At 72.4% G+C, this 56,290-nt stretch carries 47 protein-coding genes, 1 tRNA gene and 2 pseudogenes (2 of these 50 running past the window's edge); 14 read left to right on the forward strand and 36 right to left on the reverse strand.

Annotated elements, in window-relative coordinates; genetic code table 11:
* Positions 1-543, reverse strand: partial view of an alpha/beta hydrolase gene (locus tag ACZ4SV_RS07355; RefSeq protein WP_468002183.1) — the 5' portion only. 507 nt of this gene lie to the left of the window's left edge; the window shows 543 of its 1,050 coding nt (coding positions 1-543); the start codon lies at positions 541-543; the stop codon falls past the left edge of the window.
* Positions 544-1,017: 474 nt separating this feature from the next.
* Between ACZ4SV_RS07355 and ACZ4SV_RS07360 the strand changes: the two genes are divergently transcribed.
* The 3 genes from ACZ4SV_RS07360 to ACZ4SV_RS07370 are packed head-to-tail and all read left to right on the forward strand — an operon-like array spanning position 1,018 to position 4,323.
* Positions 1,018-2,208, forward strand: a complete 1,191-nt coding sequence (locus ACZ4SV_RS07360) for a DUF4185 domain-containing protein (protein ID WP_468002185.1) — start codon at positions 1,018-1,020, stop codon at positions 2,206-2,208.
* A gap of 52 nt (positions 2,209-2,260) precedes the next feature.
* Positions 2,261-3,301, forward strand: a complete 1,041-nt coding sequence (locus tag ACZ4SV_RS07365) for an LGFP repeat-containing protein (protein WP_468002187.1) — start codon at positions 2,261-2,263, stop codon at positions 3,299-3,301.
* A gap of 32 nt (positions 3,302-3,333) precedes the next feature.
* Entirely contained in the window at positions 3,334-4,323 is a 990-nt protein-coding gene (locus tag ACZ4SV_RS07370; protein WP_468002189.1) for a hypothetical protein, read from the forward strand.
* Between the two features lie 142 nt (positions 4,324-4,465).
* On the opposite strand, the gene ACZ4SV_RS07375 is transcribed toward ACZ4SV_RS07370, so the two are convergent.
* Both ACZ4SV_RS07375 and ACZ4SV_RS07380 read right to left on the reverse strand, forming a co-directional pair.
* Positions 4,466-4,539, reverse strand: a tRNA-Pro gene (locus ACZ4SV_RS07375).
* Positions 4,540-4,585: 46 nt separating this feature from the next.
* Positions 4,586-6,019 carry an MFS transporter gene (locus ACZ4SV_RS07380; protein WP_468002191.1) on the reverse strand — a complete coding sequence of 478 codons (1,434 nt, stop codon included), beginning with the start codon at positions 6,017-6,019 and terminating at the stop codon, positions 4,586-4,588.
* Between the two features lie 204 nt (positions 6,020-6,223).
* Here ACZ4SV_RS07380 and ACZ4SV_RS07385 point away from each other — a divergent pair, with 204 nt between their 5' ends.
* Complete coding sequence (locus ACZ4SV_RS07385; protein ID WP_468002193.1) at positions 6,224-6,802, forward strand: TetR/AcrR family transcriptional regulator; 579 nt, start codon at positions 6,224-6,226, stop codon at positions 6,800-6,802.
* A gap of 54 nt (positions 6,803-6,856) precedes the next feature.
* On the opposite strand, the gene ACZ4SV_RS07390 is transcribed toward ACZ4SV_RS07385, so the two are convergent.
* A complete protein-coding gene (locus ACZ4SV_RS07390) occupies positions 6,857-7,372 on the reverse strand; it encodes a hypothetical protein (RefSeq protein WP_468002195.1) in 516 nt (171 codons plus the stop codon).
* A 130-nt stretch (positions 7,373-7,502) separates the two neighbouring features.
* On the opposite strand from ACZ4SV_RS07390, the gene ACZ4SV_RS07395 reads away from it, so the two are divergent.
* The gene (locus tag ACZ4SV_RS07395) at positions 7,503-7,847 is read left to right on the forward strand and encodes a cupin domain-containing protein (RefSeq protein ID WP_397935391.1); all 345 of its coding nucleotides are present in this window, start codon (positions 7,503-7,505) and stop codon (positions 7,845-7,847) included.
* A gap of 147 nt (positions 7,848-7,994) precedes the next feature.
* Here ACZ4SV_RS07395 and ACZ4SV_RS07400 read toward each other — a convergent pair whose 3' ends face one another.
* A complete protein-coding gene (locus tag ACZ4SV_RS07400; protein ID WP_468002198.1) occupies positions 7,995-9,017 on the reverse strand; it encodes a LacI family DNA-binding transcriptional regulator in 1,023 nt (340 codons plus the stop codon).
* A 136-nt stretch (positions 9,018-9,153) separates the two neighbouring features.
* On the opposite strand from ACZ4SV_RS07400, the gene ACZ4SV_RS07405 reads away from it, so the two are divergent.
* Positions 9,154-10,158, forward strand: a complete 1,005-nt coding sequence (locus ACZ4SV_RS07405; RefSeq protein ID WP_468002200.1) for a Gfo/Idh/MocA family protein — start codon at positions 9,154-9,156, stop codon at positions 10,156-10,158.
* Positions 10,159-10,221: 63 nt separating this feature from the next.
* Here ACZ4SV_RS07405 and ACZ4SV_RS07410 read toward each other — a convergent pair whose 3' ends face one another.
* The 3 genes from ACZ4SV_RS07410 to ACZ4SV_RS07420 form a co-directional block, all read right to left on the reverse strand.
* The gene (locus ACZ4SV_RS07410; protein WP_468002202.1) at positions 10,222-10,419 is read right to left on the reverse strand and encodes a hypothetical protein; all 198 of its coding nucleotides are present in this window, start codon (positions 10,417-10,419) and stop codon (positions 10,222-10,224) included.
* Positions 10,420-10,638: 219 nt separating this feature from the next.
* Complete coding sequence (locus ACZ4SV_RS07415; RefSeq protein ID WP_468002204.1) at positions 10,639-11,541, reverse strand: sugar phosphate isomerase/epimerase family protein; 903 nt, start codon at positions 11,539-11,541, stop codon at positions 10,639-10,641.
* 187 nt (positions 11,542-11,728) lie between these two features.
* Entirely contained in the window at positions 11,729-12,715 is a 987-nt protein-coding gene (locus ACZ4SV_RS07420) for an aldo/keto reductase (protein WP_468002206.1), read from the reverse strand.
* Between the two features lie 127 nt (positions 12,716-12,842).
* Between ACZ4SV_RS07420 and ACZ4SV_RS07425 the strand changes: the two genes are divergently transcribed.
* Positions 12,843-14,210: a cellulase family glycosylhydrolase gene (locus ACZ4SV_RS07425; protein WP_468002208.1), complete on the forward strand. Its 1,368-nt coding sequence runs from the start codon at positions 12,843-12,845 to the stop codon at positions 14,208-14,210.
* A gap of 45 nt (positions 14,211-14,255) precedes the next feature.
* Here the strand turns inward: ACZ4SV_RS07425 and ACZ4SV_RS07430 are convergent, their stop codons facing one another.
* The 4 genes from ACZ4SV_RS07430 to ACZ4SV_RS07445 are packed head-to-tail and all read right to left on the reverse strand — an operon-like array spanning position 14,256 to position 19,717.
* Positions 14,256-16,640 carry a beta-xylosidase/alpha-l-arabinosidase gene (locus tag ACZ4SV_RS07430; RefSeq protein ID WP_468002210.1) on the reverse strand — a complete coding sequence of 795 codons (2,385 nt, stop codon included), beginning with the start codon at positions 16,638-16,640 and terminating at the stop codon, positions 14,256-14,258.
* Positions 16,637-17,455 carry a carbohydrate ABC transporter permease gene (locus ACZ4SV_RS07435; protein WP_468002212.1) on the reverse strand — a complete coding sequence of 273 codons (819 nt, stop codon included), beginning with the start codon at positions 17,453-17,455 and terminating at the stop codon, positions 16,637-16,639. Before ACZ4SV_RS07435 ends, ACZ4SV_RS07430 begins: the two co-directional genes overlap by 4 nt.
* On the reverse strand, positions 17,452-18,408 hold the full coding sequence (locus ACZ4SV_RS07440; protein ID WP_365881590.1) for a carbohydrate ABC transporter permease: 957 nt from the start codon (positions 18,406-18,408) through the stop codon (positions 17,452-17,454). The genes ACZ4SV_RS07435 and ACZ4SV_RS07440 overlap by 4 nt, the downstream gene beginning before the upstream one ends.
* 7 nt (positions 18,409-18,415) lie before the next feature.
* Positions 18,416-19,717, reverse strand: coding sequence for an ABC transporter substrate-binding protein (locus ACZ4SV_RS07445; protein WP_468002214.1), 1,302 nt, complete (start codon positions 19,715-19,717; stop codon positions 18,416-18,418).
* Positions 19,718-19,851: 134 nt separating this feature from the next.
* Between ACZ4SV_RS07445 and ACZ4SV_RS07450 the strand changes: the two genes are divergently transcribed.
* Positions 19,852-20,874: a LacI family DNA-binding transcriptional regulator gene (locus ACZ4SV_RS07450; protein WP_468002216.1), complete on the forward strand. Its 1,023-nt coding sequence runs from the start codon at positions 19,852-19,854 to the stop codon at positions 20,872-20,874.
* A gap of 162 nt (positions 20,875-21,036) precedes the next feature.
* On the opposite strand, the gene ACZ4SV_RS07455 is transcribed toward ACZ4SV_RS07450, so the two are convergent.
* Positions 21,037-21,492, reverse strand: a complete 456-nt coding sequence (locus ACZ4SV_RS07455; RefSeq protein WP_468002218.1) for an ATP-binding protein — start codon at positions 21,490-21,492, stop codon at positions 21,037-21,039.
* 166 nt (positions 21,493-21,658) lie between these two features.
* Positions 21,659-22,744, reverse strand: a complete 1,086-nt coding sequence (locus tag ACZ4SV_RS07460) for an endo-1,4-beta-xylanase (RefSeq protein WP_468002220.1) — start codon at positions 22,742-22,744, stop codon at positions 21,659-21,661.
* Positions 22,745-23,110: 366 nt separating this feature from the next.
* Between ACZ4SV_RS07460 and ACZ4SV_RS07465 the strand changes: the two genes are divergently transcribed.
* Both ACZ4SV_RS07465 and ACZ4SV_RS07470 read left to right on the forward strand, forming a co-directional pair.
* Complete coding sequence (locus tag ACZ4SV_RS07465; protein WP_365881600.1) at positions 23,111-23,806, forward strand: glycoside hydrolase family 11 protein; 696 nt, start codon at positions 23,111-23,113, stop codon at positions 23,804-23,806.
* A gap of 78 nt (positions 23,807-23,884) precedes the next feature.
* Positions 23,885-24,565 (forward strand): annotated as a pseudogene (locus ACZ4SV_RS07470) (polysaccharide deacetylase family protein); the annotation flags it as partial.
* 223 nt (positions 24,566-24,788) lie between these two features.
* On the opposite strand, the gene ACZ4SV_RS07475 reads toward ACZ4SV_RS07470, so the two are convergent.
* The 17 genes and pseudogenes from ACZ4SV_RS07475 to ACZ4SV_RS07555 form a co-directional block, all read right to left on the reverse strand.
* Positions 24,789-25,763 carry an isopenicillin N synthase family dioxygenase gene (locus ACZ4SV_RS07475; RefSeq protein ID WP_468002223.1) on the reverse strand — a complete coding sequence of 325 codons (975 nt, stop codon included), beginning with the start codon at positions 25,761-25,763 and terminating at the stop codon, positions 24,789-24,791.
* A 35-nt stretch (positions 25,764-25,798) separates the two neighbouring features.
* The gene (locus ACZ4SV_RS07480) at positions 25,799-27,040 is read right to left on the reverse strand and encodes a glycosyltransferase family 2 protein (protein ID WP_468002225.1); all 1,242 of its coding nucleotides are present in this window, start codon (positions 27,038-27,040) and stop codon (positions 25,799-25,801) included.
* 59 nt (positions 27,041-27,099) lie between these two features.
* Positions 27,100-28,005 (reverse strand): SDR family oxidoreductase, encoded by a 906-nt coding sequence (locus ACZ4SV_RS07485; RefSeq protein ID WP_468002227.1) that lies wholly within the window; start codon positions 28,003-28,005, stop codon positions 27,100-27,102.
* A complete protein-coding gene (locus ACZ4SV_RS07490) occupies positions 28,002-29,063 on the reverse strand; it encodes an ROK family protein (RefSeq protein WP_468002229.1) in 1,062 nt (353 codons plus the stop codon). The genes ACZ4SV_RS07485 and ACZ4SV_RS07490 overlap by 4 nt, the downstream gene beginning before the upstream one ends.
* Positions 29,060-30,229: a sugar phosphate nucleotidyltransferase gene (locus ACZ4SV_RS07495; protein ID WP_397935415.1), complete on the reverse strand. Its 1,170-nt coding sequence runs from the start codon at positions 30,227-30,229 to the stop codon at positions 29,060-29,062. Before ACZ4SV_RS07495 ends, ACZ4SV_RS07490 begins: the two co-directional genes overlap by 4 nt.
* Positions 30,226-30,678 carry a hypothetical protein gene (locus tag ACZ4SV_RS07500; RefSeq protein ID WP_468002232.1) on the reverse strand — a complete coding sequence of 151 codons (453 nt, stop codon included), beginning with the start codon at positions 30,676-30,678 and terminating at the stop codon, positions 30,226-30,228. Before ACZ4SV_RS07500 ends, ACZ4SV_RS07495 begins: the two co-directional genes overlap by 4 nt.
* Before the next feature lie 18 nt (positions 30,679-30,696).
* Complete coding sequence (locus ACZ4SV_RS07505) at positions 30,697-33,186, reverse strand: NUDIX domain-containing protein (protein ID WP_468002234.1); 2,490 nt, start codon at positions 33,184-33,186, stop codon at positions 30,697-30,699.
* 51 nt (positions 33,187-33,237) lie between these two features.
* The gene (locus ACZ4SV_RS07510) at positions 33,238-33,810 is read right to left on the reverse strand and encodes an MFS transporter (RefSeq protein WP_468002500.1); all 573 of its coding nucleotides are present in this window, start codon (positions 33,808-33,810) and stop codon (positions 33,238-33,240) included.
* Positions 33,808-34,503: pseudogene (locus tag ACZ4SV_RS07515) on the reverse strand (MFS transporter); the annotation flags it as partial. The gene ACZ4SV_RS07510 and the pseudogene ACZ4SV_RS07515, both read right to left, overlap by 3 nt.
* A 55-nt stretch (positions 34,504-34,558) precedes the next feature.
* Entirely contained in the window at positions 34,559-35,698 is a 1,140-nt protein-coding gene (locus ACZ4SV_RS07520; RefSeq protein WP_468002236.1) for an MFS transporter, read from the reverse strand.
* Positions 35,699-35,901: 203 nt separating this feature from the next.
* Positions 35,902-37,185, reverse strand: coding sequence for a glycosyltransferase (locus ACZ4SV_RS07525; protein WP_365876626.1), 1,284 nt, complete (start codon positions 37,183-37,185; stop codon positions 35,902-35,904).
* A gap of 65 nt (positions 37,186-37,250) precedes the next feature.
* Positions 37,251-38,018, reverse strand: a complete 768-nt coding sequence (locus ACZ4SV_RS07530) for an SDR family NAD(P)-dependent oxidoreductase (RefSeq protein WP_468002238.1) — start codon at positions 38,016-38,018, stop codon at positions 37,251-37,253.
* On the reverse strand, positions 38,015-38,815 hold the full coding sequence (locus ACZ4SV_RS07535) for an HAD-IA family hydrolase (RefSeq protein ID WP_468002240.1): 801 nt from the start codon (positions 38,813-38,815) through the stop codon (positions 38,015-38,017). The genes ACZ4SV_RS07530 and ACZ4SV_RS07535 overlap by 4 nt, the downstream gene beginning before the upstream one ends.
* On the reverse strand, positions 38,812-39,741 hold the full coding sequence (locus ACZ4SV_RS07540; RefSeq protein WP_468002242.1) for a VOC family protein: 930 nt from the start codon (positions 39,739-39,741) through the stop codon (positions 38,812-38,814). The genes ACZ4SV_RS07535 and ACZ4SV_RS07540 overlap by 4 nt, the downstream gene beginning before the upstream one ends.
* The gene (locus tag ACZ4SV_RS07545) at positions 39,738-40,484 is read right to left on the reverse strand and encodes a cupin domain-containing protein (protein ID WP_468002244.1); all 747 of its coding nucleotides are present in this window, start codon (positions 40,482-40,484) and stop codon (positions 39,738-39,740) included. Before ACZ4SV_RS07545 ends, ACZ4SV_RS07540 begins: the two co-directional genes overlap by 4 nt.
* Positions 40,474-41,700, reverse strand: coding sequence for a sedoheptulose 7-phosphate cyclase (locus tag ACZ4SV_RS07550; protein WP_397948084.1), 1,227 nt, complete (start codon positions 41,698-41,700; stop codon positions 40,474-40,476). Before ACZ4SV_RS07550 ends, ACZ4SV_RS07545 begins: the two co-directional genes overlap by 11 nt.
* Positions 41,701-41,784: 84 nt before the next feature.
* A complete protein-coding gene (locus ACZ4SV_RS07555; RefSeq protein WP_468002246.1) occupies positions 41,785-43,098 on the reverse strand; it encodes a glycosyltransferase in 1,314 nt (437 codons plus the stop codon).
* Between the two features lie 1,217 nt (positions 43,099-44,315).
* Between ACZ4SV_RS07555 and ACZ4SV_RS07560 the strand changes: the two genes are divergently transcribed.
* On the forward strand, positions 44,316-46,763 hold the full coding sequence (locus ACZ4SV_RS07560; RefSeq protein WP_468002248.1) for an SdrD B-like domain-containing protein: 2,448 nt from the start codon (positions 44,316-44,318) through the stop codon (positions 46,761-46,763).
* 289 nt (positions 46,764-47,052) lie between these two features.
* Positions 47,053-47,748: a hypothetical protein gene (locus ACZ4SV_RS07565; protein WP_468002502.1), complete on the forward strand. Its 696-nt coding sequence runs from the start codon at positions 47,053-47,055 to the stop codon at positions 47,746-47,748.
* Here the strand turns inward: ACZ4SV_RS07565 and ACZ4SV_RS07570 are convergent.
* A complete protein-coding gene (locus tag ACZ4SV_RS07570) occupies positions 47,732-49,099 on the reverse strand; it encodes a right-handed parallel beta-helix repeat-containing protein (protein WP_468002250.1) in 1,368 nt (455 codons plus the stop codon). The genes ACZ4SV_RS07565 and ACZ4SV_RS07570 overlap by 17 nt on opposite strands.
* An 82-nt stretch (positions 49,100-49,181) precedes the next feature.
* On the opposite strand from ACZ4SV_RS07570, the gene ACZ4SV_RS07575 reads away from it, so the two are divergent.
* On the forward strand, positions 49,182-50,333 hold the full coding sequence (locus ACZ4SV_RS07575) for a Dyp-type peroxidase (protein WP_468002252.1): 1,152 nt from the start codon (positions 49,182-49,184) through the stop codon (positions 50,331-50,333).
* Positions 50,334-50,370: 37 nt separating this feature from the next.
* Here the strand turns inward: ACZ4SV_RS07575 and ACZ4SV_RS07580 are convergent, their stop codons facing one another.
* The 3 genes from ACZ4SV_RS07580 to ACZ4SV_RS07590 form a co-directional block, all read right to left on the reverse strand.
* Positions 50,371-50,835 carry a hypothetical protein gene (locus tag ACZ4SV_RS07580; RefSeq protein WP_468002254.1) on the reverse strand — a complete coding sequence of 155 codons (465 nt, stop codon included), beginning with the start codon at positions 50,833-50,835 and terminating at the stop codon, positions 50,371-50,373.
* A 369-nt stretch (positions 50,836-51,204) separates the two neighbouring features.
* On the reverse strand, positions 51,205-52,596 hold the full coding sequence (locus ACZ4SV_RS07585; protein WP_468002256.1) for an APC family permease: 1,392 nt from the start codon (positions 52,594-52,596) through the stop codon (positions 51,205-51,207).
* Positions 52,593-53,471 carry a carbon-nitrogen hydrolase family protein gene (locus ACZ4SV_RS07590; protein WP_468002258.1) on the reverse strand — a complete coding sequence of 293 codons (879 nt, stop codon included), beginning with the start codon at positions 53,469-53,471 and terminating at the stop codon, positions 52,593-52,595. Before ACZ4SV_RS07590 ends, ACZ4SV_RS07585 begins: the two co-directional genes overlap by 4 nt.
* 194 nt (positions 53,472-53,665) lie before the next feature.
* Here ACZ4SV_RS07590 and ACZ4SV_RS07595 point away from each other — a divergent pair, with 194 nt between their 5' ends.
* The gene (locus tag ACZ4SV_RS07595) at positions 53,666-54,562 is read left to right on the forward strand and encodes a LysR family transcriptional regulator (protein ID WP_468002260.1); all 897 of its coding nucleotides are present in this window, start codon (positions 53,666-53,668) and stop codon (positions 54,560-54,562) included.
* A gap of 187 nt (positions 54,563-54,749) precedes the next feature.
* On the opposite strand, the gene ACZ4SV_RS07600 is transcribed toward ACZ4SV_RS07595, so the two are convergent.
* Positions 54,750-56,290, reverse strand: partial view of a serine hydrolase domain-containing protein gene (locus tag ACZ4SV_RS07600; protein WP_468002262.1) — the 3' portion only. It continues 289 nt past the right edge of the window; 1,541 of the gene's 1,830 nt are visible here — the last part of the coding sequence; its start codon lies beyond the right edge, outside the window — the gene reads right to left on this strand; its stop codon occupies positions 54,750-54,752.

Genomic DNA, 56,290 nt, shown 5'->3' on the forward strand with positions numbered 1-56,290 from the left:
GTCGGGGCGGACCTGCGCGTAGTGGAAGGCGCCGAAGCCGCCCATGGACACACCGGCGATGGCCCTGGCCTTCTTGGTGGGAACGGTCCGCAGGTTGGCGTCGATGAACGGGATCACCTGCTTGAGATGGAAGTTCTCCCAGTTCTGGGCGCCGAGTTGCGTCTTCTGGTTGAGCCAGTTGGCGTACCACCCCCGTGCCCCACCGTCCGGAATGACGGTGATCATCGAGTCCGACATCGTCAGCGCCGGGTAGTTCTGCCGGACCGGGTCGTCCGGTGAGCCGTGCAGGAAGTACAGCACGGGGTAGCGCCTGCCCGGATCGTCGTAGTAGCCGCTCGGCAGGATGATCTTGATGTGGTGCTTGCCCGCCACCTCGGGCGTGGTCACGGTGATGGAGAAGTCGGTGGGACCGCCTACGGCCGTGTCGACCTGGGTCAGGCCGAATCCGTTCGCCATCGGGGGTGGTGAGGTGGTGTCGGCGGCCTGTGCCGGACCGGCCGGCATGACCGCCATGGCGACGGCGGTGACGATCCCTGCCGCCATGAGTCGCCACCCGTTCGGTGTCCCTTTCACAGCGTGCCTCCTCGTGAGCGCTCGTGCTGGTGGCGCAAGTTGTATCGGGAAGCGGTGAAGTCCCGATGAAAGCGCAGGCCGGAGGCCGGCACCGACGTGCCGGCGTGCTCGTGTGCGGTCTCAGCTCAGGAAGGGGACGCCCTGCGTGGTCTCCCCACAGTGCTGACCACGCCGTTGACGTCCTCGGCCTGGTCGAGGGGGTCGGCCCGCCTCATGCCGGCGCCCCCGACCAGGGATTTCATCACCTTGTCAACGCCCCTCGCCAGGATGAACCTGCTGCGGCTGCCCGGGCCGTTCCCGGAGCCGTGGCGCAGCGAGCGCCCTGTGCTGCCCCGGCACCGACCGAGGCATGAGGAGACACGCAACGGCCGGCACAACGCTCGTGGACACCTTGCCGACTCGACACCGCGTGCACCGCGGTGAGCCGACCCTGGAGGGCCGACCATGTCCGATCCCGCACACGCCGATCACCTCTCGCTCACCCGCAGGTCGCTGCTCAGGGCCGGAGCGGGCGTCGCCCTGAGCGCCGGTGTCCTGGGCAGCTCGATCGCCGCCGCGCCCCGCGCCGCCGCGGCTCAGCGCGGGACAGCCCTGTGCGAACAGCCCGGCGACTCGGCGCGCTCGCAGGGGCTGGGGTCGGGGGATCTCGCCATCCCCTACTACCGGGAGCACGACAACACCTGGGGCTATGTCTTCGGTGACTCCTTCACCGAACCGGCACTGGGAGGGGAATACCTGGGTTCCCCGGTCATGCTGAACCAGGCCGCGTTCGATGCCTCCGGCGCGACCCCGATCTCCTTTAGCTGGGCGATGCCCACGGGAGGCGCGGCCCGGCAGCTGTTCGACTACCAGCACAACGCCGACAACGGATACGGCTTCGAGGTCAGCCGCATCCCGAACGACTGCATCGAGTTCGGCGGCCGCACGTACATCCAGTACACCTCCGTGGAGGTCTGGCAGCCGCCCGCGGGCTACGACGGCTCCCGGATGTCCGGTGTCGCCTACTCCGACGACCACGGCGTGACCTGGCACGACTACCCCTACCACTGGGCGGGTGACACCCAGGGGGTGAACCAGTCCATGTACGGGATGTGGTCGTTCGCGGGCATCGACCCCGACGGCTGGCTGTACATCTTCTCCAAACGCTGGAACGGCAGCCACCGCAACACCGGTGACGGCGGGGCGATCCAGCTCTTCCGTATCCGACCGGAGGAGTTCCGCGCCGGCAACTTCGGAGCACAGGAGAACTGGGCCTACCTCGACGGCCGCTGGCAGTGGACCCGTGCGGTCCAGCCTTCGGTCATCCTCTCCGGGAACAACATCGGTGAGTTCTCCGTGAAGCGCATCGGCAGCACGTACTGCATGAGCTACTTCGACGTCACCGACTACTCGATCTGCACCCGCACCGCCCCCCGGCCCGACGCCGTGTGGAGCGCACCGAAGCCGCAGATCGTCGGTGACACCGCCTGGCCGCCCAACCACTGGGGCAAGCCCCAACTCCCCTTCCTCTACGGCGGGTACATCCACCCGGGCAGCGCCGCACCCAACTCCCTGACGCTGATCGTGTCGCAGTGGAACGGGCAGCCCCACCAGTCGCCCTACCGGGTGCTGCAGTACGACGGCATCAACCCGTAGGCCGCACCGCGTACTTCCCCTTCGGCACACACCCCCACTACAGGAGGAACATATGAGCGGAGCCCGCTTACGACGCGCGAGACCAGGCAGCATAGCCCTGCTCGCCCTCATCGCCCTGACCGTACTGAGCGGCAGTCCGGCGAACGCCCAGGGCGCGAAGCCCCGGAAGGACATCCCCGGCCCCCTGAACCACGCCGCCCCCGCCACGCTGTACTGCGACGTCCCTCCGGAGCGAGACATCGCGGTCACCCGTAAGGTCTACGAGGTCGGCCAGCGCATGAACGTCTCCCAGAAGGTCATGCTCGCCGGGTTCGAGACGGGCTGGGTCGAGTCCCGGATGAACAACTTGTCGTGCGGGGACCGGGATTCGCTCGGCGTCTTCCAGCAGCGCCCCTCGCAGGGCTGGGGTTCGCCCGAACAGGTCATGGACGTCGACTACGCGGCGGAGAAGTTCTTCGAGGTGGCCCTGCAGATGGACCCCGGCATGGAGGGGAGCACCGCCGGGCAGCTCGCCCAGGCCGTGCAGCGCTCCGCGTACCCTGACCGCTACGACCAGGCGGAGGGCATCGCCCGGGGGCTGGAGGACGAGGCGTTCCGGCCCTACGGCACCATCGGGGCGAAATACGACAGCATGGGCGGCCCGGGAAGCGTCCTCGGCGGTCCGGTCCGGGCCGAGGAGGCAGCCTCGCTGGGCGGGCGCTTCCAGCTGTTCGAGAACGGGATCATCCTGTGGCATCCGGATGTGGCGTACGCGGTGCACGGCGACATCCTGACCACCTTCTGGGCCACGGACGCGGAACGGCGCTGGGGCTTTCCCACCATGGACGAGGCGGACGCCTCCCGGGCACCGGACGGAACGCGCGGCCGCTACCAGTTCTTCGACCGGGGCCTGTTCCTGTGGTCGCCGTCCACCGGCACGCACGTCGTCCATGACGCGATCTACGACGCCTTCCACGCGGCGGGCCACGAAAGCGTGCTGGGCTATCCCACCACGGACGAGGTGGACGAAACCGGCGGCGGCAGAGCGCAGCACTTCCAGAAGGCCACCATCCACTGGCACCCCGCCAAGGGCACCTGGATCACCGACAACTGAAACGGGGGGCTTCCTTGAGGACCTTTCACCGCATGGTGCGTCGTCTGGCGGCTCTGACGCTGGCGACTCTCGCGGTCACCTTCTGCGCCATACCGGCCGCGCACGCGTCGGCTCCCGACGAGCCGATCGGGCGGGGTGAGGTGATGGACCGCGCATGGTCGTGGATCGAGGAGCAGGTGCCGTACAGCCAGACCGGTTGCCACAACAACCGGTTCGGCTGCTATCGCCCGGACTGCTCGGGTTATGTGTCCATGGCCTGGCATCTGAGCAGTTCCCTCACCACCTGGAGCCTGTGGAACGTCACGTTCGACATCCCGGCCGACGACTTGCAGCCCGGTGACGCCCTGCTGCGGGACTCCGGCGGCGTCGACCACGTGGCACTGTTCGTCCGCTGGGCGGACGCGGCCCACACCCGACCGGTGGTCCGTGAGGAGTACGACTTCGGGCACGTGGCCGAGGAATCGGTGTGGACCGACGGGCTCCGCGGGTTCGCACCCCGCCGCTACAACCAACTGGACGACCTCGTGCCGTACGGCAGCATCGCGGTCAAGTACGACAGCATGGGCGGACCTGGCGGCGTACTGGGACGGCCCGTCCGTGGTGAACGCGATGCCTCGCTGGGCGGGCGCTTCCAGGAGTTCGAGAACGGGATCATCCTGTGGCATCCGGATGTGGCGTACGCGGTGCACGGCGACATCCTGACCACCTTCTGGGCCACGGACGCGGAACGGCGCTGGGGCTTTCCCACCATGGACGAGGCGGACGCCTCCCGGGCACCGGACGGAACGCGCGGCCGCTACCAGTTCTTCGACCGGGGCCTGTTCCTGTGGTCGCCGTCCACCGGCACGCACGTCGTCCATGACGCGATCTACGACGCCTTCCACGCGGCGGGCCACGAAAGCGTGCTGGGCTACCCCACCACGGACGAGGTGGACGAGGCCGGCGGCGGCCGAGCGCAGCGCTTCCAGAAGGCCACCATCCACTGGCACCCCGACAAGGGCACCTGGATCACCGACAACTGAGGTGACCCATCAGCGCACTCCTTCCCGATCCGCAGGCCACGGCGAGGAGGAAGGGAGCCTGGTTACCGACTGGTCCCCAGAAACGGCCGAGGGCCGGTTTCGGATTGCTCCGAAACCGGCCCTGACCTGCGACTCTCACGAGTCGGGACGACAGGATTTGAACCTGCGACCCCTTGACCCCCAGTCAAGTGCGCTACCAAGCTGCGCCACGTCCCGTTGCGGTCATCACGCGGGGCGGCCCGCGTGATCACGCAGGTCAACCCTACCGCACCCGCGCGGGTGCCCGTGTCACCCCCGGTGTGGTGTGCGGTCCGGCCGGGCGGCGGCCGGAGCGGTGGGCCGGGACCAGGAGGGCGGCGCCGGCCGCGGCCAGGCAGAGCAGGGCGAGCAGGGTCCAGCCGTGGGTGTAGCCGGAGGCGTACGGCAGGCCCGAGGGCTGGAGCCGGCCGGTGACCAGGACACTGGTCAGGGCCGCGCCGATGGAGCCGCCGATGGTGCGGATGTTGGCGTTCATACCGGTGGCGGCGCCGGTCTGCTCCACCGGCACGCTGCCCACGATGAGGTTGGCCATCGAGGCGAAGGCCAGTCCGATGCCGAGGCCGAAGAGACCCGCGACGACGGCTATCTGCCACTGCGCGTCATGCCACAGGGTGAGGAAGCCGCAGGCCAGCGCGCCGAGCGCGGCACCCGTGGTGAGCAGCGCCTTGGCGCCGACGCGGGGTTCCAGGCGGCCGGACAGGATGCCGGAGAGGAACATGGCGAGCAGCATCGGCAGCATGAGCAGGCCGGACGCGGTCACGCCGGCGCCGAAGCCGTAGCCGGCCGTGGCGGGTGTCTGGACGAAGCCCGGCAGGAAGGACCAGATGGAGTACATGCCGGCGCCGAACAGCAGGGCGGCGGTGTTGGTGGTCCACACCGCGGGCAGCCGCAGCACCCGAAGGTCGATGAGCGGGTTGCGCGAGCGGGCCTCGGTCGTCAGCCACACCGCGAACAGGACGACGGCGGCGGCGAACAGGCCGAGCACCCGCGCCGAGCCCCAGCCCCACCGCCCGGCCTGGCTCAGCGGCAGCAGCAGGGCCACGAGCCAGCCCGACAGCAGCACGGCGCCGGCCCAACCGACCTGCCCCTCGGCCCGCTTGGGCGACTCGGGGATGCAGCGCAGGGCGAGCAGGGCCGTCGCGGCGACGATCGCCACCGGGATCCAGAACAGCCAGCGGTAGTCGAGCGCGGACACGATGGGTCCGGCGGCCACCATGCCGACCCCGCCGCCGGCCGCGATCACGGCGGAGATGTTGCTGATGCTGCCGCTGACCCGGGCCGGGGCGAACTCGTCCCGGATGATGCCGAAGGAGAGCGGGAACAGGGCGCCGCCGACGCCCTGGACGATCCGGGCGACGATCAGCACGCCGATGCTGGGGGCCAGCGCGGCGAGGAGGCAGCCGGCGAGGACGGTGAGCAGGACGGCGACGAGGGTCCGCTTCTTCCCGGCGATGTCGCCGACCCGGCCGAGGATCGGGGTGAAGACCGAGGCGGACAGCAGATAGGCGGTCATCACCCAGGTCACGGTGGACTGGGAGGTGTGCAGGGCGTGCTGGACGGTCGGCAGGGCCGGCGCGATCAGCGACTGGAGCATGGAGAAGACGCCGGCACCGGTCGCGAGGACGGCGAAGGTCAGACGGGTGGACGCGCGGGGCATGAGGAAGCCTCTCCGGAATCGGGGTTCGGAGGGTCGGGAGGGAGGGAGCACGGTCGTACGGTCCGTGCGCCGGGTGCGGTGGCGGCGGCCCGGGCCGCGTCCGGCCAGGGCGGAGCCACCCCGCACTGGTAAAGTGGAGGTACCCCTCCACTGTAGCGGAGGATCACCTCCGGTTTCAATCGATTCCCCCTCCGGGAGGCAGCAGTGACGGCCACGCCGTTCCCCGTCGGCGAGATCGTGGCGGCCCGCCGGCCGCTGCGCAAGGACGCCGCCCGCAACTACGACGCCCTGCTCGACGCCGCCCGCGCGGCGTTCGCCGAGCACGGGGCGGCCGCCTCCCTGGAGGACATCGCCCGTCGCGCGGGCGTCGGCATCGGCACGCTGTACCGCAACTTCCCGACCCGCCGCGATCTGTTCGAGACCGTCTACGCCGACGATGTGCACGCGCTGTGCCGGGCGGCCGTGGAACTCGCCGAACGGGAGCCATGGGAGGCGCTGACCGCATGGCTGCACCGGTTCGCCGGCTACATGGTCACCAAGCGCGCCGTACGCGAGGCCCTCGACGGCACGTCGGACATCTTCCAGTCCTGCCGTGACTCCATGTACGCGGCCGGCAGCCCGCTGCTGGAGCGCGCGCAGCGGGCGGGTGTCGCCCGGACGGACATGGACTTCGACGATCTGGTGCGGATGGCCGCCGGGATCACGGCGACGGCCTTCGCGGACGACGCCCAGCGCGACCGGGTGCTCGCCATCGCCCTGGACGGGGTCCGCGCCACCCGCTGACACCGCCCGCCCCGGCGCCCGTGCCAGCAACGGCTCGCGGTACGGTCCCGTCACCTACTTGATCACCGCGTTCGCCCCCACCACGACCAGCCCGAGCAGCGCGTCCCCCGCCCCCATGAGCACGGCGACCGGCCAGCGCCGCGCCGACCAGCGGGCGGTGAGGACGCCGAGCACGAACAGGATCGCGATGTTGAGGGCGAACGCCGCGTACTCGACGCCCTTCGCGGGCCACCAGCCCCAGCGCGCGCCCGCGAGCAGCAGGACCGTGGGCAGTACGGCCGCGACGAGCGGCCACTCGTCGCGCAGGGCGAGCAGGACGTCCCACCGGCGGTGCGGGGCGCGCTCGGCGATGTAGTGGGCGTAGCCGTGCGCGAGCGCGGAGGCGCCCGCCGTCACCAGCACCCACGCGGCGTCGTAGCCGCGGACGTCGGCGGAGGTGTGCCCGTACTGGGTGAGCGCGGCGACCATCGAGCTGGCGAGGACGGCGCCGTAGACGCCGCCGAACAGGACCATCTCGCGCATGCTGTGCCGCCGGGGCGGTGCCGGGCCGGCCGCGGTGGAGTCGGCCATGTCCCCACGATCACCCGGGCCCGGCGCCCGCGCCAGTCGGCGTGGCCCGACGAAGTGTCCGGTGACCAGGCCCGATGCCCCACACACTGTCCACGGCGGCCGGACCCGCGCGCCGCCTAGGGTCGGCCGCATGACGCACAGCTTCGCGCTCCACATCGCCGACGCCGTTCTCGAACCCGAGCCCCTGGACCCGGCGCGGATCGTCTCCGGGACACCGGAGGTCACCGGGAAGGTGGTGGAGCGGTCGGCGGACGGGCGCCAGCTCCGCGGGATCTGGCAGATCACGCCGGGCGTGGTCACGGACACGGAGGCGGACGAGCTGTTCGTGGTGATCAGCGGGTCCGCGACGATCGAGGTCGCGGACGGGCCGACGCTGCGGGTGGGACCCGGCGACCTGGCGGTGCTGCGCGCGGGCGACCGTACGACGTGGACGGTGCACGAGACGCTGCGCAAGGCGTACGTGATCCGTCTGTGAGGAGGGGCCGGGTGCGCACCCGGGCGTACGCGCGGCACCGGCACCACTGTCCGCACCTCCCGCCGCGGCCCCGGCTGGTCGCGGACGCCGTGCGCAGCGCGGCCGTGCCGGACGCGATGGCGCGCTCGGCGGACACGGGGAACCGGGTTACTCGGGCGGCAGGTTGTACGGGGTGACCACCTGGATCGCCGACGGCTGCGGCGGGCCCGCGGGCGGCAGCGCGCCGTGCCGGCGCATCACCGCGTGACAGGCCTCGCGCAGGTCGTGCCGCAGGTCGTGGTGGAGCACCGCGGACAGGCGGTGCTCGCGCAGCAGCCGGCTGTTGTCCTGGTCCAGGTCGTGCGCGACGAACACCGCGCACTCCCGGCCGAGGTCGGCGAAGGCCCGCAGGGTGGCCTGGTTGCCGCCGCCGATGGAGTACACGGCGCGGATCTCCGGGTCCCGTTCCAGGGCGGCGCGGACCAGGTCGTACTGGGTGGCGTCAAGGCCCTGTCCCCCGGCTGTCTCCACCAGCGCCCGCCGTGGCTGCCGGGCCCGCATGACGCAGCGGAACCCCGTCAGCCGCTCCTCCTCGTTGCGGAACGATCCGCTGCTGAGGCTGGTGAGGACGTTGCCGGGCCGGTCACCGAGCCACTGGCCCGTGAGATAGGCGGCGGTCGCGCCGGCCGCGCGGTTGTCGATGCCGGCGTAGGCGATCCGCCGGCTCGCGGGCAGGTCGGTGACGAGGGTGACGACGGGAACGCCGGCGTCCGTGAGCCGGGCGACGGCCGCGGTGACCTCGGGCACGTCGGGCGCCTTGAGGATCACGCCCTGTGAGCCGCGCCGGGCGATCCGGTCCAGGACGCGGACCAGGTCCCGGACGGGGCCGGTCTCCCGGAAGTGGAAGCGGGAGCGGACGACGGCCGGGTGCAGCGCGGGCAGTTCGGCCTCCAGGGCGGCGCGTACGGCGGCGGTGAACCGTCCGGGCGCGTGCGCCACGATGTCGACCATGAAGGTGCGGCCGACCAGCCGGACCTGGGTGCGCTGCCGGTCGAGGTCGGCGATGGCCCGGCGCACCTCGCGCGCGGTGCTCTCGCGCACCCCTCCCCTGCCGTTCAGCACCCGGTCCACGGTGGCCTCGCTGAGGCCCGCCTGCCGGGCGATCTCCCGGATCGGGAACGGGTGGCCCATGGCCCGGCTCCTTGAGGGGTTTTTGACGGCTCGCCGCTGATGGTGCGCGGGGTTTGTACGGACAAGAATGGCAGGGCCGGACCGGCCTCGCGGCTCCGCCCCAGAACTCGGCACCCCACCCTAGGAGCGCACCCTCATGCGTATCGGAATCCTCGGTCTCGGCCGTATCGGCGCCTTCCACGCCGAGACCCTCGCCGGGCTCGCCGTCGTCGAGTCGCTCGTCGTGGCCGATCCGGTCGCGGACGCGGCCAAGGCCGCGGCGGAGCGGTTCGGCGCCGAGGTCGCGGACTCGCCCGCGGCCCTGCTGGCGGCCGGTGTGGACGGGCTCGTCGTGGCCGCCGCCACCGACGCCCATCCGGCCCTGATCCGGGCCGGCGTGGAGGCCGGCGTCCCGGTCTTCTGCGAGAAGCCCGTCGCCCGGACGATGAGCGAGGGCGCCGGGGTCCGCGCGGTGGTGCGGGACGGCGGTGTGCCGGTCCAGATCGGCTACCACCGGCGCTTCGACGCGGGCTTCGCCGCCGCGCGGGCCGCCGTGCGCTCCGGGGAGCTGGGCCCGCTGCACACGGTGCGGTCCACCACCCTGGACCCGGCGCCGCCGCCGGCCGCGTACATCGCCGCGTCCGGCGGCATCTTCCGCGACTGTGCCGTGCACGACTTCGACGCCATCCGCTGGGTGACGGGCCGTGAGGTCGCCGAGGTGTACGCGGTGGGCGGCACCCGGGGCGCCGGTCCCCTCGGGGCGGCGGGGGACGCCGACACCACCGGGGCGGTGCTGACCCTGGACGACGGCACGATCGCGGTGGTGTCCAACTCCCGCCACAACGCGCGGGGTTACGACGTGCGCATGGAGCTGCACGGCTTCGCCGACTCGATCGCCGTCGGTCTGGACGACAGGCTGCCGCTGCGCTCGGTCGAGCCCGGCGCCGGTTTCCCGGCCGGCCCTCCGCACGGCTTCTTCATGGACCGGTTCGCCGACGCCTACCGCGCCGAACTCGCCGCGTTCACCGAGGTGGTGGCCGGCACCCGGCCGTCCCCGTGCACCGTCGAGGACGCCCTGGAGGCCGGCTGGACCGCCGAGGCGTGCGCCCTGTCCCTGCGCGAGCACCGGCCGGTGACGCTCGCGGAGGTACGGACCGGCTGAGCGGACAGGGAAGCGGGGCCGGGCGTGCCCGCCCCCGCTTCCCGCTCCCCGTTCCGCTTCGGGTCAGCCGCAGTACCGGATCAGCCACTCGTCCGCGTGGTAGGTGTCCCGCGCCGGATCGGGCAGGGTGGCCGGCTTCGTCTCCACCGTGTCCTGGGGGCGTATCCGCTCGGGCAGCCTGCCGTAGCGCCGCTGACGCCCGGCGCCGGCCTCGTCGCCGGTCTCCCGGGACGTCTCGTCGGATTGCGTGCGGTGTGCCATGTCGTCCTCCCGTCCGCGCGGACGTTCCCCGCTGCCGGGGCTGTCCGGGTTCTCTGGTCGGACGCCCGCGTGCCCCGGTTGGTTCCCGGCCCCGCCCCGGCCGAATCCGTCGGGAAAGCGCAGGATCCGGCGCGCGCCCCGTCAGGCACCGCAGGACCGCAGGATCCGGCGCGCGCCCTGCCAGGCGCCGCAGGACCGCAGGAACCGCCGGGTGCCCCGTCAGGCACCGCAGGACCGCAGGAACCGCCGGGTGCGGACCGCGATCGGCAGCGGCGCGTCCGGCTCGCACGGATACATGTCCTGCTCCACGATGGCGAACAGGTCCACGCCCAGGCGCTGTGCCGCCTCCAGCACCGGGCCGAGCGCCGGGACCCCGGACGGCGGTTCGCACATCACCCCGCGCGCCACGGCGGGCCCGAACGGCAGCTCCTGCGCGACGACCTCGGCGAGGACGTCCGGGTCGACCTGCTTGAGGTGCAGGTAGCCGATGCGTTCGCCGTAGGTCTCGATCAGCTTGACGCTGTCGCCGCCGCAGTAAGCGTAGTGCCCGGTGTCCAGGCAGAGGCCGACCAGTCCGCCGTCGGTCGCGTCGAGGAAGCGGGCGACGTGGGCCTCGGTGTCCAGATGGGTGTCGGCGTGCGGGTGGACGACGATGTCCAGGCCGTAGGTCTCCCGGACCTGGCGCCCGAGCCGCTCCATGCCCCGCGCCAGGTGCGTCCACTGCTCGGCGGTCAGCTCCGGCGGCTCCAGGATCTCGGCGGTCTTGTCGTCCCGCCAGAAGGAGGGGATCACGACCAGGTGCCGGGCGCCCATCGCCTGGGTGAGCGCGGCGACCCGGCTGACCTGGGCCCAGGTCTCCTCCCAGACGGCCGGGCCGCGGTGCAGGCCGGTGAAGACCGTGCCCGCCGAGACCTTCAGGTTCCGCCGGGCCACCTCCTCGGTGAGCCGGGCCGGATCGGTGGGGAGGTAGCCGTAGGGGCCGAGTTCGATCCACGCGTAGCCCGCCTCGGCCACCTCGTCCAGGAAGCGCTGCCAGGGGACTTGCCGCGGGTCGTCGGGGAACCAGACGCCCCAGGAGTCGGGGGCGGAGCCGACCCGGATGCGGTCGAGGGCCTGGGGCATGGTCGGGGTTCCCTTCGGCAGTGGTGGCCTCGGGCGCGGGTGGGGCCGCCCTCCTCGGACGGTTCCCCGGTGCCGGCGCCGCGTACCCGGTTCAGTTGGCGCCCGCCACCCCTGCTTTGTCAAGACATCCTCTCACGGCCGGTCGGGCCGCAGGTGTCGGACGCGGACGGAGCAGGGGCGGCGCGGGTCAGTGCGCCGCGTCCAGCCGGGCCCGCTGTTCGTCGGTGAGTTCCAGCTCCACGGCGGCGAGGTTCTCGTCGAGCTGGGCCACCGAGGAGGCGCCGGCGAGCGGTATCACGGGCAGGTCGCCGCCTAGTTGCCAGGCCAGCACCACCTGGTTGACGCTCGCCCCGGTCTCCCGGGCCACCTCGCGCAGCACCGCGAGCCGGGCCGGGGTGCCGGGGTGGTCGTAGTCCGCCGGCAGCGGCTTGTCGGCGCGGGTGTAGGCGCCGGCGAGGAGCGGCGAGTAGGCGACCAGGGTCAGTTCCGGCTCGGCGTGCAGGTAGTCGCGGAGCTGGGCGTCGGCGCCGCCGAGGCTGCCGTGCGGGAACAGCTCGCTCGGCACGTCCGTCCGGGGCCGCAGGTGGCTGTGCTGGTACTGGAGCACCTCGTAGCCCGGCAGTCCGGCGGCCGCCGCGAGGGCGCGGGCCCGTTCCACCCGCCACACGGCGTGGTTGCTGACGCCGAGCAGGCCCACGGTGCCCTCGGCGACCAGTGCGGCGAAGCCCTCGACGGTCTCCTGGAGCGGGACCGCGCGGTCCTCGATGTGCGCGTAGAGCAGGTCGATCCGGTCCACGCCGAGCCGGTCCCGGCTGCGCTCGGCCGACTCGCGGATCACCTTCGCGGACAGGCCCTCGGGGTTGTCGGTGAAGGAGGTGCCGGGGGCGAGGGGCCGGGCGCCGACCTTGGTGGCGATGACGATCTCGTCGCCGACGCCCCGGCTGCGCCGCCACCGGCCGAGCAGTTCCTCGCTCTGGCCGCCCTGGCTCCCGTCCTCCCAGAAGGCGTAGTTGTCGGAGGTGTCGATGAAGGTCCCGCCGGCCTCCGCGTAGCGGTCGAGGACGGCGAAGGAGGTCTTCTCGTCGGTGCGCGACCCGAACAGCATCGCGCCGAGCGCGAGGACGCTCACCTTCCGCCGGGTGGCCGGTTCCGTTCCGATGATGCGGTATTTCATGCTGGTCCTTCCCGAGCACGGCTGGTAGCACGGGAGTGTTCCGCTTCAAGTGCACGCGAAGTCAAGGAAGTCCGGCAGGAACGAGTCCAGGAAGCCCGATCCGGTCCCACCGTCCCGGAGGTGTCCCGTGCTGCGCGCACTGCTCACGGCGGGCGCGGTCGTCGCCGCGCTGCTCGCCCCCGCCACCGCCCGCGCCGAGGAGGCCGGGCCGGGCATCCCGCCGCTCACCGACCGGCACGGACGGGTGCTCACACTGCGCGGCTGGAACATCGAGGACAAGGCGCACCGGGGTGAGCAGGCGCTGTCCGCGATCACCGAGCGCCATCTGCGCGACCTGCGGGCCCACGGCTTCGGCTTCGCCCGGCTGCTGGTCTTCTGGGACGACCTGGAGCCGAGTCCGGGGCGGTACAGCCGGGGGTATCTGCGCCGGATCGGGCGCGTCCTGGACTGGGCGGAGCGCTATGACGTGAAGGTCGTCATCGACGCCCACCAGGACGTCTTCGGGCCGGCTTTCGGCCATCGCGGGATACCCCGGTGGGCGACCAGGACCGACGGGCTGCCGTTCACCGCGCACCCGGACGACTGGTTCGCCGAGTACTTCGAACCCGCCGTGCAGCGCGCCTTCACCCATCTCTACGCGGACCCGGACCTGCGCCGCGCCCAGGCGCGGATGTGGCACATCCTGGCCGCCCGCTTCGCCGCCCACCCGGCCGTGCTCGGCTACGACCTGCTCAACGAGCCGATGGGCGAGCAACGGCCCGGCGAGGACCTGGCGACGGCCGCGCGCCGGATCGAACGCGACCAGCTCACGCCGATGTACGACCGGCTGGCCGGCGCCGTCCGGGCGGCCGACCCGGACGCCTGGCTGTTCGTGGAGCCGACCCCGGTCGTCGGCGAGGGCGTGCCGACCGGCCTCGGCCGCGTCCACGATCCCCGGGTCGTGTACGCGCCGCACTTCTACGACACCGCCATGGAGGCGGGCGCCGACTACGACCCCGGGGCCGGCTGGATCGCGGCGTACGAGCGGGCCGTCACCGTCTATCCACGGCGGTACCGGGTGCCGGTGGTGGTCGGCGAGTGGGGCCCGCCGGACAGCTCGCTGCCGCACATGAACCTCTTCTACCGGGACGCGCTGGCCTCCCTGGGCCGCTACGCGTCCGGCTGGGCGGGCTACGTGTGGTGCTACGGCGGCGGGTACTGCGCGGTGGACGGCGCGGGCGCCTTCCGCCCCCACAAGGAGCTGACCGCCGAGCCGTACGCCGAGGCCGTGGCGGGCACGGTCCGGTCGGCCGGGTACGACTCCGGGGCGGGCGTGTACCGGCTGACGTACCGTGCCGCGTCGCACGGCTCCCGGGTGACCGGGCTGTCCCTGCCGCCGGGCCGCTGGCGGATCACGGCGGACGGCGCGGCGCGCGTGGTGGGCCGTACGCCCGGCCGGGCCCGGGTCCTGGCGGCTCCGGGCGCGTGGGTGACGGTCACCGTGACGCGCGGCTGAGACGGCCCGTCCCCCGCGTGGAGGGACGGGCCGCGTCGGCGCGGGTCAGACGGCGGGGCCGGCCGGCTCCTGTACGAGGTCCGCGTGGAACCGGCGGGTGTGGTCCACGTGGCGTTCGGGGCCGGTCAGGGTCACCGTCGCGGTCAGGCGGACGTCGGTGCTGGACGCCGCCAGTCGCAGGTGCAGCTCGCCCGGTTCGACCACCCGGCGCCCGTCGCGCCCGGTGAAGGAGGCCAGGTCGGCCGGGACGGTGACCCGCAGCCGGCGGGCCTCCCCCGCGGCGAGCGGCACCCGGGCGTAGCCGATGAGCCGCTGCACCGGCTGGACGACGGAGGCGACCGGGTCGTGCAGGTAGAGCTGCACCACTTCGGTGCCGGCCCGCTCCCCGGTGTTGCGCACGGTGAGGGAGAGGGAGAAGGCGCCGCCGGTGTCCGTCTCCGGCCGGTCCACCGTCAGGTCGTCCCAGTCGAAGGACGTGTAGGACAGGCCGTGGCCGAACGGGAAGGCCGCCGTGGGGTCGATGCTGGACACGTCGCTGGCCTGGGCGAGCCGCGCCCCGAGGTAGGTGGCGGGCTGGCCGCCGGTGTCCCGGGGCACGCTGACGGGCAGCCGGCCGGAGGGGTTGGTGCGGCCGCTGAGCACGCCGGCGATGGCGGTGGTGCCCTCCACTCCGGGGAAGAAGGACTGCACGAGCGCGGCGGCCTCGTCCGCGGCCCGGCCTAGGGCGTAGGGCCGGCCGGACAGCAGGACCGCCACCACGGGCGTACCGGTGTCCAGCAGCGCGTCGAGCAGTTGCTGCTGGGCGCCGGGCAGGGCCAGGGACTCGGCGTCGCAGCCCTCGCCGCTGGTGCCCCGGCCGAACAGTCCCGCGCGGTCGCCGAGGGCCACGACGACGACGTCGGCCCGGCGCGCGGTGCCGACGGCCTCGGCGATGCCGAACACGTCCCCGTCGTCGATGCCGGTGCCCTGGACGACGGTCAGCTCGGCGTCGGGGAACTCCCGTCCGAGGGCGTCCTCGAGGGTCGGCAGGTGGATGCCGGGCGGGGTCTGCGGGTGGTGCACGCCGACGTGCTGGGGGAAGGAGTAGCAGCCCAGTACGGCGGTGGGCGCGGTCGCGTTGGGGCCGACCAGGGCGATGCGGCGGGGCCTGCCGAGCGGCAGGGTGCCGTCGTTGCGCAGCAGGACGACCGCTTCCTCGGCGACGGTCCGGGCCAGTTCCCGGTTGCCGGCGCTGTCCAGGTCGACGGTGCCGCGCAGCGCGTCCGGGTCGTCCAGGTCCGCTCCGCGCAGGGCGGCCGGCACCGGGTCCCAGCCGGCGTCGAGCAGGCCGAGCCGGGCCTTCTGGGTGAGCACGCGGTGCAGGGCGCGGTCGATCAGCGCCTCCGGTACCCGGCCCGCGGCGACGGCCCCGGTCAGCGGTGCGCCGAAGGTCTTGACGGTGGGCAGTTCCACGTCGACGCCCGCGCGCAGGGCCGTGGCCGCGGCCTGTGCCCAGTCGCCGGCGACGGCGTGCAGGGTCTTGAGGAAGGCGATGCCGAAGTAGTCGGCGACGACCGTGCCGTCGAACCCCCAGGTGTCCCGCAGCAGTCCGGTGAGCAGGTCCTCGTCGGCCGCCGAGGGCATCCCGTCGGTGTCGGTGTAGGCGTGCATGACGGAGTCGGCGCCGCCCTCGCGCACGGCCATCTCGAACGGCGGCAGCAGGACGTCCGCCCGTTCGCGCGGGCCCATGGCGACGGGCGCGAGGTTGCGGCCGGCGCGGGAGGCGGAGTAGCCGGCGAAGTGCTTCAGGGTGGCGACGACACCGGCGGACCGCAGTCCCTGGACGTAGGCGGTGCCGATGCTGCCGACGAGGTACGGGTCCTCGCCGATGGTCTCCTCCACGCGGCCCCAGCGGGCGTCGCGCACCACGTCCAGGACGGGCGCGAGGCCCTGGTGGACGCCGACGGACCGCATGTCGCGGCCGATGGCTGCGGCCATCCGGCGGATCAGGTCCGGGTCGAAGGTGGCGCCCCAGGACAGCGGGACGGGGTAGGCGGTGGCGCCCCAGGTGGCGAAGCCGGCCAGGCACTCCTCGTGCGCCAGCGCGGGGATGCCGAAGCGGTTGGCGGCGGTGATCCGGGTCTGGGTGCGCAGCAGGGAGAGCGCGCCGAGCGCGGGATCGACGGGCGCCGTGCCGAACGGGCGGGTCAGCTGGCCCAGACCGGCCGGCAGCAGGGCGTCGAGGTCGACGGCCTCCTCCATGTCGTGCTGGTGCGGGGCTACTTCGCCGCCCTCGTCGGACGCGCCGACCCACACGCCGTACAACTGGGCGGTCTTCTCCTCCAGGGTCATCGCGTCGATCAGCGCGCGGACACGGGTGCCGATGTCCTGGGCCGGGTCGTTCCAGAGGGGGATCTCGGGGGTGGTCTCTACGGCCACGTTGGCGGTCACTTTCCTCCCATGCCCATCAGACCCTGGACCAGGGACCGTCGGGCGAACAGGTAGACGAGCAGGACGGGCACCATGGACAGCGTGACGGCTCCCAGCAGGCCGGGGATGTCGACGCCGTGTTCGGTCTGGAAGTTGTACAGACCGAGGGTGACCACCTTGGTCGAGTCGGACTGAGTCAGGACGAGCGGGAACAGGAAGCCGTTCCACGCCTGGAGCGCGGAGAACACCACGATCGTGGACAGGCCGCCGCGCGAGAGCGGCACGACGAGCTGGAAGAACATCCGCCGCGGGCTGGCGCCGTCCATGGTCATCGCCTCGAACAGCTCCGGGGAGATGTCCCGCATGGCGCCGCTGAGGATGAGTGCCGACATCGGCAGGCAGAACGCGGCGGTGGGCAGGATGACCCCGAGCAGGTTGTCGTACAGCCCCGCCTCGCTGATCAGGTAGAACATCGGCACGATGACGGCCTGGGCGGGGATGGCGAGGCCCAGCAGGAACAGCCGGAAGACCTGCGAGGTGACACGGCTGCGGTTGCGGACGATCGCGTAGGCCAGCGGCGGTACGAGCAGCAGCACCACCCCGACCACGCAGACGGTCACGATGATGGTGTTGAGGAAGTACTCGCCGAAGCCCGAGTCGAACGCCCCGGTGTAGTTGTCGAGGGTGAAGTCGGCGGGGAAGGAGACCGGGCCGTTCTTCGCGTAGTCCTGCCGGGTGCGCAGGGTGGCGGCGAGCAGCACGTACAGCGGCAGGCCCACGAGGACCAGCCAGACGATCGAGCCGGTGCCGGCGAGGTAGTTGGGGCGGCGCCTCATGACACGCCCTCCATGTCGCTGCGCATCTTGTCGTAGCCGGAGACGCGGACCACGACCAGCGAGACGATGGTGGCGGCGACGACCAGGCACAGGGCGATGGCCGAACCCGCTCCGAAGTCGAAGCCCTTGAACGCCTTCTGGTACATGTAGTAAGCGCTGATCGTGGTGTCGGTGCCCGGTCCGCCCTGGGTGAGGATGAGCACGGTCTCGAAGGTGGTGAGCCCGCCGGCGATCATCAGGATCATCGAGGTGACGACCGAGTTGCGCAGCTGCGGCAGCGTGATGTGGAAGAACTGGCGGAAGCGGCCCGCGCCGTCGATCTCGGCCGCCTGGTACAGCACCGGCGGGATGGCCCGGGCGGCGCCCTGGTAGATGAGCGTGTGGAACGGCGTGAACTGCCAGGTGCTGACGAAGGCCAGCACCCCGATGGCCGAGGCCTGCTCACCGAACAGGTTGCCGTCGCCGAACAGCCAGGTCATCCGCGCGGGGATGCCGAAGTTCGGGTCGAGCAGCGCCCGCCAGAGCACCGACACGGCGGTGGAGGACAGCAGCAGCGGGACGAAGTAGATCGCCGAGAGGACGGCGCGGTTGCGCTGGTGTCCGGCGGCCCAGACGCCGAGCAGGATGCTGAGCGGGGTCTGCAGGGCCACGCCCAGGGCGGTGAGCAGCAGGGTGAGCCAGATGCTCTTGATCATCACGGGGTCGTCGAGGATGCGGTGCCAGTTGTCCATCCCGACGAACTGCGGTGATCCCAGGCCGTTCCAGCTCATGAAGGACAGCACCGCGACCATGATCAGCGGTGCGATGGCGAAGAGGGCGAAGAACACGGTGGCGGGCAGCGCCCAGAGGAATCCGGGGCGCGTGCCGTGGGCGGTGTACGAGTCCTCCGGCCGCCGCCGGGCCTTCTTGGTGGCCGCGGCGGCGGGCGGGGCGCTCGTGAGCTGTGTGGTCATGAGCGGTTCATTCGGTCGGGAGGGCCTGCATGGCCTTGATGAAGCCGTCCTCGTCGAACTGTCCGTTGAGGAACTGCTGGACGGCCTGGTGGATGGGCGTCATGGCCGACGGCGGGTAGGCCTGGTCCCAGGAGAGCTGGAACGACTTGGCCTTGGCCACGAGGCCGTACTGGAAGCGGGAGTACGCGGGGTTGGCCGACTTCTCCAGGAACTGCGGGGTGTTGGTGGTGGTGGGCAGGTTGCCGATGGACAGCTGCGCCTCGACGAACTGGTCGGAGTACATGAGCTTCAGGAACTGGGCGACCGCTTCGGGATGCTTGGTCTTCTTCAGCACCGAGTAGAAGTTGTTGGTGTTGCCGACGACGTTCGTCGGGGCGCCCTTGCCGCCGGGGACGGTCGGGAACGTGCTGTAGCCGAGGCCCTTGGCGGCGAAGTCCTTGGCGTCCTCCTGCTGCTGCGAGTAGTACCAGGAGCCCATCAGCTCGAAGCCGGCCTTGCCCTGGGCGACCAGCGCGGGCGAGGCGCCGTTGGTGTACTTCACCGAGTCGTAGTTCTTGCCGAACGCGCCGGCGTCGACCAGTTGCTTGATCATGCCGAGCGCCTTCTTGCTGTCCGGGCTCGCCCAGGCGTCCTTGTCGCCGCCGAGGGCCTTCTGGAACAGCTCCGGGCCGGCCACGCGGTCGTAGAGGTATTCGAACCACATCAGCGTCGGCCACTGGTCGCCGCCGCCGAGGGCGATCGGCGTGACGCCCGCGGACTTGAGCTTCCTGACGGCGTCCAGCAGCTCGTCCCAGGTCTGCGGCTGCTTCACGCCCGCCTTGGCGAGGACGGTCTTGTTGCTGAACAGCAGCACCGGCTGGGTGCCGCGCATCGGGACGCCGTACGGCTTGCCGTCGATGACGGCGCTGTTGTAGACGCTGGGCAGGAACTTGTCGTCGAGGTTCGGGTCCTTCTTGACGAAGTCGTCCAGCGGCAGCAGCAGACCGGCCTTGACGAACGGCTGGATGCTGCCGCCGCCCCAGTTGAAGAAGACGTCCGGCGCCTGCGGTGTATTGATGATCGTCTGGAGCTTCTGCTGGTAGTCGGCGCCGGGGATGGTGTCGAGGACGGCCTTGACGTCCGAGGTCTTGTTGAAGGTGTCGACGATCTGCCGCTCCACCTTGTTCCCGGCGTCCCCGTAGACGAGCACATGGATCTTGCCGTCGTCGCCGGAACCGCCGCTTCCGTTCCCGCACGCGGCGAGCGTCGCCGCGAGGGCGAGCGTCGCGCCGCAGGCGACCACTCTGGGCATCCGTGTACGCATGGTCATCCGCCTTCCGAAAGTTTCGGTATAAGAGCCGAAAGTCCTGCGGCTGGACAGTAGGAGGCGCGGGGAGAAATGGTCAACGGTCGTGCAGTTACGCAGCCAAACCGTTACCCGGCGTCGTGGCCTATGCTGCGTCCATGCGCGAAGAAGCCCAGGTCGGTCGTAGAGTCACCTTGGCAGCCGTGGCCAGAGAGGCCGGCGTCTCGCTTCCGACAGTTTCGAAGGTTCTCAACGGTCGTTCGGATGTCTCCCCCGCGACCCGAGCCAAGGTCGAGCGTCTGCTGGAGGTGCACGGCTACCGCCGGCGGACCGTGGGACCGCCGCAGGCCCCGCTCATCGAGATCGTCTTCCACGAGCTGGAGAGCGTCTGGGCGATGGAGCTGATCCGCGGGGTGGAGAACGTCGCCAAGCAGAACGACGCGACCGTGGCGCTCACCGAGAGCGGGACCCGGCAGGCTCCCGGACCGGAGTGGATCGGGGGCGTGCTGCGCCGCCGGCCGCTCGGCGTGCTGCTGGTCTTCTCGACGGTACCGGAGGACGTGAAACGCCAACTGCGGTCCCGGGCCATCCCGTTCGCCATCGTGGACCCGGCGGGCGACCCCGATCCCGACGTCCCCTCCGTCGGTTCGGCCAACTGGGCCGGCGGGGTGGCCGCCACCCGCCACCTCACCGACCAGGGGCACTCACGGGTCGCCATCATCACCGGCCCCGAGGACCTGATGTGCTCGCTGGCCCGGCTGGACGGCTACCGCTCGGCGATGGCGATGGCCGGGCACGAACCGGACCCGCGACTGGTGCGGTTCGGCGACTTCCACGTCCAGGGCGGCTTCGAACACGCCATGGACCTGCTGCGCCGGCCGGACCGTCCGACGGCCATCTTCGCCGGCAGCGATCTGCAGGCGCTGGGCGTCCTGGAGGCGGCCCGGGTGCTGGGCCTGAGCGTGCCCGGCCAGCTTTCGGTGGTGGGCTACGACGACGTGCCCCCGGCCCGCTGGTCGAGCCCGCCGCTGACGACGGTGCAGCAGCCGCTCCAGCGCATGGCCGAAGAGGCGGCCCGGATGCTGCTGCGCCCGGCCGACCCCAGGAAGGCGGCGCTGCGCATCGAACTGGCCACGCATCTGGTGGTACGTCAGAGCACCGCGCCCCCGGCGGCGGACTGAACGCCGCTCGGCGCCAGGGATGCCCGCGGGGCCCGGGCGCGGGCGGGGCCGTGCGCCGGGTCAGACGTTCGCGCGGGCGGGGCCGTACGCCGGGTCAGACGTTCGCGCGGGCGGGGCCGTACGCCGGGTCAGGCGTTCGCGCGGGCGGGGCCGTACGCCGGGTCAGGCGTTCGCGCCGGCCGGTGGCCGGAAACAGGCGAGGACGGTCTTGCCGTGCGGGCAGTGCCGGGCCTCCCAGCTATCGGCCAGGGCGTCCATCAGCAGCATGCCGCGCCCGCCGGGCTGGAGGACGCCGGGGTTGCGGGGTTCGGGCAGCACCGGGGAGGTGTCGTGCACCGCGATGTGCAGGCAGTCGGTGTCCCAGGACATCACCAGTTGCGCGTTGCTGTGCGCGTGCACGTGCGCGTTGGTGACCAGTTCGGAGACGACGAGCAGCACGTCGTCCGCCGTGTCCGGGGCGGAGCTGGTCCAGCCCAGCTCGTCCAGGTGGGCCCGCGCCCAGTCCCGTGCCGTCTTGACCTGACTGTCGAGCGGCAGCGAGCGTGCCCAGCCCACCGCGCGAAGCGAACGTCCGTCCACGATCTTCCCTGTCTGTCCGACTTGGCCGTCTCCGTCCATGCGGCTACCCGCGGGACGGCGCGGTAGGCCGCGGCAGGGCCGCCGGAACCGGGCGCGCCCGCCACCGGCGGGACACACCGGGGCGGGCGGACACCGTGCGGGCACGGCTCACTGGGACGGGCGCGGGCCCGGCGGACGGGCGGGTTCGGGGCGCGGACGGCCCGCGTTACCCGGCGGACGCGGGCCGGGCCCGGCCCGTCAGCTCCGCTTGCAGGGCCCGGTAGGCCGGCTTGGGGCGGTAGTCCTCGTCGTACAGGTTGGCCGCGCCCTCGCCGGGGAAGGTGCCGGGAACCCAGGAGTACTTGTCGGTGAAGCCCCAGACGGTGAACGAGACGCAGTGCCGGGTGCGCAGGCAGGCGTCGAGGAGCAGGCGGTAGCCCTCGGCCTGGGTGGCCAGTTTCTCCGCGTCGGCCGGCATCTGCATGCGGACGTCCGCCTCCGTCACGGCCGTGGCCAGGCCCAGCCGGTCGAAGCGGGCGAAGTTGGCCGCCATGCCGGTGGGCAGGCCGTACTGGATGCCGAGGTGCCCCTGGAAGCCGACGCCGTCGATGGGCACGCCCTCGGCACGCAGCCGGCGCACCAGATCGTAGACGGCGTCGCTCTTCGGTCCGGTCCACTCGGTGTTGTAGTCGTTGTAGAAGAGCAGGGCGTGCGGGTCGGCCTCGTGGGCCCAGCGGAAGGCGTCGGCGATGTAGCCGGGGCCCAGCTCGCGCAGCCAGATGCTGTCGCGCAGGGTGCCGTCGTCGTTGAACGCCTCGTTGACCACGTCCCACTGCCAGACACGGCCCTTGAAGTGCCGGACGGTGTCGGTGATGTGCCGGTGCAGGACGGCGCGGAGCCGGTCGGGGGTGAGGTTCCCGGAGGTGAGCCAGGACGGGAGCTGGTTGTGCCAGACCAGGACGTGACCGCGCACCCGCTGTCCGTGGTGGTGGGCGAAGTCCACCAGGCGGTCGGCGGCGGCGTAGTCGTACTCCCCCTGGCGGGGCTCGGTCACCTCCCACTTCATCACGTTCTCCGGGGTGACGGTGGAGAACTGCGCGCCGGTGAGCCGGCGGTAGTCGGCGTCGTCGGCGAGCGCGGACGTGTCGACGGCGGTGCCGATCCGGAGCCGGTCGTCGGCGGCGAGCTGCCGCAGCGGGCGGTCCGGTGCCCCGGGGCTGCTTGACGCGCCCGCGGGGCCGGCGGTGGCGAGCGGCAGGACGGCGAGGCAACAGGCGGTGGCGACGGCCGCGGCGAGGCGGGGCAGGGACACGAGGGCTCCCGATATCGAAACATTCGGACAGTCGAACGAGCGTTGCGTCACGCTAGACAGCCACCCGGGGCCCGTCAACCACGGAGGAGATCAAGGAGTCCCGCAACCCTGCTGGAACTTCGAAATTTTCGACCCTACTGCGGGTCGATGCCGTCGAAGTTTCGAGGAAGTTTCGGAAACAGACGGATTGACCGCCGTTTCGGCCCCGCCGCATACTCTCCAGCAATCGAGCCCTCCCCCGGCGAGGGACGGCCCCGTCGAGCCGTATGGCGCGAGCATGACAAAGCGAACGGTGTTCGCCGTCATGCCCCGCGCCGCCGTCCCGCACCGGGCCTTCCGCCCACCCGCTTTCACCCTGGAGGAAGCATGGACATGGACCGCGCCCTTTCCCGCCCGATCAGCCGCAGGGGCTTCCTCGGCCGCGCCGGCGCCCTCGCGGCGGCCGGCACCGCGTCCGGGCTGCTGCTGCCGGGCCCCGCCCACGCCGCCACGACCATCACCACCAACCAGACCGGCACCAACAACGGCTTCTACTACTCCTTCTGGACCGACGGCGGCGGCTCGGTCTCGATGACCCTGAACTCCGGCGGCAACTACAGCACGTCGTGGACGAACTGCGGCAACTTCGTCGCCGGCAAGGGCTGGAGCAACGGCGCGCGCCGGACCGTGCAGTACTCGGGCAGCTTCGGCCCGTCCGGCAACGCCTACCTGGCCCTGTACGGCTGGACCTCGAACCCGCTGGTCGAGTACTACATCGTCGACAACTGGGGCACCTACCGGCCCACCGGCACGTACAAGGGCACCGTCACCAGCGACGGCGGCACCTACGACATCTACCAGACGACGCGGTACAACGCGCCGTCCGTGGAAGGCACCAGGACCTTCAACCAGTACTGGAGCGTCCGGCAGTCCAAGCGGACCGGCGGCGCCATCACCACCGGCAACCACTTCGACGCCTGGGCCCGCGTCGGCATGCCCCTCGGCAGCTTCAACTACTACATGATCCTCGCCACCGAGGGCTACCAGAGCAGCGGCTACTCCAACATCACGGTGAGCGGCTGACCCGGCTCCGTCCCCGGCCCGTCCGTCCCTCCCCCCTCCCCCCACCGCGGTCACGCCCGCTCCGAGAGGATCCCCCGCATGCGCGCCGCATCCCGTTCCCTGTTCACCGCCCTGGCCGTCGCGGCCACGGCCGTGGCCGGCACCGTCACCTCCGCCGTCCACGCCACCCCGGCGCGGGCCGCCGCCTGTTCCGGGTACGTCGGGCTCACCTTCGACGACGGCCCGTCCAACGACCACACCCCGGCCCTGCTCAACGCCCTGCGGCAGAGCGGCCTGCGGGCCACCGTGTTCAACGAGGGCCAGTTCGCCGCCGCCTACCCGGCCCAGGTCCGGGCCGAGGCCAACGCCGGTATGTGGATCGGCAACCACAGCTACACCCACCCGCACCTGACCCAGCTCGGCCAGGCGCAGACCGACTCCGAGATCTCCCGCACCCAGCAGGCGATCGCGGCGGCCGGCGGCGGCACCCCGCAGTTGTTCCGGCCGCCGTACGGGGAGACCAACGCCACCGTCCAGGCGGTGGAGGCCAAGTACGGGCTGCGGCAGATCATCTGGGACGTCGACTCCCAGGACTGGAACGGCGCGAGCACCGACGCGATCGTGCAGGCCGTGTCCCGGCTGTCCAACGGCCAGATCATCCTGATGCACGAGTGGCCGGCCAACACCCTGGCCGCCATCCCGCGCATCGCGCAGACCCTGTCGGCCAAGGGTCTGTGCGCCGGGCGGATCTCGCCGCAGACCGGCCGCGCCGTGGCGCCCTGACGCGGTCGCCCACCGAGGCGGCCACCGGGCCCGGAGAGGGGCGGTGACACGAGTCGGCCACACGGGCCGGGGGCGGTGCCGGAGAACTCCGGCACCGCCCCCGGGCCATGGATTCACCAGCCGGTACGACAACGGCAGGACCCGCCGTCGGCCGACACGGCGGGCCTCCCGTCGCTCAGTACGGCAGGCCCCCGTCGGCCGGTACGGCAGGCTCCCGGCGTCAGCCGGGGATGCTCACCGTCGCGCCGACCTTCTGCAGGATCGATTCGCCGGCGATGACGGGCGTGAAGCCCGCGCCGCCGCCCGCCGGTGCGGGCAGCGGGACGATCTCGGCGTCGGGATCGGTCTCGAAGAAGTAGACCAGCGACACGAGTTCCTCGTCCGGGGCGATGTCGCTGGGGGCGAGGACGCGGTGGCGCAGGGCCTGCCAGCGGCCGTCGGTCCACAGGGACATCAGGTCGCCGAGGTTGACGACCAGGGTGCCCGGCACGAACGGCGGCTCGAACCAGCCGTCCTCCTCGTTCCACACCTCCAGGCCGCCGACGCCCGGCTGCCGGTCGAGCAGGGACAGCGTGCCGAAGTCGGTGTGCGGTCCGACGCGCATCTGGCCCGGCTGCACCTCGCCGAGGGTGGTCAGGGAGGGGTACCAGTTGACGTTCTGCGTCCAGGTGGCCCGCGCGCACCGCGAGGTGAAGAAGTCCGCGGGCAGGTCGAGGACGCCGGCCAGCACCTCCATCACCTCGTGGGCGACCCGGGTCATGTGCCCGGTGTACTCCAGCACCGTCTCGCGCAGCGCGGGCTGTTCGTCCGGCCACTTGTTCTCGGGGTAGTACAGCGTGTCGAACGCCGCGTCGCCGGTGCGGTGGCTCGGGCCGACGTGGAACGCCTCGTGCAGGTCGGAGGTGTCGGGCTTGCCGTCGAGGGCACCGACCTGGAGGGCGCCCAGTCCCCGCCACCCGTTGTCGTAGGGACGGCTGACCCGGTACCGCTCCTTGCTCTCGCGCGGCAGGCCGAAGAAGTCGCGTCCCTCGGTGCGCATCCGGTCGGTCAGTTCCTCCGGTACCCCGTGCCCGCTCAGCAGGAACAGGCCGGTCTGCCGCAGGACCGCGTCCAGGCGCGCGGCGATGCCGGCGCGGTGCTCGGGGCCGGCGCCCTCCCACTCGGTCAGGTCCAGTACGGGGATGTCGTGCGCCACGGCGGGCCGCCTTTCGTCAGGGTGGAAATCGGTCGTCACTTCGTCACCGCGTTCGTCCCGTCGTCGGCGCGCTGCGTCGCGAACCGCTCGATGTCGCCCAGGCGTTGCCCGGGGCCCCAGGTCAGGGCGGGGATGTGCGCGTTGATCAGTTCCCCGTCCTCGCGCAGCACGGCGGAGGAGGGGTGGTACATGTGCAGCAGCGGATCGCGGTACTGGTCGAAGGCGGAGTGCGTGTCCATGCGGTAGGCGAAGTCGTTGTCCTCGCCGCCCCAGCCCTCGAAGCGCTCGTCCATGCCGCCGATCCGGTGGAAGGCGCTGGTGCGGACCCACACGCAGCAGCCGGGCGGCCGGCGGAGCACGAAGGCCCGCAGGTGGTCGCTGTCCACCTGCGCGGCGCCGCGCCACAGGCGTTCCTCGATCGCCCAGGAGGTGGCGGACTCGTCCAGGCACCACATGTCGCGGTAGCTGAGGTGCCCCATGGTGCCGCGCTCCCGGAACCGGGCGGTGTTGCGGGCGATGAAGTCGCGGTCGACCAGCACGTCCGCGTCCAGGATGCACACGGCCTCCGGCCGGCCGGGCGCGTTGACCACGCCGACGTTCACCGCCCAGGACTTGTTGAAGAGGCCGTCCTTGCGGGCGAAGAGGTAGTGGTCGGCGTACGGCGTGATGGCGTCCCGCCAGCGGGGCGTGTCGTCGCTCTCCACGACCACGACCCGGTACGACGAGGCCGGCACCGACTGGTCGCGCAGCGCGAGCAGGCAGGCCAGCAGGTTGCGCAGCCGGCGTCCGGGGCCGCGGTCGCGGAACGGCACGATGACGACCGTCTCGGCGTCCCCGCCGGAGGCGGCGGGCGCGCTCGGGGCGGCTTGGCGGCCCAGGGCGTGCAGCCGCTCGGGGGTGACGTCGTCGCCCTCGTGGGGGCGGTAGCGGGCTCCCAGGTGGTAGCCGAGGCGGGAGTTGGACTCCGCCTGCCAGGCCTGGGCGAACAGCTTGTCGAGCGCGGGGGCGGCGCGGTCGTCCGCCGGCGCGGTCAGCCGCCGGTGCAGGGCCGCGTGGGTGGCGGGGTCGGCCGGTCTGTCACGCAGCGCGCGGGCCGCCTCGAGCAGTGCGGGGTCGGGGACCTGGGCGACGGCTTCGGTCACCGCCTGGCGGTAGGGCAGTCCGCGTTCCCAGTAGAAGATGCTGGCCTCGCGTGCCTGCGGGTCGGCGTCGACCGCGAGGGTGGTGACGACGGCGTCGGCCAGGGTGTCCGGGTCGTGGGGCATCAGGGCGGCCACGGGAGTCCTTCCTGTGCGGCACAGAGCGGGGGTCGGTGGGGCGGTTGCCGGGGCGGGGGTCAGTGGACGGCGGCTTCCGCGCGGCCGAGCAGGAGCCGGGTGCCGTCGTGCACTCCGCGCACCCGGACGCCGGCGGTGGCCGGGTGGACGGTGAGCAGGGTGCTCGCCAGGCAGGTGTTCTCCGGGCGGGAGGCGTACCGGCCGAGGGCGCGCGGCTGTCCCGTCACCCGGTCCTCGGGCAGGCCGAGTTCGCGCGCGACGAGCCGGGCCCAGTCGGCGCGGGAGATCCGCTCGGGTCCGCCGAGGTGCAGCAGTGCGGGGGCCGGTGCCGACAGCACGGCGGCGGTGACCGCCGCGACGTCCTCGACGAGGACCGGGGTGGTCCACTGATCGGTGGGGGCCGTGATCTGCTCTCCCGCGCGCAGCCGGTGCACGCAGGACGAGAAGTAGTTGAGCCACTTCGGGGCCGTGGCGGGCTCCCAGCCGTAGATCAGGCTGACCCGCAGCACCGTCGCCGCGTCCTGTTCGGCGAGGATCCGTTCGGCGGCCAGCTTGGCCCGGCCGTAGGCGTTGGCGGGGCGGGTCGGCGTGGTCTCGTCGGGGGCCTGGACGGTGCCGTCGAAGACGTTGTCGGTGGAGATCAGCACGATCCGTCTGCCGTCGGCGGCCTCGGCCACGACGCGTGCCGCGCCGGCGTGGCCGCGCAGGGTCTCCTCGGGGTGTTCCTCGCACCAGGTGACGTCGGACGGCCCGTGGACGAGGACGATCCGCTCGGCGTCCGTGGTGTCGAGGGCGTGCCGGACCGCCGCCGGGTCGGTGACGTCGAGGGCCGTCCACGGCGCCTCCCGACCGGTCTCCGCGGGCGGGGGTGTCCGCGAGGCCACCACGGCCTTCTCACCGGAGTCCAGCAGATGCGCGGCGACGGCCCGCCCGACGAATCCGCTGCCTATCACCAAGGTGCTCATACGCTCTCCTCCAGGACGGGGACGGGGTGCGGGAACCGGTCGAGCATGCGGCCCATGCCGATCAGGCAGTGGTTGTCGTCGGCGGCGCCGAGCGCGAGCATGGCGCGCGTCTCGTCGTCGTCGAGGCCGAAGCAGCCGTGCCGGACCAGTTCGTCGCCCAGCAGGGACACGAACCGGTCCCCGACGGCGACGGCGAAGCCGCCGATGAACAGGTAGCGGCGGACGCCGATGGCCGTGAACAGGCAGTCGACGGCCGAGGCGAGCGGGCGCAGCGAGCCGCGCAGGGTCTCGGTCGCGAAGGGGTCGCCGGCCCGGACGGCCCCGGCCAGCGCCTCGTTGGTGATGCCCTCCGGGCGGTCTCCGGCGGGAGCGGCGAGCGCGGAGCGGGCGAAGGCCCGCGGGTCGGCGGCGGCGGCCCGGCGGGCCGCCAGCAGGATGCCGCGGCCGGAGGCGACGGCGCCGAGGTGGCCCCGGCCGCCGCAGTCGCAGGGCGGCGCGTCCTCGCTCAGGTCGATCCGCCAGTGGCCGAGTTCGCCGCCGTGCCCCTGGTCGTCGACGAGGACCTCGCCGTGCCGGAAGACCTTGCTGCCGATGCCGGAGCTGATGGTGATGAGGCAGAACGGCTCCGGTTCCCGCTCGGCATAGCGCCAGGCCGCGGCGGTGATGTCGTTGGCGACCAGCACCGGCAGGCCGAGCCGCGCCGAGAGCAGGTCGCCGACGTGCACGGGGTCGGCCCGCCCGCCCCACAGGGTGGGGGCCGCGCGGACGACGCCGTCCTTGGCCAGCGGACCGGCGAAGGACAGTCCCACCGCGCTCGCGCCGTGGCCGGCGGGTGAGCGCAGGTACTCCTCCAGTTCGCGGGCGAGCTGGCGGAGCACCCGGTCCTGGAGGGTGCGGGCGGATCCCGGGCCGTGGCGGCCGATGCCGTCGGTGGCGACCCGGCGCACCGCCTCCACGCCGCCGTGCGCCGCGATCCGGCCGATGCGCAGGGTGGTGCCGCCCAGGTCGGCCACCACGGGCCGGCCCGGTCCCGGCGCGGTGGTCCCGGTGGCGGTCATGACGCCGTCCCGGCGGTCGAGGGCTCCCGGTCGCAGGGCTGTACGGTGCCGTCCTCCAGCGCGATGACCGACTCCAGCCGGGCCCCGTCGGGTATCCGGACGCCCGGCAGCAGCACGGAGTCCCGTACGGTCGCGCCGGTGCCGACGTGTACGCCGGGGTAGACCACGCAGTGGTCGAGGAGGCCGCGGTTGACGAGGTCGTCGCGGACGATGCTGGACCGGACGCCGTCGCCGTCGTCGAGGTACCGGGGCGGCAGGTCGGGGCGGATGGTGAGCGGCAGGTCCGCCAGCGGCATGGTGGGCGGCCGGCGCACCAGTCCCAGGTGGGACCGGTGGTAGCGGTCGACGGTGCCGATGTCCTCCCAATGGCCCTCGACGGCGTAGCCGCGGACGCGCTCGCCGCCGGCCAGCATGGCCGGGATGACGTCCCGGCTGATGTCGTGCTGCCAGTCGGTGCCCTGGAGCCGGTCGAGGTAGCGGCGCAGCACCGCGGCGTCGAAGACGCAGAACGCGGCGAACACCAGGTCGCTGGTCGGCTCCGGGGGTTTCTCGACGAACCGGGTCAGGTTCCCCGAGGCGTCGAACTCGACCATGCCGAAGAGGTGGACGTAGCGCCGTTCGACGCGCTGGTACGACACGGTGAGCGCGGCTTGGGAGGCGCGGTGGCGGCGGATCATGTCGCCGTAGTCGAAGTGGTAGACGTGGTCGGCGTGCAGCACCAGGATCTCGGACGGGTCGCCCGCGAAGACGTGTTCGGCCTTGCTGATCAGGGCGTCGGCCGTGCCCCGTTCACGGGGGCCGGTGCGCTCGGGCACGGTGTCGGGCAGCGCGCCGGGCGAGCGGCGGTAGGCCTGGTCGTAGGGTCCGAAGTGCACGCGGAAGGCGGGGTCGCGGTTCCAGACGGTGTGCAGGTCGTCCATGAGCCGGCGCTGTTCGTACTGGGAGAGCAGCAGCACGTCGCGGAAGCCGGAGCGGCGGGCGTTGGCGAGGCTGAAGTCGATCAGCCGGGCGGTGCCGCCGAACGGCACCAGTGGTTTCAGCCGGCCGCGCCCCAGGGGGCCCATGCGCCGGCCCTCCCCGCCGGCCAGCAGGACGGCGCGTACTCCCTCCGTCCCGCCCGGGGCGGGCGGCGGCGTCGCGGTCGTCGGTTCGGGCCGTGCGTTCATGGCGTGGGGGCCTTCCTGTCGCGGGACGCTGGGGTGGGTGCCGTGCTCGCGCCGTCCGGGTGGCCGGGGTCCGGGGTGGTGGTGTGCCGGTCCAGGCAGCGCCACCAGCTCAGCGCCACGCTGTCCGGGTCGAGGCAGGCCGGGGTCCGCATCGTGGTCTGCGCGTGCCGGAACGCGGCGATGGTGGCGTCGATGTCGTCGGACTCCACCGTGAACAGGGCGAGGTGGCTGCCGGGCCCGGCCTGCGGACCCAGGGGAAGCGCACCACCGGCGTCGCCCGCCTCGCCCGCCTCGCCCGCCTCGCCCGGGAGCAGTTGGAGCCGCCGGGCGGAGGTGAAGCCCGGGACCCGGAGCACCTCGTCGAGATGGAAGTCGTCATACCAGCGGTGGTACTCGGCCTCCGCGCCGGGTCTCGGCCGGGTGTGCACCACCAATACGTGGGTTCCCATGTGTGCCCTTTCCGCGTGTCAGCTCCGGTCGTCGGCGGCCGGCGCGTCCGGCCGGCTGTTCTCCAGGTGCCGTCTGAACAGGGCGAGGGCCGCCAGGGTCGAGGCGTCCTTGACCCGGCCCTCGGCGACCATCCGCCACACCTCGTCCTCGGGGAACCAGCGGCTGACCAGGCCGGCCTCCTCGGGTTCGAGGCGGGGCTCGCCCTGGGTGAGGTCCGTGGCGAGGACCACGTGGAAGCCCTGGTCGCTGTAGCCGTAGGCGGCGTACAGATGCCCGATCGGGGTCATCGTGGCGGCGGTCAGCCCGGTCTCCTCGGCCAGTTCGCCCCGGGCCAGTTCCAGGGGGTCGGCGTCCGGCCGGTCCTCCCAGGAGCCCTGCGGGAACTCCCAGTAGCGTCCCTCGACGGGGTAGCGGTACTGCTCGACCAGGTGGAACCCGCCGTCGGCGTAGGGGACGACGACCGCGAAGTCGGGCTTGTGCACCACGCCGTACAGGCCCGGGGTGCCGTCGGCCCTGACGGTGGTGTCCTCCCGCACGCTCATCCAGCGGTTCTCGTAGACCACCGTGGAGCCGGTGGCCGTCAGCTCCGGCTCGTCCCGCACCTCCAGCGCGCTCCACGCCGACCTGCCGTCACGGCCGGTGACGAGCAGCGCCAGCACCGGGCCGGCGGCGGGGACCTCACCGGTGAACACGTCTCCGGGCGGCTGCGCGGCGAGCGGGACCACGGCGGGGTCCGGGGCGGCCGGCACGACCTCGACCCGGCCGAGGCCGGTGCCCCGCCACCGCACCCGCACGGTGTCCCCGCTGCGGTGGGCGCGGCCCTGTCCGGCCGGCAGCGGCGCGTGGCCCGCGCCGGCGAGGACCGAGCGGACCACGGGGGTGGCGTCCGCCGGCCGGCGCCCCTCGGCGCAGGCGGCGAACACGGCGAGGAACCGGTCGGCGGCGGCCTTCCAGGTGAAACTGCGGCCCGTGGCAACGGCGTTGGCGCGCAGGGCCGCGATCCGGCCCGGGTCCTCGTGCCACAGGGTGAGCATGCGCAGCACGCCGTCGTGCACCGCCTGTGTCAGCGCTTCGTCGTCCACCCGGAAGGAGCGGGGCAGCGCCAGCCCGGTGGCGCCGGGCGCGTCCAGGTCCTCGGTGTGCCCGAAGTGGCGCATCCCCTGCTGGGCGGTGGCGACGGGCACGCAGCCCGCGGCCATGGCCTCGCCCATCGCCATCAGGAACGTGTCCATCTCGAACTTGGACGGGAAGACGCAGAAGTCGCTGGAGGCCGCCCAGTCCATCAGTTCCGGCGTGCCCATCGGGCCCGTCCGCACGCGCACCAGGCCGGGGTGGTCGCGTTCCAGCGCGGTCAGGTCCTCGTCGTGCGGGGGCCGCGGGGACAGGCAGTGCAGCAGCACGTTGGCCCGGTGGCCCTCGTCCAGCAGGCGCCGCACTCCCCGGAACAGTTCCTTCTGGCCCTTGTGCTGCACCGAGTAGCGGGCGTTGTGATAGAGGGTGGGCAGCGCGGGGTCCAGGCCCAGGGCGTCCAGGGTCCGCTTGCGGCGCTCCTCGGACCGCGGCACGTCGAGCCACTCGTCGCCGATGGCACAGCCGCCGACGGTCATCAGATCGGTGCGCGCCCGGAGTTCCCGGCGTACGGCCAGCCGCTGGAACAGCTGCTCGAAGGGGGTGCCGGCCTGGGTGAGCGCGTGCGCAAGCTGGCCGTCGGACAGGAAGTCCAGCGCGGCGACCGAGCGGGACACCAGGCCCAGCACGGGCAGATAGTCGTGGCCCGGGCGCTCCGGGGAGTCCGCGTAGAGCAGGGTGCGCGGGAGGTAGGCGCGCATCGCCCGCTCCAGGTGGCCGTCGAGCGGCGGGTCCGCCAGCCCGTCGGCCACCGAGGCGTCGGCCCTCTCGTGGCGCAGGACGGCGCGCACCTCGGGGCCGTACACCTTGGTGTTGACGGCGAGGTTGGTCTGCACGGTGGAGACCACGTGGAAGCCGTGGCCGGCGAGCAGCGCGGGCAGCAGGTAGTGGTGGACGGGTTCGTGCAGGTGCACGACCGCGCCCGCCGGGACGCGCTGCCGGACGTACCGGGCGGCGGCGACCTGGAAGACGAGGGTCTTCAGGGCGGTGAGGTCGTGGCCCCTGAGCCCGGCGGGCGGGTAGAAGGAGTCCGGGTGGGTGTCCAGCACGCCGCCGCTGAGCAGCACGATGTCGATGCCGTCGACGGTCATCCGGTGCGCGCGCACGGACACCGGCAGCCGTACCGTGTCGGGGTGGTCCGGCCATTCGGCCGGGTCCAGCCGCACCGGGATCTCGTCGTCCGTCCGCCAGTCCAGGTCGACGACCTCGTACCGTTCGCGCAGCAGGGGCAGCAGGCCGTGGGCGGGGGTGACCGCGCCGACCCGGTGTCCCTGGTCCCGGAACTGCCGGGCCAGGTTCCACAGGTAGACGGAGGTGCCCGCCTTGACCAGGTGGTCGTCGAAGCCGCTGAACTCGAAGTGACACTCGATGATGTGCACCGGACCCTCTGTTCGTTCGGGGATACGGGAAGTCGGTTTCGGAGGGAGGGGTCAGCCGCGTCCGGAGCCGGGCACCAGCCCGGTGTCCTGCGCGCGGCCGGGGGTCTCGGGGGTGCGGCCGGCCGGGCGCAGGGCGGACGCGCCGAGCGCCACGAGGAAGACCAGGAGGGCCGGCAGGCCGAGGGCGAGGGGCAGTCCGACGAAGGTGCTGACGCTGCCGATGACGATGGGGCCGATGAGGAAACCGACGTAGCCGAGGCTGACCACCAGGGACAGCGCGGCGCCCGCGCGGGCCGGGTCGCGCTGTCCGGCCGCGGAGTAGACCTGCGGGGCGATGCAGGACATGCCCGCACCCAGGCAGGCGAATCCGGCGACTCCCGCCCAGGGCCGGTCCACGAGCAGGGCGGCCGTCATGCCGGCCGAGGCGAGCACCCCGCAGGCCCGTACGAGCGCCACCGGGCCGAAGCGCGCGGTGAGCCGGTCGCCGAGCAGCCGTCCGGCGGTCATCGCGATCGAGAACGCGGCGAACGCCGACGCGGCGAAGCCGGGTGAGCTGCCGAGGTCCTCGTGCAGGTAGACGGCGCTCCAGTCGGCGGCCGTGCCCTCCCCCACCAGGGCGCACATCGCCAGGCTGCCGAGGAACCACAGTTGCGGCGAGCGCATGACGCTGCGGCCCTCGGGCCGGGCGGGGCCGGCCTCGGCCGGGGTGGCGCCGGTGCCGGCCGGCAGGGCCCACAGGGCCGCCCAGAGCGCCATGAGGACGACGCAGCCGCCCACCGAGAGGAAGGTCACCCGGGGGCTCAGCTCCTGCCGGGCGAACAGTCCGCCGGCCGCCGAGCCCAGGAAGCCGCCGATGCTGTAGACCGCGTGGAAGGAGGACATGATCGGCCGGCCCCAGGCCCGCTGGACCTCGATGGCGTTGGCGTTCATCGCGATGTTCAGCGTGCCGTGCACCAGTCCGAACAGGAACAGGGCCAGCATCAGCGCGGCGAGGTTCGGCATGTAGGCGGGCGGGATGAGGAGGAGTCCCTCCAGCAGTGCCATCGGCACCATGACGCGGGTGCTGCCGTACCGGTCGGCGAGCCGGCCGAGCACCATCATGCCGGCGATCGCCCCGAGGGCGAAGGAGAGCAGAGCCAGGCTCAGCAGGCCGTCGCCCAGGCCGAGATGGCTCTTCACGCTGGGGATCCGACTGGTCCAGGCGCCCAGGGCGGCGCCGAACAGCAGGAAGAGGAGGGAGGTGGCGGTGCGTCCGCGCCGGAGCGCGGTGCGGTCGGTGGTGATGTCCATGCGGGCTGTCTCTCCGGATCGATGCCCTCGGCGGGGTGACCGCGGGCGGCGGCTGGGGTCCTGTCGCGTGCGCGCTGGGCCGTCAGGCGGCGGGGGCCGCCTCGGCGGGTGTGGCGGACGGGCGCAGCACGGAGGCCATGAAGACGAGTGACAGGGTCAGCACGGCCACCAGCGCGAAGGACACCGGCAGCGAGGTGGCGTCGGAGACGAAGCCCATGACGGCCGGCGCCAGCAGGTTGGAGGTGTAGGTGAGGGTGGCGACGCCGGCGATGGTACGGCTGGTGTCCGCGGAGGCCGCTCCCGCCGCCGCGAAGGACAGCGGCAGGACGACCGCCACGCCGATGCCCACCAGGGCGAAGCCGCAGATGGCGGGTGCCGGGGTCCGGGCGAGGACGACGAGGAGCAGGCCGGCGCTGGCGACGGCCCCGCTGAGCCGTACCGCGTTCACCACGCCGATCCGCCGGACCAGGCGGTCGCCGAGCAGCCTGCTGGCGGCCAGGGCGCAGGCGAAGCCCGTGTAGCTGCCGGCGGCGACGCCGTCGGAGGCGTGGGCGACGGAACTCAGGTACAGCGCGCTCCAGTTGCCGCTGGCGCCTTCGGCGAAGACGGCGCAGAAGCCGACCGCGCCGATGGCCAGGGCCGACCGCGGGGGCAGCGCGAAGCGCGGCGGCTCCTCCTGGCCCGGCCGCGGCCGGATGTCGGGCACCCCCTGGATGGCGTACAGCCCGACGGAGGCGAGGACGACGGTCGCGGCGGCGAAGTGGATCCGGGCGTCCACGCCCGCCGCCGCGGCGAGCGACCCGGCGCCCGAGGCCACCAGTCCGCCGACGCCCCACATGCCGTGCATGCTCGCCATCACCGAGTGGCCCACCTCCTGTTCGAGTTCGACCCCGGCGGCGTTCATGACGACGTCCGCCATGCCGGACGCCGCCCCGAACACCAGCAGCCCGGTGAACAGCAGCGCCAGGTCGGGGGCGAGCGCGGGCAGCAGCAGCGCGACGCACCAGGCGGTGAGCAGCGTGCGCAGTGCCGCCCGCCCGCCGAACCGGTGGACCAGCCTGCTGGACAGAGGCATGGCGACCAGGGAGCCGAGGGCCGGGGCCAGCAGGGCGATGCCGAGCGAGCCGTCACTGATGTGCAGGTGGGAGACGATCCAGGGGATGCGGGTGGCGAAGCTGCCGGCGACGGCGCCATGCACGGCGAAGACGGTCGCGGTGCGCACGCGCGCTTTGCGTGCCCCGGGGCGTGGCCCTGCGGGCCGGTCGGTCGACGCTTTCATGGCGGGTTCTCCTCGGGGTGCGATGACGACAAGGCACGTGCGGCGGTCCGGCGCGGGCGGACGGGCGCCCATTTTTCAGGCAGGCTTCCTGAAAATAAAGGGCCGATGGTCGTTTTCCGGCCGCCCGTCACCGGCCGCCGCGGGCCTCACATGTGCTCGGGAGCGGGGGCGCGCACCTCGCCGCCGAGCCGCTTGGCCTCGGCCAGCACGTGGTCGCCCCAGCGGCTCCACAGCCCGCCCGCGAGCCGGGAGGTGATCACCACGAGGTCGAATTGCCGGTCCGCCCAGGGGGTGCGCATCCCGCACAGCTGCACGGACTCCACGACCGTGGCGGGGGCGCCGGCCACGGCCTGCCGCAGGGCTTCGGCGTCGAAGTCGCACAGGGTGAACCGCGCGTTCGCGTGCGCCCACTCCGCCGGGAGCTGCGCACCGCAGCCGAACACCGCGACCCGGAGCGGATCGCCGTCGCGCCCGGTCAGGTCCCGGGTGCTCTCGGCCAGTTCGCCGGCCGCGTCCCGTCCCTCGGCCGCCGCGGTCCAGGCCAGCAGGTCCTCCCACTCGACCTCCAGCGGGTCGACGAGGCCGCCGGCGGAGACCGCCCGGGCGGACGCCGCCCAGTACAGCTCGGTCTGCACCCCGGGGTGCTTGTCGAGGAACCGCTGGCAGTTGCGCAGGATGCTGACGGTGGCCGCGTCGTACGCCCGTTCGTGCGGCAGCTCGATCCCCCACGCCGCACGGGAGACCACCATGGCGTTGCCGTTGCGGTGCAGCCGGTACCCCAGCTCGATGTCCTCGACGCCCCAGCCCGTGAAGTCCTCGTCGAAGCCGCCGACCGCCCAGAACTCGTCGGCGGGCACCGAGAAGTTGAGCGTCCACAGGAACACCCAGGGCATCGCCATGCGGCCCGGGTCGAAGCCGAAGCGCTCGTAGTCGGGCAGCCGCATGTCCTGGAAGGACGGCACGTCGATCAGCCGCCGCACCACCTCCTCGGGCGGCAGGGTGTCGACGATGCCGTCCATCTCCCGGCACGGGTTCGCCGGGTTGTAGCCGTAGGAGTAGCCGAGCACCGCCTGCCGGCGGCCGGCCGCGTGGACGTCCAGGTGGGCGCGCACCCAGTCCGGGCCCACGATCATGCCGGTGTCGAGGAACGCCAGCACCGGGGCGGTCGCCAGCCTGGCCCCGCCGTTGCGGGCGGCCGCCACCCGGAAGCCCAGGTCCTCCTGGAAGTGGTAGCGCACCCGGAGCCGGTCCGCGTAGGAGCGGACCAGTGCGGCGGTGCCGTCCGAGGAGCCGTCGTCGGCGACGACCACCTCGAAGTCGGAGGCCGGGAGGTCCTGCCGCACCAGGGACGCCAGGGTCCGGTCCAGCAGACCTTCGCGGTTGTACGTGGGGATGACCACGGACAGCCGGGGAACGGTCTCTTCCTGCATGACGATGTCTGCCCTTCTCTTGGCTGAAACCCGCCCCGGGAACGGGGGCGGCACGGCGGGGTCCGTCATCGGGCGGCCCGGACCAGGGTCGCCCCGCCGTCGACGTTGATGGCCTGCCCGGTCACGTGCCGGGCGTCGGGCGAGCAGAGGAACGCCACCGCGGCGGCGATGTCCGCGGCCGTCTGCTCCCGGCTGGTGTACGGCGGTGCCTCGTGCAGGACGACCCGGTCGGCCACCACGCGCTCGAACTCCGCCCGGTCCACCGCCGCCCACTGCCGGCTCCAGACGAACCCGGGCCGGACCAGGTTGACCCGGACGGCGCGCGGTCCGAGGAGGACGGCCAGGGAGGAACTCCAGTGCTCCAGGGCGGCCTTGGCGGCGCCGTAGGCGGGTGAGACCGCCCAGGGCATCGCCGCGGCGATGGAGCTGACGTTGCACACCGCCGCGCCCGGGACCAGCCGGCCGGCCAGGGCCCGCGTCAGCCGGTAGGCGGCCGAGACGTTGAGGTCGATGATGTCGTCCCAGACCTCTGGCGGCGGCCAGGCCACGTCGGTCACCGGTGCGACGGGCGGCCGCTGTTCGCCGCCGAGCACGTTCACCAGCACCGACAGCTCGGCGGGCAGGTCCGCGACGAGTTCGGCCAGCCCGGCGGGGTCCCGCAGGTCGCACCGGCGGAAGTCGGCGCCCGCGGGCAGCGGTGTGGCGGGTTCGGCGACATCGACGGCGACGAGCCGGTCGACGACGCCCCGGGCGAGCAGTTCCCCGGCCACGGCGCGGCCGATGCCGCCGGATGCCGCGGTCACCAGGCCGACGGTGGGCGAATCTCCGCTCATGACGCCTCCTTGGAAGGTGTTCCCGGGTCGTGCGCGGGGCCGGCCGGGGCAGCCGGGCCGGTGTGTGAGGGGCCGGTGCGGACCGTCCGCGCCGGCCGTGGGGCGCCGCCCAGCAGGACGACGCGTCCCGCCTCGGCGCGGGGAGCGAGGTCGCCCACCGTGCCGACGATCCGGTCCAGCGGCTCTTCGGGTCCGAGGGCGGTGCCGCTCACTCCGACGACGCGCATGCCGGCGGCGCGCGCGGCGAGGACGCCGGGGCGCGCGTCCTCCACGACGACGCAGTCCGCGGGCGGGACGCCGAGCGCGGCGGACGCGGCCAGATAACCGTCCGGCGCGGGTTTGCCGCGCTCGACGTCGTCGGCGGTGATCAGGACGTCCGGCACCGGCAGTCCGGTGCCGCGCAGCCGGGACACGGCCAGGGCCCTGCTCCCGGAGGTCACCACCGCCCAGGGGGCACCGGACAGGGCGGCGAGCACGGTGTCCGCGCCGGCGCAGCGCGCCAGGCCGTCGACGTCCGCGGCCTGCCCGGCCTCCAGCCGGGCCGCCTCCGCCTCCGCGTCCAGATCCGGGGCGAACGCGGCGATCACCTCGACGGAGCGCCGGCCGTGGCAGGCGGCGAGCACGCCGGCCGGGTCCAGGCCCCGGCCGCGGGCCCATTCGGTCCAGGACCGCTCCACCACGGCTTCCGACCGCACCAGGACGCCGTCCAGGTCGAACAGCACGGCGCGGCAGGTCAGTTCTCCCGCGTCCGGCAAGGCGCGCGGCCCTGTGCCGACCCGGGGCGGTGCGCCGGTCACGGTGCGACCGTCCAGGTGTCGCACGGCCCGAAGCGGCGGTGCGGTGTCTCCTCCTCGTACGGCAGTCTCCCGGGGAGGCTGATCAGTTCGAGCTGCATGCCCCAGGGGCTGAGGAAGTAGAGCCAGCGGTCTCCCGCGATGGGCCCGCTGTCCACGGTCCGGGGTCCGTCGCCGAGGATCCGCACGCCGGGCTGGCGGCGCAGGTACGCGGTCGCCGCGTCGATGTCGCGTACGTAGAAGGCGAGATGGTGGCCTCCGACGTCGCTGTTCTTCGGCGGGACCGGGTTCTGGTCCGGTGCCGTGTACTGGAACAGTTCGAGGTTGGTGACCGGTCCGAGGCGGAGCATGGCGATGTCCGCGGTGGCGCGCGGATGCACGCCGAGCGCCTCGCGCATCCAGTCGTCGTCGGCGCGGATGGTGCCCTCGCGGTAGAGCAGGTCGGCGCCGAGGACGTCGACGAAGAAGCGCACGGCCTCGTCGAGGTCGGGCACGGTGTAGGCGATGTGGTCGACGTTGGTCGCGGTGGGGATGCCCCGGGCCGGCGCCGGGAGCGACGGCGCCCGGTGCGGCAGGCGCCGCGCCGTAGCGTCCGGTACGCAGGTCACCACGACGACCTCCGTGGCGGAACCGGCCACCAGGCGCCCGGACGCGCCGGCCGGGACGAGGACGGCGTGGCCGTCCCGGACCGGGCGGCTCTGGCCGTCGCCGTCGGTGTGGAAGGCGGCGTCGCCCCGCACCACGTACCAGAGGCTCTCGGTACCGGCCTCCGGGTCGGCGTGCAGCACGGAGTCCTTCTCCAGGGTCATGTGGTCGATGGACTCGCACTCGCTGAAGAGCATGCCGCGGCGCGCGAGACAGCGCCAGCGCCGGCTGCGGCCGTCGCCGTCCACCAGGGTCGAGGCGGCGCCGCTGTCCGTGACGATCACCGGCCCGCGCCCTTCCCGAGCGGCGAGGGGACGACGAAACTGGCGCACACCGCCCGGAACGTCGTGGCGGCCGCGGTGAGCCGGAGGTCCTCGCCGCCGGACGTGGTCACGGACATGCCCTCCCGTACGGTGACGTCACCGGACCCGCTGGACGCCGTCGCGGTGCCCGACAGCACGAACACCGTGTGCTCGGCGTCCTGTCCGGGCAGGCGCTCCACCGCGCCGGGGGCCAGTTCGAGCAGCCGGATGCGGTGCAGCGGGCCCTGGAGGGTGGGCCGGGGATCGACGTCCCGCAGCTCTTCGAGGTCGACGACCACCGCTTCGCCGGCGTGCGGATCCGTCATGGGAGCGTCCTTCCAGGGCGTGTGGGTGAGGGCCATCGTGCGGGGGGCGGGAACTTCGAGCGTCAGCCAGCTCAGCGGCTCGGCACCGGTGTTGCGCAGGCCGTGCGTCGCGCCGAGACCGGTCAGGATCACCTCGCCGGCCCGCACCGGGTGCGGCTCGCCGTTGAGCAGTGCCTCACCCCGGCCGGTGAGCAGGACGTAGGCCTCCTCGGTGCGGCTGTGCAGATGCTCGCCGCTGAGTCCGCCGGGCGGGACGCAGGCCCACTCGACCGCCTCGTAGGGGCCGCGCAGCCCCCGCCCCGTCGCGAGCGAGCGCCACTGGGTCACTCCGGCCGCGCCGTGCACGCCGTGGACGTGCGACGGGGAGCCGAGGTCGGAGATCTGGAGGTCAGGCCGCATCGAGGCCCCCGGCGGCCAGCGTGGCGAGGGCCCGCTCGATCTCGGCCACCGTCACGTCGTTGACGAACCGGGCGGAGCCGATGCCCACCGGGAGCGGCAGCCGCTGCAGCCCGTCCCGGTGCCGGACGGTGTCCTCCAGCGCCTCGGCGAGGCTGTCCACCTCGCACACCGGGTGGTGCTGCGGGAGGCGCAGCCGTCGCATGACACCGCCGACGCGCCGCTGGTCGCCCTCGGTCACCATGCCGCGGTGCCGGGCGATGGCGGTGGTGAGGGCCATGTCGACGGCGACGGCCTCGCCGTGCAGCAGCTCCGGCAGCGCTCTCATCTCGATGGTGGGGCTGAAGGTGTGCCCGTAGTCGACGAGGCGCTGCAGCTCGCTCTCCCAGAGGTTGGGCTGCAGTTCCTCGAGCATGCCGTGGATGGCCCGCTCCAGCACCTCCTGCACCACGTCGCCCTCGGCGCCCTGCGCCTGCATCCGGCTGGACACCAGTGCGGCGCCGTGCCGTTCCAGCAGGGAGAACAGGCGCATGTCCTTGACCAGAGCGATCTTGAGTATCTCGGCCAGGCCGTTGCTGATGTGCCGTTCGTCGAGCGTGGCCAGGAAGGTCTTGTCGAGCAGGGCCAGCGCGGGGGCGAAGTAGGTGCCGAGCCGGTTCTTGTAACTGCCGAAGTTGACACCGGTCTTGACTCCGACGCCGGCGTCCACGATGCCGATCAGCGTCGTGGGGACGCGGACGTACGGCGTGCTGCGCCGGTACATGCTCGCGGCGAAGCCCACGATGTCGAGCAGGACGCCCCCGCCGATGGCGATGATCGGGTCGTGCCGCCGGGAGATCCCGAACTCGTCGAGGGCCCGGACCACATGGGCGACGCTGTCCATCGTCTTGGTGCGTTCCTCGGCGGGCAGGACGCAGAAGGACGGCTCCAGGCCGTGCGCGTCCAGATAGGCGCGCAGCCGGTCCCCGTAGAAGCGCTCCACGTGGTCGTCGAGGACGATGAACCGGCGGTTGCCGGTGCGTTCGGTGACGCCGGCCAGGGCCAGGTCGGGGTGGGCGGGGTCGAGGAGTCCGTCGACCATGCGCACTTCGTAGCGGACCGGCTTCGTGGCCTGGACCAGCCATTCGGTCCGGTTGCCGTCATTGCGGATCAGAGCGGAGACCACGGTGTCTTCGGTGTCCGACCGGGTGTGGGCGGTTGACTGCACAAGGCTTTCCATGTCGTCGCTTCCTCATCGGTTACGGATGGAAAGGAAATGGTGCACGTGATACGGGTCCGGCCTCCGCAGGTTTTTCCGCACCGCTCACGAATGCGTGGCGGCCGGGGTTTCCTGTAAGAGACCGGTATAGAGCGAGCAGTAGTCCATGAATTCCCGGTAGATAAGGAATTCCTTCGTGCAGCGGCGGTGGGCGGCGGTTCCGTACCGCTCCCGGAGATCGCTTTCCGCCAGCAGACGGAGCAGCGCGCGACCGAATGCGGGAAGGTCATGGGGATCTCGCACCAGGGTGCCTTCGTATCCGTCGCGGATCTGGTCGGTGATTCCCCCGACCGCGCTGGCGACGATGGCTTTCCCCTTCCACATCGCCTCGGTGACGGTCAGCCCGAACCCCTCCCGCAGGCTTTTCTGTACGACGACGTCGGCGCGCCGTTGCAGCGCGTTGACGGAGTCGGCGTTGGCGTCGGCGTCCAGCAGCGAGAGGCTGACCAGGTGCACGCGCGACCGGACCGGCCCGTCCAGCGCTTCCCAGGCGCCGCGCAGCTCGTGCAGGATCCGCGCGCCCTCGGGGTCGTCGGGGATGTCGTCCGGGTCCGGTCCGGCGAGCACCAGGTGCACGTCGTCCCGGACCGGCGCGACGTGCTCGGCGAAGCCGCGCAGCACCCCGGCCATGTCCTTGAGCGGGTCCCAGCGGGACACCTGGAGGACCAGGGGGGCGTCCTCGGGGAGGGGCCGGTCCTGCACGATGCGGGCGGTGCGTGCGGCCGCGGGCCGGCCGGGCCCGGCCTGGAGGCCGATCGCGCGCAGCCGGTCGTGCACCGCCGCCTGCGTCATCGGGCGGTTCTTGCGGGCGGCGGGGTCGATCGACGGCCGCAGCACGACGACCTTCCCCTGCTGTCGCAGCAGGCCGGGCGGGGCGTACCGCTCGGCCGAGAAGACGCACCGGGCCGGCGCCCGCAGATACGGCTCCAGGAAGGTCCAGGTGTCGCGGACCACCGCGGAGTGCGCGCCGGTGCCGATGTGGCAGCGCCAGGCGACGTCCAGGCCGGCGGCGACGAGGTGCGGGGCCAGGCCCAGGGTCTGCGGGTCGTGCAGGACGCAGAGGTCGCCGGGCGCCACCCGCTCCAGCACCTCGCGCGCCTGGCGGGAGGTGGTGGTCTCGTAGGTCTCGCGCTCGGCGGCGCCGAGCGGGCCCACCGGATCCGGGCTGCCGTGCAGACGGTGGTGGAGCCGTTTGGTCACCGCGAAGAATTCGGCGTCACCGGTGAGCACCAGCCAGCGGGCCCGCAGTCCGGATTCGTTGTGCAGGCCTATGGCCTTCTCCAGTAAATCAGCGACACCACCACCGCGGGCGGTGCTGTTGAGATGCCAGACGGTGCGCTGCGCCAAGGCCTGCGCCACCCGTGCGGGCAGGGAAACTCCACGGGGCGCGCCGCTGACGGAGCCGGGTGACACCTCACTGACCAACGACCCCACGTCCGCCACCTTCCTCGTATTCCGACAACGCGCGACGGATGGCTATGACAAATCTTGTCTGCTACGACCATGCAGTTCTTTAAGGGTCCGATCCATGAAGATCCTAGAGAGCGCTCACTTGATCGGTCAAGCAATTAATACCAGCCAGCGAGGCAACCGACCCACTCTTTTGGATCAAGCTGCCACCTGCGGTGTTCAGGATGTGGACAGGTTCTTCGGGACACGTAGCAAAGGAATCAGCCAACGTGGACAGGCCATCATGATCAACTTTTCATTCCGGAAATGTGTTGTTCTCCCGTGGAACGCGTTATTAACCTTCCGTGCACCGGAACCGGGGCCCGTCACGACATTTCGGCCCCGGTTCCCAAGAAAAAGTCAAGTTCAGGTTTCGGATTACCCTGAACCGGCTCTCGCCCGCCCCATGCCGGGTCAAAGCCGCCGGCGGGGCCCGCGTCCGGACCGCCTCCCGGGGGCCGTGCCCGACCCGCGCGGCGCCCGACCCGCGCGGGCGGGACCCGCGCGGTGCGCGGCCCGTGGGGTCTGCCGCATCGTCACCGTCATCCGTGACCGCGATCCGCGCGCCGCGCGCGTACCCCGCGGGACCGCGTCCGGCCGTTACCCCGCTGTCGCCACGTCTTTCCGGCCGCGTTTTCCGGCCGCCTTTTTCCCGGGCGCTTGCGCAATCCGACGGATACGCCGGTTTCGCTGGTGACGGCGAGACACCGATGGTTAGACTGTCGCGCGCTGCTCGCGATGGCGGTCGGCGAGGTGGGTGGGCGGGTGGGGGTACCGTGATCGAGCTGCGGAAACACACGATCCCGGGTGGTCCTGCCCGAGAGCCGGAACGGGTGTTCGCTTTTTCCGGCCCGCGATGCTTACGGCACACCCGCATCCTCCTCGAAAGATCCTCATAAAGCGGCCCATGCACCAGCGATGGGCCCTTTTTCTTTGCCCCGGCGCCCGCGTCCGGGGCCGCGAAGTGGGCGTGCGGCGAGAAGCGGGGGCTTCGTTGTCAAGACAAGAGAAGTGCGGAGTGTGATGCCATGAACCGAGTCCGCGGAGACTCGCGCCGGTCGGCCCGGCGGCTTGCGGAGCCGCTGGCCCGCACCGGGTTATCCGTCCTCTTACTGGCAGGCGGCGCCATGGGAGCGACGGCGGGACCGGCCGCCGCCGCGGCCGCCGACGGCACGCTGACGGTCGAGGTCCTGCGCGACTTCTTCGGCACCGGCGTGATCAACACGACGATGGACGTGCCGCAGCAGGGCATCAAGGTGGAGGTCTCCGACCCCGCCGGGCACGAGGTCACCGGCGTCACGGATGCCACCGGAAAGGTCGTGGTGCCGGGGTCGGCCGCGCTGAGCGGCGGCCACTACCGCGTCGACGTCAGCGTCCCGGCACCGTACAGCCGCTATCTGCGGGCGGCACCCGCGTCGACGGCGGAGAACCACTTCGACAGCTTCACGTCGTTCGTGGACGTGTCGGACGGACAGAACGCCTCGGTGGTGACCGGGGTGTGGGACCCGGCCGACTACGCGCTGCCGGACTCCCGGTATTTCGTACCGGTCCAGAACGGCGCCAACTCGACCGACAACCGGGCCCTGGTGGCCTTCGGCACGGACACCCGGGGCACCTGTCCCACCGATGTGGCGTGCCCGGCCACGCTGGCCACCCAGGACCAGGTGGGCACGACGTTCGGGCTGGCGTACGACACGTACCGGACCCGGCTGTTCCAGAGCGCGTTCGCCCGCCGGTACGCCCCGTACGGACCGAAGGGCGGCGGCGCCATCTACACGGTGCCGCTCGGCGGTTCGGGTGCGCCGGAGCTGTTCGCGCAGGTGCCGGACGCCACGGTGACGGCGCACGACACCGCCAACCTGATCAAGGACGCCGGGTTCACCGACGCACCGGGCAAGGAGAGCATCGGCGGCCTGGCCCTGTCGGAGGACGGCTCCACGCTGTACGCGGTGAACCTGCTGACCCGCAGCCTGGTGACCTTCGACGCGACCGGGGCCACCGCCTCGCGGCCCAAGTCGACGGTGCGGATCCCGGACCCGGGGTGCGCGAGCCCCGGTGACTGGCGGCCGTTCGGTCTCCAGGTCCACGACAACACGCTGTACGTCGCGGGCGTGTGCAGCGCGGAGAGCACGCAGCAGCGCGCGGACCTGAAGGCCGTCGTCGCCACCTACGACGGCAAGCGGTTCACCACGGTGCTGAGCCACGCGCTCACGGACGTGCGCGGCAGCGTCTTCGGTGCCGGCGACAAGGCCACCCACTGGAACCCGTGGAACACCGGCCTGGACACGTGGGACGACCGGAAGGCGGGCAGCGTCTACATCGACCCGCAGCCGGAGCTGGCCTCCCTCGCCTTCGGCCGCGACGGCTCGATGATCCTGGGCTTCCGCGACCGCTTCATGGACGCGCTCAGCTGGGGCGGGCTGGACCCCCGCCCGGGCAACGACACGGCGGAGAACGGCATGTCCGGCGGTGACATCACCATGGTCTGCGCCACCGCCACCGGCGCATACCAGTGGGAAGGCACCGGGAGCTGCCCCAACCACGCCACTCCCGCCAACAACGGCGGCCAGCCGGCCGACGTCGTCGAGTACTTCCCAGGCGACTTCTACGCCAACGCACACCAGGAGACCTCGCTGGGATCCGTGGCCTACATCCCGCAGCAGCAGTGGGTCGTCAGCACGGAGTTCGACCCGGTCGTCAACGTCGCGACCTCGGGCACCGGTTACCACCACATCACGACCGGCATGGGCCCGGGCAACAACCCGACGGGCAACGGGTTCCAGTTCGTCAGCCGGGAACAAGGCGGCTTCGGCAAGGCCGGCGGGCTCGGTGACATCGCCTACGCGGCGGCCAACGCGCCGATCCAGATCGGCAACGTCGTCTGGTTCGACGGCGACCACAACGGCATCCAGGACCCGGGGCACGTGCTGCTGCCGGACGCGACCGTCAACCTGCTGGACGCGGACGGCAAGCAGGTCGCCACGACCAAGACCGATGCCGCCGGCGAGTACTACTTCGGTGGTGTCGGCGCCGCGTACGAGCTGACGCCGGGCGCGAAGTACACGGTGCAGTTCGACGTGTGCACCGCGGACACCAGCCAGGTGCCCGGACAACCCCCGGCGAGCGAGCTGCGGTTCACGCTCCCGCGGGCCGGCGCCAGCCGTGCGCACGACTCCAATGTGACTCCGCCGACCACCGGACGGCTGTGCAACGGCTTCGCGCCGGTCACCGCCCCCGACAAGCCGGGCGGCGTCGACCACACGATCGACGCCGGGGTGTACATCCCGGAGGCGACCCCGACCCCGACCCCCACCCCGACTCCTACCGCCACCCCCACCCCGACCCCGACCCCGACTTCCACCCCGAGCGGGCCGCCGGCCTCCACGCCGCCGTCCTCCGCGCCGCAGTCCCCCGTGCCGCCCGCCAACCCGGGTCCCGGCGACGGGGGTTCGGGATCGATGGCGGACACCGGCATGTCCGGGCTGCCGAAGCTGATCGGCCTCGTCGGTCTGCTGACGGGCGCGGGTCTGGTCATCGCGTTCGCGACCCGGAAGCGTCGTACCCGGACGAACTGAACGGAGCACACCACGGTGACCGTCCCCACCGCGTCCGCATGACGCGGTGGGGACGGTCACGCCGAGGCCGGCCCGCCGGGGCCGGCCTTGACGTCGTCCGTCACCGAACTGCCCGGCCGCCGCGACCACGCGCGGCCGGGCAGTGTGACCGAGAGGGTGAAGAAGAAGAGTGCCAGCGTCGAACCGCGTGCGCAGCGGGAGAATCCGGCCGGCTCCACCGGGCCGTGCGGCCGGCCGGCGCCGATGGCCGCGGCCCCGCTGGGCGGCGGCCGTCCTCGGCACCGTGGCCGTGGCGGTGGCCGCGGTGGCCGCGGTCCTCCTGGCCGACGGCGGCTCCGAGTCCGGCGGTCCGCGCGCGCTGACCTCGGACGAGGCGAACCGGCTGGCGATCACACGGTTCCGCAACTACGAGGCGCGGGGCCGCGCGATGACGATCACCGTGCCGGGCGCGGCCGGCGGGCTGGTCGTCACCGGGTCCGTCGACTACCGGGGCAAGATCGGTTACGGCGTGGTGCACGGCAGCGGCCGCGACACCTCCGGCGACGGACTGATCGAGTGGACGGCCACCTCGGTGTTCGTCCACCCGATGGCGGACGCCCCGGCGCACGCGCCCGCGTCGCCGCCCCGCTCGGGCTGGTACGGCCGTCCGCTGCGGTCGTCCGGCAGCGCGCTGGACAGTTCGCTGGCCATCGCGCTCAAGCTGGGCAGCGACCGGCCGGACAACGCCGAGCTGCTGCCGCAGAACGGCGCCTCCTGGTGGGGCCGGGACCGGGTGGACGGGCGCCGGGTGGACGTCATGACCGGGCCGTCCTCCCGCGACCGCTCCGGTACGGCGGACACCGTGCGCTACTGGCTCGGCCCGGACGGCACCATGTACCGGGTCCGCGTCAGCGTGCGGTCCGAGGCGCAGCCGGTGGTCATCGCGTTCGACACCCAGAGGTACGTACCGGTGCGGCCGGTGCCGGGACTCACCCCGACCCGGTAGCCGCCGGGCCGGACGTCCGCACCCGCGCGCCCGCGGCGAGCAGGGACGGCGACGGCAGCGGGACGTCCGCCGTGTCGGGCAGCGCCGGGACGGCCGGGACCGCGGTGGCGCCCGTGGTCGCGGCGTGCGGGAACTGCGGTTGCGGCGCGGGCACCGCGACCTCGGTGAACGGGATGCCACCGGGTGCCGCGGGTGTCCCCCACCGGCCGGCCGGCGAGGGCGTCCCGGCCGGGACCGGGCAGGACGCGGCTGTCGTGAGCCGGGCGGGCACCGTGGCGCGCAGGGCGTTGCCGCGCAGGCAGTTGCCCCGGCCCCGCGTGGCGGTGGGGAACGTCCAGCTCACGTCGACGCCGTTGCCGGTGAACGTGTTGTCCACGATCTGGTTGCCGACCGGAGGTATGTCGGCGGTCGCCGTGATCACCAGCCCGGCGCCCGCGTTGCCGGCGACGCGGTTGCGCAGGAACCGGTTGTCGCTGCCGCCGTCGACGCCGATGCCGGTGCCCCACCCGCCGTCGGCCTGCTCCGGGGTGGCCCGCTGCTGGTTGGCGGCGATCAGGTTGCCCGCGATGACGGCGCCCCGCTGCGGGAGCAGTTTCTCCTGGTGGTCGGAGTTGGTGGTGAGTCCGACCCGGTTGCCGACGAGGCGGTTGCCGACCACGTACATGTCTCCGCCGGCGTTGGTGCCCTCGTAACCGACCGCGTTGAGTTCGGCGATGTTGTCCCGCACCACGATGCGGCAGGGCTTGCACTGTCCGACGTAGATGCCCGAGTCGGCGCCGCCCGAGGCGTACGAGTGCTCGATGACGCCGTTCTGCGCGGAGAACGCGTAGATGCCGTACAGGCCGTTGCGGGTGGCGGTCACATACGAGACGAGGAACGACTTCAGGAAGGTGACGGGCTCGTCGCCGGTGTCGTAGCCCCCGGACTGCCCCGGCAGCCCGGCGGCCGCCTTCGCCGAGCCGGTGACCAGGACCCCGTTCTGGGTGTTGTTCCGCACGGTCAGGTTCTGCACGGCCACGCCGGGCGCGGTGACCACTACGCCGTTCGGCTGCCGCAACCGCCCGTCGATGACGACCTTGTCCCGGGACTCGCCGCGCAGGGTGACCCGGGGCGTGGAGACCTTCACCGACTCGTGGTACACGCCCGGCGCGACCAGCACCAGGTCGCCGGGGCGGGCGAGGGACACCGCGGCCGAGATCGTCGGGGCGTCGGCCGGCACGTGGATCGTCACATGCGCCCCGGAGGGCCGCCGGCCGTCGGCCGGCCCGTCGTCGCCGGGCCCGCAGCCCGTCAGTACACAGGTCAGTGCGGACACTGACGCGGCCAGCACGCGAAGGCGGAGACGAGGCATGACCTCATCCTGGCATGAAGTCGCCCCGGCGCGGGGCCGGTCAACTCGCCCCGGCCGGAACGGATATGGCATTCTTCCCCCCGTGAGCCGAGCCGACGCCCATCCGTCACGCCGCGCGTTCATCGGGGCCACCGGAGCCGCCGCGGCCACCGGGCTCACCGTCGGGTGCGAAGCGCCCGCGGCCCAGCCGGACCGGCCGCCTTCCGCCGCGTCACCCGCGCCGGTGTCGCCGACCGGTCGTCATCAGGCGGGCGTCACGCTCCCGCAGCCGGCCCAGCCGAACCTCCTCGCGGTGGTGGCCGACCTCGGCGACGCCGTGGCCGCCGGCCCGCTGCTGGCCGAACTCGGCGAGGCCGTCCGCACGCTCACCGCGGGAACCGATCCGCGCCTGCTGGGTCTGGCGCCGGGCGATCTCACCGTGACGATCGGGGTGGGACCACGGCTGGTGCGCGGCGCCGATCCCGCCCTGCCCGGCGCGGCGGACCTTCCCCGCTTCTCCCGCGAGCGGATCGCCCCGCAGGCGCGCGGCGGGGACCTGTTGCTACAGATCTGCGCCGGCGACCCCATGCTGTTACCGGTCGTCGCCGCCGCGCTCCTGCGGCAGGCGGGCCACCGGCTGCGGGAACGCTGGCGGCAGTCCGGGCGCCGCGGTCCGGACGTGTCCGTGGGCAAGGGCGTCTCCGCGCCGCGGAACCTGCTCGGTTTCATCGACGGCATCGTGGGCCCGCACACCACGGCCGAACGCCGACGCCACCTGTGGCTGGCCGGGCCGGCTCCGGTCGCCGGCGGCACGATCGCCGTGCTACGGCGCATGGAACTGGACCTGTCGCGGTTCGCCGCGCTCCCCGTCGCCGGCCAGGAGGCGGTCTTCGGCCGGCGGAGGGCCACCGGCGTGCCCCTCTCCGGCGGGACCGCGGCCGGGAACCCGGACCTCGGCGCCAAGACACCGGACGGCCGCTACCTCGTCCCGGCCGACGCCCACGTCCGCCGCGCCAACCCGAACGTGGTCGGCGCCGGCCTCATGCTCCGCCGTTCCTACAGCACCGACGAGCCCGCGCCCGGCCTGCTCTTCATCAGCTTCCAGAACGACCTGCGCGCCTTCACCAAGACCCTGGCCCACATGGACGCCTCCGACGCGCTGCTGTCCTTCACGACCACCACCGCCAGCGCGACGTTCCTCATCCTCCCCGGCTTCGACGAGCAACACCCTCTCGGCGCCGGGATGTTCCGCTGACCGCTCCGGTGCCCGGCGTGCCCCGGGAGCCACCGCGTCATTGCTCGCCGAGGGCTGCCTGCCGGGCGAGGAACTCCTCGAACGCCGCCTTCTGCTTGGGGTCCATGAAGCCCTGACGGACCCCGTGAACCTGGAGCCACTGCGCCTCGTCGGGGTCGAGCAGTTCGGCGACCACCACGCCGTCCCGGGCGACCGCCGTGCGTCCTCCTGTGCGACGGCGGAAGAGCGTGAAGGGGCCGAATTCCGCCGGGTGGGCCAGTTCCGGCTCCCGCGCCACGGCTCCGTCCTCCTCCGCGCCGCTCCCGGGGTAGGCGGAGGGGGCCCAGTGCTCCCAGCGCGCCAGGGTGGCCGCGGGCACCAGCACGGCCCGCTCCGCCTCCTCGCTCCCCTCCCACAGGAACGTGACGGTGACGGGCTCTCCGACCGCCTCGGCCAGCCCGAGCACCCGCTCCATCTCATCGTTGACCGGGTAATCCACCGCGACTTCGATCCGTATTCCCATGGCGCCCGAGGCTACCGGCCACCTCTGACAGAGCGGACCGGAACGGCACGCGCGGGGCGGGACCGTGCTGGCTACTGTCCGACGGTGAGTGCCCACCGCACGCCGGACGAAGCGGTCACGCTCACCGTCCCGTCACCACGAGCGCGCTTCAGGTCGATGTCCGCGCAGGACCGTGAGCGGGACAGCAGCGGGGATCAGGTGATCTTCTGAGCGAGATTTGAGGTGGGCGGTCACCGGTCGGCCGTCAGGTCAGTCGCGCCACGCGGCGGTGGCGGTGGCGTCGGAGAGGAGGGCCACCGCCTCGCCGATATCACCGCGCCCGGCCCGGACAGCTACGTACGTCGTGCCCGTATGCGTGCGTCGGGAGAGCTACGCGGTAACTCTGTCCGTGGCCGCGGTGGCTCCGTCGGTGGCGGTGGTGTCGTCGTCGAAGGTCATCTCGGGTGCGGGCCGGCGGAAGCCCTTGGTCAGGACGGCCAGGTAGACGACGCCGACCGCCAGCCATACGCCGCCGATCTGGAGTGCGACGTGGCCGAGCCTGGTGAGGAGGTAGAGGGAGACGCCGGCGCCGATGGCGGGCATCACCAGGTACGAGAAGAGGTGGAGGGTGCGGCCGTGTCTGCGCTCGCGGACCAGGTGGGCGATCACGCAGACGTTCACCAGGGTGAAGCCGAGGAAGGCGCCGAAGTTGATGAACGAGGTGGCCGTGGTCAGGTCGAGTTTCATGGCGATGACACCGGCGGCCGCGGTCAGCAGCAGGTTCGGGACGGGCGTGCCGGTCTTCCCCGACAGGCTGCCGAAGACGGCCTTGGGCAGTGCGCCGTCGCGTCCCATGACGTACATGAGGCGGGCGGCGGAGGCTTGCAGGGCGATACAGGAGGCGATGGATCCGGCGATGGTGACGAAGTTGATGATCTCGGCGTACGTCTCGCCGCCGACCTGGACCTTCAGGTGATAGGCGGCCGCGTCGACGTCGGCGAACTTTGCGCCGGGATGGACCAGTTGCATCACGAGGGACAGCACGATGAAGATCGCTCCGGCGGCGATGACGCAGCCGACGATGCCTCGGCCGATCGTCCTCGCCCCGCCCCTGGCCTCCTCGCCCAGCGTGGAGACGGCGTCGAAGCCGAGGAAGGAGTACGCGGCGATGGCGGCGGCCGCAGTGACCGCGCCGATCGACGTGCCGGAGTTCCAGAGGGCGTCCGTGGCGGGGGCGGAGGAGCCGTGCTTGCCGAGGAAGACGGTACACAGGGTGGCGAAGAGGACCAGCGACCCCAGAGCGATGAACATCAGGACCTTGTTGACGCGGTCCGCCAGCTTCATGCCGAAGACGTTGACGGCGGTGGTGACGCCCACCGAGAGGATCAGCCAGGCCCACTTGGGTACCTCGGGGAACTGGGCGTTGAAGTAGATCGCCGTGATCAGCCAGCCGACCATCGGGATGAAGAAGTAGTCGAGCAGCATCGCCCAGCCGGACAGGAAACCGATGCGGCTGTCGAGCATCCTGCGGGCGTAGGTGTAGACCGACCCCGCGCCGGGCACGGCGCGCGCCATCTTCGCGTAGCTCAGCCCGGTGAGCAGCATCGCGAGGGTGGCGACGGCGAACGCGGTCGGGGCCACGCCGCCGCTGGTGGCGGCGACCACACCGAAGATCGTGACGACGATGCCCGGGGAGATGTAGGCCAGGCCGAACAGGACGACGGACAGGAGGCTCAGGTCGCCCTTCAGTCTCATGCTGTTCCCGGTGGTCTCGCTGCTCATCGTGGCGGCTCCTCGGTGGTGTGGGCGGGGTTCCAGGTGGCGGGGTCGATGCGGCCCCCGTACAGCGGGAGTGCGAGGGCTGGGTCGCCGGGGCGGAACTGGTCCCAGATCCGGTTGAGACCGGCGGTGCCGTAGCGGCGGACGTTGCCGACCTCGTCGAGGTCGATCACGTCGGTGAGGGTGGAGTCGCCGGCATCGGTGGTTTCGGCGCGCACCGTGCCTTGTGGATCGATGAGGAGGCTGCGGCCGATCCCGGAGGGTGCGGCGGAATTGACGCTGGCGACGAAGACCTGGTTGGTGATGGCGTTGGCGCGGTTGAGGACGACTTCCTGCGCGCGGTCGCTCGTCGACGTGCGGACCACGTTGACGATCAGCTCCGCGCCCATCCAGGCCAGATGGCGGGAGATCTCCGGGAACCAGGTGTCGTAGCAGATGGACAGTCCGATACGGCCGACCCCGGCGAGGTCGACGACCTCGAACCGGTCGCCGGGTGTGGTCGTCTCGTACGGGCGCCACGGGAAAATCTTGCGGTAGGTGGCGATGCGCTCACCCTGGGGTGAATAGACCAGTGCCGTGTTGTGGACGCGGTCGCCCGCGCCTCGCTCGTAGACGCTGCCGGGCACCAGCCAGATGCCCAGGTCCCCCGCGAGCTGGGCGAAGGCCGCATCGCGTTTGCCGTCGAGCGGCTCGGCCCCCTTCTCCGGGGTGGCCGGGACGCCGGGGGCGCTCTCGCCGAGGTGCAGTTCGGGGTAGACGACGAGGGCGCCGGGTGCGCGCAGTCTCACGCGCCGCTCCACGTCGGCGGCGAAGCCTGCGAGGTCGTCGGCCGGACGGCCGGGCGCCTGGGCGAGGATCAGGGGCAGGGGGCGGGCCATGCGGGAACCAGCCAATCAAGAGGATCACTGTACGAGAAGAAGTCCTCGGAGATTCGGGTGCCGATAACCGCGAATTCCGATGCGACAAGAATGCAACCAGTCAGTCATAGCTTCAAATACTTGGTGGGATTGATTACCATGCCTTTGAGGCATGAAGGTGTCATGTCTTCTCCGTCTCCCGAGGGACCACCGCCATGGAACTCCGAGTGCTCCGCTACTTCCTGACCATCGTGGAGACCGGTTCCGTCACCAGGGCTGCCGAGGTCGTCCGCATCGCTCAGCCCTCACTGTCGCGCCAACTGCGCGGCCTGGAAGGGACCTTGGGGATGACGCTCTTCGACCGCGGCGGCAAGCAGCTGGTCCTGACGGCGGCCGGCCGGCGCTTCCTTCCGCTGGCCCGCGACCTGGTCGCCCGTGCGGACGCCGCCGAGGCCGCGGTCGGTGCGCTGGCCGCCGGTTGTGCCATGCGGATCACCGTGGCGGCGCCGCCCACCACCATCACCGACGTGATCGCGCCGTTCCTGGCCACCTGGGGGCCGGAGGATCCGCTCGTCACCGTGCAGGCGGAGAGTCCGGCACGTGCGTACCAGGCCCTTGCGAGGGGCGCCGACGTCGCCATCTCCTCGGCACCTCCGAGGCGGCGTTTCGCCGGGCTCCCGGTGGCCCGCCTGCCGCTGTGGGCCTACGTCCGCGCCGACCACGCCTGGGCGGGCCGGGACCGCGTCACCATCGGGGAACTCTCCGCGGAGCCGCTCATCGTCCTCACCCCCGCGCACGGCACCCGCCGCATCCTGGACCATGCCGTGCAGGACGCGGACGCCTCGTACGACATCGTGCTCGAATGCGACACCCCGCACGTCGCACAGGCCATGGCGGCTTCGGGCCATGGTGTCGCGGTGGTCTCCGACGATCCCCGCTTCGACCTGCACCCGCTGCTGATCCTCGACAGCACGGGCGAACCGCTGCAGATCCACCTGCACGCGGCGTGGGACGCCGGCCACTACGCGCTGCGCAGCATCGAGGCATTCGCTACCGGCTTGTCGGCTTTCTGTGTCGAGCGGTACGGGCCACAGGTCGCCGCCCGCCGGTGAACCGCGGCGACGGTGCGGGACCAGGTGGCCAGCGGATGCGCAGTGCCGGAGGAGTCCGGCACCGCGGCGGTCATCGTGGCGTAGGCGACGGCCTTCGTCCGTTGTCGGACACGACGTCGCCGTCCGCCGTCCACGGCGACGCCGTGCCGGTCACGAAGCCGCCGCTGCCGAGCAGTCGTCCGGCCGTTCAGGTTCCGCCGTCTCCGCCGGTGACGGGCAGCTTGTACGCCTGCGCGGCCGCCGCCGACCAGCCGAACTCGTCGTTGTCGCTGAAGTAGTAGTACGTGGCGCCGTTGGGCAGCATCGCCACGGTGATGCCGCCGAAGCCGGACATGAACGGCACGTACACCGGGCTGGTGAACACCGGGTCGTCCGCCGAGGTGAACCGCCGGGCCCACAGGCCGTCCTGGTACTGGTACGTCCTGCCGGCCGTGTCGGCGGCCGTGGTGATGCCGCGGTGCGCCGGATTCTGCTGCATCGCGTCGGCGAGCATCGTCGGGTCGAGCATCTGCACGCCGTCGATCTTCCCGCCGTCGGCGTTCAGGAACCGGCTTACCTTGGCGATGTCGTCCTGCGTGTAGAACAGGCCGTACCCGCCGAACGGCTGCCCGGTGGCGCTGTTGCCGGTGCGCTCGGTGGTCAGCACGTCCGGGCTCAGGTGCAGCGGGACCAGCACCTGGTCGCGGATCCAGCGGTGGATGTCGCTGCCGGCGCCTGCCTTGGACACCAGGTAATTCTGCATCGCCCGGGCCAGCACGAAGGTGTCGGAGGAGTGGTAGACCCACTGCGTGCCGGGCGCGGCGGAGTGCGGGAAGGCCAGCGCGGCGGTCATCTTCGGCCCGTACGCCTCGGCGTCGAAGAACGCCGTCATGCCGCTGCCGGACTCGTCGGCCTCGAAGGCGCGGGAGGAGTAGTTGCCGGTGGCCATGTTCGCGGTGTCCTGGAACGTGACGCCGGTCCAGGCGGAGGTGTCCGCCTCGCCGACCCAGTCGCGGATCAGCTGCGACGGCACGGACGAGCCGTAGACCTGCGTCAGCCGCATCAGCACGATACCGGCGAACACCGTCTTGGCCAGCGAGAACGACGGCAGCACCATCTGGTTGCAGTACGGGTACGCGCCCCGGCGGGTCTGACACGCGCCGACGTAGTTGACTCCGCCGTAGGACACGCCGTACGTACTCAGCGCCGAGGCGGTGATGCCGCTGCCGAACGCGCTGGTGTCGACGCCGGCGTCCGGGTGGTCGGTGCTCAGCGCGCTGATCGGCTTGGCCGGGACGCGGTCGGCGACCTCGGCGGCGTACGCGTTCTGCAGGCGGGTGTCACCGGTCACGGTGTGCCGGGAGTAGGTCGCGCCGACCTGGCCCCACATGTCGAACTGGAAGTACTGGCACGTCTCGTGTGTGACCTGGTAGCGGACCTGGGAGATCGTGCTGCCGTCGAAGAGGAAGGCCAGCAGGCCGTTGTGCACGCAGTTGGCGTTGCGCTCGACCAGCGCGAAGGGCAGCGAGACACGGGTGCGGCCGCCGTCGCCGTTCTCGTTCCAGGCGCGGCCGCCCCCGACGATCAGGTTCCAGTACGCGCTCCCGGTGATCTGCAGGCCGCGGACGGCGGGGATGACGTGGCTGCCGTTCTGCACGAGGTCGATGCTCACCGGCGGCAGGTGCCTGAGCGCGGCGGTGGCCGCGTAGCCGTAGGTGTCCTTGATGGTGCGGAAACCGCCCGCTCTGG

Source organism: Streptomyces sp. NPDC027672, assembly GCF_055566335.1.

What these genes read in the sequence shown, in the direction of transcription:
- ACZ4SV_RS07580 (WP_468002254.1), bottom strand. Translation starts at nt 50,835, where the DNA reads ATGGGAATACGGATCGAAGTCGCGGTGGATTACCCGGTCAACGATGAG.
- ACZ4SV_RS07525 (WP_365876626.1), bottom strand. Translation starts at nt 37,185, where the DNA reads ATGCAGGAAGAGACCGTTCCCCGGCTGTCCGTGGTCATCCCCACGTAC.
- ACZ4SV_RS07420 (WP_468002206.1), bottom strand. Translation starts at nt 12,715, where the DNA reads ATGAAATACCGCATCATCGGAACGGAACCGGCCACCCGGCGGAAGGTG.
- ACZ4SV_RS07405 (WP_468002200.1), top strand. Translation starts at nt 9,154, where the DNA reads ATGCGTATCGGAATCCTCGGTCTCGGCCGTATCGGCGCCTTCCACGCC.
- ACZ4SV_RS07450 (WP_468002216.1), top strand. Translation starts at nt 19,852, where the DNA reads ATGCGCGAAGAAGCCCAGGTCGGTCGTAGAGTCACCTTGGCAGCCGTG.
- ACZ4SV_RS07545 (WP_468002244.1), bottom strand. Translation starts at nt 40,484, where the DNA reads ATGCGGCCTGACCTCCAGATCTCCGACCTCGGCTCCCCGTCGCACGTC.
- ACZ4SV_RS07585 (WP_468002256.1), bottom strand. Translation starts at nt 52,596, where the DNA reads ATGAGCAGCGAGACCACCGGGAACAGCATGAGACTGAAGGGCGACCTG.
- ACZ4SV_RS07415 (WP_468002204.1), bottom strand. Translation starts at nt 11,541, where the DNA reads ATGCCCCAGGCCCTCGACCGCATCCGGGTCGGCTCCGCCCCCGACTCC.
- ACZ4SV_RS07465 (WP_365881600.1), top strand. Translation starts at nt 23,111, where the DNA reads ATGGACATGGACCGCGCCCTTTCCCGCCCGATCAGCCGCAGGGGCTTC.
- ACZ4SV_RS07490 (WP_468002229.1), bottom strand. Translation starts at nt 29,063, where the DNA reads ATGACCGCCACCGGGACCACCGCGCCGGGACCGGGCCGGCCCGTGGTG.
- ACZ4SV_RS07495 (WP_397935415.1), bottom strand. Translation starts at nt 30,229, where the DNA reads ATGAACGCACGGCCCGAACCGACGACCGCGACGCCGCCGCCCGCCCCG.
- ACZ4SV_RS07590 (WP_468002258.1), bottom strand. Translation starts at nt 53,471, where the DNA reads ATGGCCCGCCCCCTGCCCCTGATCCTCGCCCAGGCGCCCGGCCGTCCG.
- ACZ4SV_RS07435 (WP_468002212.1), bottom strand. Translation starts at nt 17,455, where the DNA reads ATGAGGCGCCGCCCCAACTACCTCGCCGGCACCGGCTCGATCGTCTGG.
- ACZ4SV_RS07440 (WP_365881590.1), bottom strand. Translation starts at nt 18,408, where the DNA reads ATGACCACACAGCTCACGAGCGCCCCGCCCGCCGCCGCGGCCACCAAG.
- ACZ4SV_RS07360 (WP_468002185.1), top strand. Translation starts at nt 1,018, where the DNA reads ATGTCCGATCCCGCACACGCCGATCACCTCTCGCTCACCCGCAGGTCG.
- ACZ4SV_RS07390 (WP_468002195.1), bottom strand. Translation starts at nt 7,372, where the DNA reads ATGGCCGACTCCACCGCGGCCGGCCCGGCACCGCCCCGGCGGCACAGC.
- ACZ4SV_RS07365 (WP_468002187.1), top strand. Translation starts at nt 2,261, where the DNA reads ATGAGCGGAGCCCGCTTACGACGCGCGAGACCAGGCAGCATAGCCCTG.
- ACZ4SV_RS07370 (WP_468002189.1), top strand. Translation starts at nt 3,334, where the DNA reads ATGGTGCGTCGTCTGGCGGCTCTGACGCTGGCGACTCTCGCGGTCACC.
- ACZ4SV_RS07530 (WP_468002238.1), bottom strand. Translation starts at nt 38,018, where the DNA reads ATGAGCGGAGATTCGCCCACCGTCGGCCTGGTGACCGCGGCATCCGGC.
- ACZ4SV_RS07550 (WP_397948084.1), bottom strand. Translation starts at nt 41,700, where the DNA reads ATGGAAAGCCTTGTGCAGTCAACCGCCCACACCCGGTCGGACACCGAA.
- ACZ4SV_RS07485 (WP_468002227.1), bottom strand. Translation starts at nt 28,005, where the DNA reads ATGAGCACCTTGGTGATAGGCAGCGGATTCGTCGGGCGGGCCGTCGCC.
- ACZ4SV_RS07510 (WP_468002500.1), bottom strand. Translation starts at nt 33,810, where the DNA reads ATGTGCGCCCTGGTGGGGGAGGGCACGGCCGCCGACTGGAGCGCCGTC.
- ACZ4SV_RS07595 (WP_468002260.1), top strand. Translation starts at nt 53,666, where the DNA reads ATGGAACTCCGAGTGCTCCGCTACTTCCTGACCATCGTGGAGACCGGT.
- ACZ4SV_RS07400 (WP_468002198.1), bottom strand. Translation starts at nt 9,017, where the DNA reads ATGGGCCACCCGTTCCCGATCCGGGAGATCGCCCGGCAGGCGGGCCTC.
- ACZ4SV_RS07395 (WP_397935391.1), top strand. Translation starts at nt 7,503, where the DNA reads ATGACGCACAGCTTCGCGCTCCACATCGCCGACGCCGTTCTCGAACCC.
- ACZ4SV_RS07455 (WP_468002218.1), bottom strand. Translation starts at nt 21,492, where the DNA reads ATGGACGGAGACGGCCAAGTCGGACAGACAGGGAAGATCGTGGACGGA.
- ACZ4SV_RS07380 (WP_468002191.1), bottom strand. Translation starts at nt 6,019, where the DNA reads ATGCCCCGCGCGTCCACCCGTCTGACCTTCGCCGTCCTCGCGACCGGT.
- ACZ4SV_RS07410 (WP_468002202.1), bottom strand. Translation starts at nt 10,419, where the DNA reads ATGGCACACCGCACGCAATCCGACGAGACGTCCCGGGAGACCGGCGAC.
- ACZ4SV_RS07570 (WP_468002250.1), bottom strand. Translation starts at nt 49,099, where the DNA reads ATGCCTCGTCTCCGCCTTCGCGTGCTGGCCGCGTCAGTGTCCGCACTG.
- ACZ4SV_RS07445 (WP_468002214.1), bottom strand. Translation starts at nt 19,717, where the DNA reads ATGACCATGCGTACACGGATGCCCAGAGTGGTCGCCTGCGGCGCGACG.
- ACZ4SV_RS07560 (WP_468002248.1), top strand. Translation starts at nt 44,316, where the DNA reads ATGGGAGCGACGGCGGGACCGGCCGCCGCCGCGGCCGCCGACGGCACG.
- ACZ4SV_RS07500 (WP_468002232.1), bottom strand. Translation starts at nt 30,678, where the DNA reads ATGGGAACCCACGTATTGGTGGTGCACACCCGGCCGAGACCCGGCGCG.